The organism is Agrococcus phoenicis (genome assembly GCF_047302415.1).
In the GTDB taxonomy this organism is placed as follows: Bacteria; Actinomycetota; Actinomycetes; order Actinomycetales; family Microbacteriaceae; genus Agrococcus.
In genome coordinates this window covers 837,716-893,563 of the sequence record NZ_CP154854.1, presented here as the reverse complement: position 1 = coordinate 893,563, position 55,848 = coordinate 837,716, and the positions used below count along the sequence as shown (strand labels likewise).

General features: G+C 71.9%; 49 protein-coding genes, 1 tRNA gene and 1 other RNA gene (2 of these 51 only partly in view). 22 read left to right on the top strand and 29 right to left on the bottom strand.

The window, feature by feature from the left end; all coding sequences use genetic code 11:
• From AA0Z99_RS04325 to dut, 7 genes are all read right to left on the bottom strand, one after another.
• A protein-coding gene (locus AA0Z99_RS04325; protein WP_413319795.1) for an NAD(P)H-hydrate dehydratase crosses the window boundary here: on the bottom strand, positions 1-383 show its 5' end (the start). The gene continues 418 nt to the left of window position 1, outside the view; 383 of the gene's 801 nt are visible here — the first part of the coding sequence; the start codon lies at positions 381-383; its stop codon lies beyond the left edge, outside the window.
• A 54-nt stretch (positions 384-437) separates the two neighbouring features.
• Entirely contained in the window at positions 438-845 is a 408-nt protein-coding gene (locus AA0Z99_RS04320; RefSeq protein ID WP_413319793.1) for a hypothetical protein, read from the bottom strand.
• A gap of 64 nt (positions 846-909) precedes the next feature.
• Entirely contained in the window at positions 910-2,886 is a 1,977-nt protein-coding gene (dxs, locus tag AA0Z99_RS04315; protein WP_413319791.1) for a 1-deoxy-D-xylulose-5-phosphate synthase, read from the bottom strand.
• 77 nt (positions 2,887-2,963) lie between these two features.
• Entirely contained in the window at positions 2,964-5,795 is a 2,832-nt protein-coding gene (locus AA0Z99_RS04310; RefSeq protein ID WP_413319789.1) for an aconitate hydratase, read from the bottom strand.
• 107 nt (positions 5,796-5,902) lie between these two features.
• On the bottom strand, positions 5,903-6,679 hold the full coding sequence (locus tag AA0Z99_RS04305) for a DUF3159 domain-containing protein (protein WP_413319787.1): 777 nt from the start codon (positions 6,677-6,679) through the stop codon (positions 5,903-5,905).
• A 2-nt stretch (positions 6,680-6,681) separates the two neighbouring features.
• Positions 6,682-7,278 (bottom strand): DUF3710 domain-containing protein, encoded by a 597-nt coding sequence (locus tag AA0Z99_RS04300; protein ID WP_413319786.1) that lies wholly within the window; start codon positions 7,276-7,278, stop codon positions 6,682-6,684.
• On the bottom strand, positions 7,275-7,727 hold the full coding sequence (gene dut, locus AA0Z99_RS04295; RefSeq protein WP_413319784.1) for a dUTP diphosphatase: 453 nt from the start codon (positions 7,725-7,727) through the stop codon (positions 7,275-7,277). Before dut ends, AA0Z99_RS04300 begins: the two co-directional genes overlap by 4 nt.
• 78 nt (positions 7,728-7,805) lie before the next feature.
• Between dut and AA0Z99_RS04290 the strand changes: the two genes are divergently transcribed.
• Positions 7,806-8,288 carry a DUF3093 domain-containing protein gene (locus AA0Z99_RS04290; RefSeq protein ID WP_413319782.1) on the top strand — a complete coding sequence of 161 codons (483 nt, stop codon included), beginning with the start codon at positions 7,806-7,808 and terminating at the stop codon, positions 8,286-8,288.
• A 1-nt stretch (position 8,289) separates the two neighbouring features.
• On the opposite strand, the gene AA0Z99_RS04285 is transcribed toward AA0Z99_RS04290, so the two are convergent.
• The gene (locus tag AA0Z99_RS04285) at positions 8,290-8,577 is read right to left on the bottom strand and encodes a DUF4193 family protein (protein WP_413319780.1); all 288 of its coding nucleotides are present in this window, start codon (positions 8,575-8,577) and stop codon (positions 8,290-8,292) included.
• 246 nt (positions 8,578-8,823) lie between these two features.
• Here AA0Z99_RS04285 and sepH point away from each other — a divergent pair, with 246 nt between their 5' ends.
• The 4 genes from sepH (at position 8,824) to AA0Z99_RS04265 (ending at position 13,740) form a co-directional block, all read left to right on the top strand.
• Positions 8,824-10,065, top strand: a complete 1,242-nt coding sequence (gene sepH, locus AA0Z99_RS04280) for a septation protein SepH (RefSeq protein WP_413319778.1) — start codon at positions 8,824-8,826, stop codon at positions 10,063-10,065.
• A 166-nt stretch (positions 10,066-10,231) separates the two neighbouring features.
• On the top strand, positions 10,232-11,599 hold the full coding sequence (locus AA0Z99_RS04275; RefSeq protein WP_413319776.1) for an MFS transporter: 1,368 nt from the start codon (positions 10,232-10,234) through the stop codon (positions 11,597-11,599).
• Positions 11,600-11,704: 105 nt separating this feature from the next.
• Positions 11,705-12,619, top strand: a complete 915-nt coding sequence (locus AA0Z99_RS04270; protein WP_413319774.1) for an NAD(P)-dependent oxidoreductase — start codon at positions 11,705-11,707, stop codon at positions 12,617-12,619.
• Complete coding sequence (locus tag AA0Z99_RS04265; protein ID WP_413320760.1) at positions 12,619-13,740, top strand: alcohol dehydrogenase catalytic domain-containing protein; 1,122 nt, start codon at positions 12,619-12,621, stop codon at positions 13,738-13,740. The genes AA0Z99_RS04270 and AA0Z99_RS04265 overlap by 1 nt, the downstream gene beginning before the upstream one ends.
• A 219-nt stretch (positions 13,741-13,959) precedes the next feature.
• On the opposite strand, the gene AA0Z99_RS04260 is transcribed toward AA0Z99_RS04265, so the two are convergent.
• Positions 13,960-14,979, bottom strand: a complete 1,020-nt coding sequence (locus AA0Z99_RS04260; protein WP_413319772.1) for an alkaline phosphatase family protein — start codon at positions 14,977-14,979, stop codon at positions 13,960-13,962.
• Positions 14,980-15,056: 77 nt separating this feature from the next.
• On the opposite strand from AA0Z99_RS04260, the gene AA0Z99_RS04255 reads away from it, so the two are divergent.
• Positions 15,057-17,531 carry a DNA gyrase/topoisomerase IV subunit A gene (locus AA0Z99_RS04255; protein ID WP_413319770.1) on the top strand — a complete coding sequence of 825 codons (2,475 nt, stop codon included), beginning with the start codon at positions 15,057-15,059 and terminating at the stop codon, positions 17,529-17,531.
• A 198-nt stretch (positions 17,532-17,729) separates the two neighbouring features.
• On the opposite strand, the gene AA0Z99_RS04250 is transcribed toward AA0Z99_RS04255, so the two are convergent.
• Positions 17,730-19,823 carry a DNA gyrase/topoisomerase IV subunit B gene (locus AA0Z99_RS04250; protein WP_413319768.1) on the bottom strand — a complete coding sequence of 698 codons (2,094 nt, stop codon included), beginning with the start codon at positions 19,821-19,823 and terminating at the stop codon, positions 17,730-17,732.
• A gap of 196 nt (positions 19,824-20,019) precedes the next feature.
• Between AA0Z99_RS04250 and AA0Z99_RS04245 the strand changes: the two genes are divergently transcribed.
• Positions 20,020-20,241 carry a hypothetical protein gene (locus AA0Z99_RS04245; RefSeq protein WP_072313651.1) on the top strand — a complete coding sequence of 74 codons (222 nt, stop codon included), beginning with the start codon at positions 20,020-20,022 and terminating at the stop codon, positions 20,239-20,241.
• A 101-nt stretch (positions 20,242-20,342) separates the two neighbouring features.
• On the opposite strand, the gene AA0Z99_RS04240 is transcribed toward AA0Z99_RS04245, so the two are convergent.
• The 6 genes from AA0Z99_RS04240 to AA0Z99_RS04215 form a co-directional block, all read right to left on the bottom strand.
• Entirely contained in the window at positions 20,343-21,107 is a 765-nt protein-coding gene (locus AA0Z99_RS04240) for an amino acid ABC transporter ATP-binding protein (protein WP_413319765.1), read from the bottom strand.
• A complete protein-coding gene (locus AA0Z99_RS04235; protein WP_413319763.1) occupies positions 21,097-21,753 on the bottom strand; it encodes an amino acid ABC transporter permease in 657 nt (218 codons plus the stop codon). Before AA0Z99_RS04235 ends, AA0Z99_RS04240 begins: the two co-directional genes overlap by 11 nt.
• Before the next feature lie 59 nt (positions 21,754-21,812).
• Positions 21,813-22,658, bottom strand: a complete 846-nt coding sequence (locus AA0Z99_RS04230) for an amino acid ABC transporter substrate-binding protein (RefSeq protein ID WP_413319761.1) — start codon at positions 22,656-22,658, stop codon at positions 21,813-21,815.
• A gap of 104 nt (positions 22,659-22,762) precedes the next feature.
• Positions 22,763-24,253 (bottom strand): RNA polymerase sigma factor, encoded by a 1,491-nt coding sequence (locus AA0Z99_RS04225; protein WP_413319759.1) that lies wholly within the window; start codon positions 24,251-24,253, stop codon positions 22,763-22,765.
• A 188-nt stretch (positions 24,254-24,441) separates the two neighbouring features.
• The gene (locus tag AA0Z99_RS04220) at positions 24,442-25,773 is read right to left on the bottom strand and encodes an MFS transporter (protein WP_413319757.1); all 1,332 of its coding nucleotides are present in this window, start codon (positions 25,771-25,773) and stop codon (positions 24,442-24,444) included.
• Positions 25,770-26,690 (bottom strand): PAC2 family protein, encoded by a 921-nt coding sequence (locus AA0Z99_RS04215; RefSeq protein WP_413319755.1) that lies wholly within the window; start codon positions 26,688-26,690, stop codon positions 25,770-25,772. Before AA0Z99_RS04215 ends, AA0Z99_RS04220 begins: the two co-directional genes overlap by 4 nt.
• 45 nt (positions 26,691-26,735) lie before the next feature.
• Here AA0Z99_RS04215 and AA0Z99_RS04210 point away from each other — a divergent pair, with 45 nt between their 5' ends.
• The 3 genes from AA0Z99_RS04210 to sucB all read left to right on the top strand — a co-directional run bounded on the left by AA0Z99_RS04210 (position 26,736) and on the right by sucB (position 31,602).
• Positions 26,736-28,187 carry a leucyl aminopeptidase gene (locus AA0Z99_RS04210; RefSeq protein WP_413319753.1) on the top strand — a complete coding sequence of 484 codons (1,452 nt, stop codon included), beginning with the start codon at positions 26,736-26,738 and terminating at the stop codon, positions 28,185-28,187.
• 103 nt (positions 28,188-28,290) lie between these two features.
• Positions 28,291-29,664, top strand: coding sequence for a dihydrolipoyl dehydrogenase (lpdA, locus tag AA0Z99_RS04205; protein ID WP_413319751.1), 1,374 nt, complete (start codon positions 28,291-28,293; stop codon positions 29,662-29,664).
• A 24-nt stretch (positions 29,665-29,688) separates the two neighbouring features.
• Positions 29,689-31,602, top strand: coding sequence for a 2-oxoglutarate dehydrogenase, E2 component, dihydrolipoamide succinyltransferase (gene sucB, locus AA0Z99_RS04200; RefSeq protein ID WP_413319749.1), 1,914 nt, complete (start codon positions 29,689-29,691; stop codon positions 31,600-31,602).
• Here sucB and AA0Z99_RS04195 read toward each other — a convergent pair.
• Positions 31,599-33,008 (bottom strand): hypothetical protein, encoded by a 1,410-nt coding sequence (locus AA0Z99_RS04195; protein WP_413319747.1) that lies wholly within the window; start codon positions 33,006-33,008, stop codon positions 31,599-31,601. The genes sucB and AA0Z99_RS04195 overlap by 4 nt on opposite strands.
• A gap of 93 nt (positions 33,009-33,101) precedes the next feature.
• Here AA0Z99_RS04195 and AA0Z99_RS04190 point away from each other — a divergent pair, with 93 nt between their 5' ends.
• Together AA0Z99_RS04190 and glnA are read left to right on the top strand one after the other, a co-directional pair.
• Entirely contained in the window at positions 33,102-33,791 is a 690-nt protein-coding gene (locus tag AA0Z99_RS04190) for a DUF4191 domain-containing protein (protein WP_413319745.1), read from the top strand.
• Positions 33,792-33,892: 101 nt separating this feature from the next.
• Entirely contained in the window at positions 33,893-35,317 is a 1,425-nt protein-coding gene (gene glnA / locus AA0Z99_RS04185; protein ID WP_413319743.1) for a type I glutamate--ammonia ligase, read from the top strand.
• A gap of 81 nt (positions 35,318-35,398) precedes the next feature.
• Here the strand turns inward: glnA and AA0Z99_RS04180 are convergent, their stop codons facing one another.
• The 3 genes from AA0Z99_RS04180 to AA0Z99_RS04170 all read right to left on the bottom strand — a co-directional run bounded on the left by AA0Z99_RS04180 (position 35,399) and on the right by AA0Z99_RS04170 (position 39,901).
• Positions 35,399-35,575, bottom strand: coding sequence for a hypothetical protein (locus tag AA0Z99_RS04180; RefSeq protein ID WP_413319741.1), 177 nt, complete (start codon positions 35,573-35,575; stop codon positions 35,399-35,401).
• A gap of 72 nt (positions 35,576-35,647) precedes the next feature.
• Entirely contained in the window at positions 35,648-38,566 is a 2,919-nt protein-coding gene (locus AA0Z99_RS04175) for a bifunctional [glutamine synthetase] adenylyltransferase/[glutamine synthetase]-adenylyl-L-tyrosine phosphorylase (protein ID WP_413319739.1), read from the bottom strand.
• A 3-nt stretch (positions 38,567-38,569) separates the two neighbouring features.
• Entirely contained in the window at positions 38,570-39,901 is a 1,332-nt protein-coding gene (locus AA0Z99_RS04170; protein ID WP_413319737.1) for a glutamine synthetase family protein, read from the bottom strand.
• Positions 39,902-39,968: 67 nt separating this feature from the next.
• On the opposite strand from AA0Z99_RS04170, the gene panB reads away from it, so the two are divergent.
• Both panB and AA0Z99_RS04160 read left to right on the top strand, forming a co-directional pair.
• Positions 39,969-40,844, top strand: coding sequence for a 3-methyl-2-oxobutanoate hydroxymethyltransferase (gene panB / locus AA0Z99_RS04165; protein ID WP_413320759.1), 876 nt, complete (start codon positions 39,969-39,971; stop codon positions 40,842-40,844).
• A 2-nt stretch (positions 40,845-40,846) separates the two neighbouring features.
• Positions 40,847-41,371 carry a DUF1697 domain-containing protein gene (locus AA0Z99_RS04160; RefSeq protein WP_413319735.1) on the top strand — a complete coding sequence of 175 codons (525 nt, stop codon included), beginning with the start codon at positions 40,847-40,849 and terminating at the stop codon, positions 41,369-41,371.
• 34 nt (positions 41,372-41,405) lie between these two features.
• Here the strand turns inward: AA0Z99_RS04160 and AA0Z99_RS04155 are convergent, their stop codons facing one another.
• Entirely contained in the window at positions 41,406-41,585 is a 180-nt protein-coding gene (locus AA0Z99_RS04155) for an SPOR domain-containing protein (protein ID WP_413319733.1), read from the bottom strand.
• Positions 41,586-41,762: 177 nt separating this feature from the next.
• On the opposite strand from AA0Z99_RS04155, the gene AA0Z99_RS04150 reads away from it, so the two are divergent.
• Positions 41,763-43,082 (top strand): hemolysin family protein, encoded by a 1,320-nt coding sequence (locus AA0Z99_RS04150; protein ID WP_413319731.1) that lies wholly within the window; start codon positions 41,763-41,765, stop codon positions 43,080-43,082.
• 105 nt (positions 43,083-43,187) lie between these two features.
• Positions 43,188-43,478, top strand: coding sequence for a DUF4287 domain-containing protein (locus AA0Z99_RS04145; protein WP_413319729.1), 291 nt, complete (start codon positions 43,188-43,190; stop codon positions 43,476-43,478).
• A gap of 72 nt (positions 43,479-43,550) precedes the next feature.
• Here the strand turns inward: AA0Z99_RS04145 and AA0Z99_RS04140 are convergent, their stop codons facing one another.
• Entirely contained in the window at positions 43,551-45,392 is a 1,842-nt protein-coding gene (locus AA0Z99_RS04140) for a glycoside hydrolase family 15 protein (protein ID WP_413320757.1), read from the bottom strand.
• A 50-nt stretch (positions 45,393-45,442) separates the two neighbouring features.
• Positions 45,443-46,336 (bottom strand): SDR family oxidoreductase, encoded by an 894-nt coding sequence (locus AA0Z99_RS04135; protein WP_413319727.1) that lies wholly within the window; start codon positions 46,334-46,336, stop codon positions 45,443-45,445.
• A 100-nt stretch (positions 46,337-46,436) separates the two neighbouring features.
• Between AA0Z99_RS04135 and map the strand changes: the two genes are divergently transcribed.
• The 5 genes from map to AA0Z99_RS04110 all read left to right on the top strand — a co-directional run bounded on the left by map (position 46,437) and on the right by AA0Z99_RS04110 (position 52,123).
• Complete coding sequence (map, locus tag AA0Z99_RS04130) at positions 46,437-47,306, top strand: type I methionyl aminopeptidase (protein WP_413319725.1); 870 nt, start codon at positions 46,437-46,439, stop codon at positions 47,304-47,306.
• A gap of 64 nt (positions 47,307-47,370) precedes the next feature.
• Positions 47,371-48,126 (top strand): polyphosphate--glucose phosphotransferase, encoded by a 756-nt coding sequence (gene ppgK / locus AA0Z99_RS04125; RefSeq protein ID WP_413319723.1) that lies wholly within the window; start codon positions 47,371-47,373, stop codon positions 48,124-48,126.
• Between the two features lie 201 nt (positions 48,127-48,327).
• Entirely contained in the window at positions 48,328-49,125 is a 798-nt protein-coding gene (locus tag AA0Z99_RS04120) for a DeoR/GlpR family DNA-binding transcription regulator (protein ID WP_413319721.1), read from the top strand.
• Positions 49,122-50,120 carry a 1-phosphofructokinase family hexose kinase gene (locus AA0Z99_RS04115; protein ID WP_413319719.1) on the top strand — a complete coding sequence of 333 codons (999 nt, stop codon included), beginning with the start codon at positions 49,122-49,124 and terminating at the stop codon, positions 50,118-50,120. The genes AA0Z99_RS04120 and AA0Z99_RS04115 overlap by 4 nt, the downstream gene beginning before the upstream one ends.
• Positions 50,120-52,123 carry a fructose-specific PTS transporter subunit EIIC gene (locus AA0Z99_RS04110; protein ID WP_413319717.1) on the top strand — a complete coding sequence of 668 codons (2,004 nt, stop codon included), beginning with the start codon at positions 50,120-50,122 and terminating at the stop codon, positions 52,121-52,123. The genes AA0Z99_RS04115 and AA0Z99_RS04110 overlap by 1 nt, the downstream gene beginning before the upstream one ends.
• A 58-nt stretch (positions 52,124-52,181) precedes the next feature.
• On the opposite strand, the gene rnpB is transcribed toward AA0Z99_RS04110, so the two are convergent.
• From rnpB to AA0Z99_RS04090, 4 genes are all read right to left on the bottom strand, one after another.
• An RNA gene (rnpB, locus tag AA0Z99_RS04105) (RNase P RNA component class A) lies at positions 52,182-52,563 on the bottom strand.
• A gap of 24 nt (positions 52,564-52,587) precedes the next feature.
• Positions 52,588-53,676 carry a hypothetical protein gene (locus tag AA0Z99_RS04100; protein WP_413319715.1) on the bottom strand — a complete coding sequence of 363 codons (1,089 nt, stop codon included), beginning with the start codon at positions 53,674-53,676 and terminating at the stop codon, positions 52,588-52,590.
• Positions 53,677-53,771: 95 nt separating this feature from the next.
• The gene (locus tag AA0Z99_RS04095; protein ID WP_413319713.1) at positions 53,772-54,512 is read right to left on the bottom strand and encodes a zinc ribbon domain-containing protein; all 741 of its coding nucleotides are present in this window, start codon (positions 54,510-54,512) and stop codon (positions 53,772-53,774) included.
• The gene (locus AA0Z99_RS04090; protein ID WP_413319711.1) at positions 54,503-55,339 is read right to left on the bottom strand and encodes a Nif3-like dinuclear metal center hexameric protein; all 837 of its coding nucleotides are present in this window, start codon (positions 55,337-55,339) and stop codon (positions 54,503-54,505) included. The genes AA0Z99_RS04095 and AA0Z99_RS04090 overlap by 10 nt, the downstream gene beginning before the upstream one ends.
• A 56-nt stretch (positions 55,340-55,395) precedes the next feature.
• Here AA0Z99_RS04090 and AA0Z99_RS04085 point away from each other — a divergent pair.
• Positions 55,396-55,468: transfer RNA gene (locus tag AA0Z99_RS04085), tRNA-Val, on the top strand.
• 18 nt (positions 55,469-55,486) lie between these two features.
• On the opposite strand, the gene AA0Z99_RS04080 is transcribed toward AA0Z99_RS04085, so the two are convergent.
• Positions 55,487-55,789, bottom strand: coding sequence for a putative quinol monooxygenase (locus tag AA0Z99_RS04080; protein WP_413319709.1), 303 nt, complete (start codon positions 55,787-55,789; stop codon positions 55,487-55,489).
• A 34-nt stretch (positions 55,790-55,823) separates the two neighbouring features.
• Positions 55,824-55,848, bottom strand: the 3' end of a protein-coding gene (locus tag AA0Z99_RS04075; RefSeq protein WP_413319707.1) for a peroxiredoxin. 434 nt of this gene lie beyond the right edge of the window; 25 of the gene's 459 nt are visible here — the last part of the coding sequence; its start codon lies off the right edge, out of view; its stop codon occupies positions 55,824-55,826.

Below are 55,848 nucleotides of genomic sequence, written 5' to 3'. Positions count from 1 at the left end.
ACGGCCGGCCCCGCGTGGCCGGCGACGAGGTCGAGCGCTCCGGCATCGACGACGCACGGCGCTCCCCCGCCCAGCGCCTCGAGCAGGAGGGAGCGCAGCGCCCGATCACGCTCGCGCGGGTCCTGCCCGGAGCCGAGCAGCCAGGCATCGACGCCCGACGGCGCCTCGTCGAGCGCGTGGCACACGGTCTCCGGTCGCCGCGCGAGCACGAGATCCTGCACGCGTCGCGGTGCCCAGAGCCGCACGTAGCCGATGCCCGTCCGCCACGCCGCCTCCACGCCGAGCACCGCGGCGCCCGGGTAGCGCGCCGATCCCGTCACGACGCCCAGCACGCCCATGGAGCGCTTGTCGTCGTGGGCATCGGGCGAGCGCAGCCAGGTCATGCCGCCAGCGTACGCGGCGAGGTTCGCCCTCCCGTCCCTGGCGCGCTGCCCCGCTCATCCCATCGACGCGACCCCTGCGCGGTGCGCGAGCAGCACCCCGCGCAGCGCTCCGGGGAGGCCGCGGGCAGCGGCGACGATGGCGTCGTGCCACGCCCAGTCGTCGGGGCTCGGCTCGGCGCCCGCGGGCCGCTCGATGACGCAGACGACAGCCTCGTCCTCCTCGAGCAGGAAGCCGATGATGCCGCGCAGCGCCAGCACGGCGTGCGCATCCGGCGAGACCGGGATGCCGTCGATCTGCTGCAGGTCGCGCCGCAGCGAGCCGTCGGCCCCGACGATGAAGATCCACAGCCGTGGCACGATGCCGTGCTGCACGAGCGCGGCGATCTCGTCGAGGAGCTCATCGTCGGGTGAGTCGCCCGTGCCCTGGTCTGCGCGGTGCGCGCGCGATGTCTTGTCGTCCATGGGTCGCAGGCAACCGCATCCGCCGCGGTCTGCGCGCTGCGAAGGTCGCCGGCTGTGGAGAGCGTCAGTCGTTGGCGGAGTGCTGCGCTGCCTCGCCGTCGGCCTCCCGGGGATCGAGCCGCAGCTCCTGCTCCCCGGGAACGGGCCGTGCGACCGGGACGCGCCCCGTCCCGAGCACCTGCTGCACGATGTTGCGCGCGATGACCTGCGCAGAGAGCCCTGCGTCGTCGAGGATCTCGCCGCGCTCGGCGTGATCGATGAACGCGTCAGGCAGCCCGAGCTCGTCGACGGGCGTGTCGACGCCCGCGGCACGGAGATCCTGGCGCACCCGCGTGCCGATGCCGCCGACCCGCACGCCGTCCTCGAGGGTGATGACGATCCGGTGCTGGCTCGCGAGCTCGATGATCGAGGCCGCGACGGGCACGACCCAGCGCGGGTCCACGACGGTGACGCCGATGCCCTGCGCCTGCACCCGCTGCGCGACGTCCATGGCGAGGTGCGCGAACGAGCCGATCGCGACGATGAGCACGTCGCGGTGCGGAGCCTCGAGGAGCACGTCGACCCCGTCCTCGGTGCGGCGGACGGCGTCGAGCTGGTTGGGCACCGAGCCCTTCGGGTAGCGGATGACGGTGGGGGCGTCGTAGACGGCCACGGCCTCGCGCAGCTCCTCCTCGAGGCGTGCCGCGTCGCGGGGCGCGGCCAGCCGGATGCCGGGCACGAACTGCAGCAGGGCGAGATCCCACATGCCGTGGTGGCTCGGGCCGTCGGGGCCGGTGACACCGGCGCGGTCGAGCACGAAGGTCACCCCCGCGCGGTGCAGCGCCACATCCATCAGCACCTGGTCGAACGCGCGGTTGATGAAGGTCGCGTAGATGGCGACCACGGGATGCAGGCCGCCGTAGGAGAGCCCGGCCGCGGTCGTGACCGCATGCTGCTCGGCGATGCCCACGTCGAGCACGCGAGAGGGGTCGAGCGCCGCCAGCCGGTCGAGGCCGGTGGGTCGCAGCATCGCGGCGGTGATGCCGACGATGCGCTCGTCGGCGCGCGCGAGCGAGACCAGCTCGTCCGCGAACACCGAGGTCCAGGAGGGGCGCCCGGCGCTGGCGATCGCCTCGCCCGTCTCGGGATCGATCTGGCCGACGGCGTGGAACTGATCGGCCTCGTCGTTGATCGCCGGGTCGAAGCCCTGCCCCTTCTGCGTGATGACGTGCACGATGACGGGCGAGCCGTAGTCGCGGGCCTGCGTCAGCACCTCCTGCAGCGCGCTCAGGTCGTGGCCGTCGACCGGGCCGAGGTACTTGATGTCGAGGTTCGAGTAGAGGGCCTCGTTGTTGACGAAGCGCGAGAGGAAGCCGTGCGTCGCCCCGCGCACGCCGCGGTAGACCGCTCGGCCAGGGTGCCCCAGCCGCGAGAAGAAGCGCTCGGAGGTGCCTCGCAGCGTGCGGTAGGACTGCTGGGTGCGGATGCCGTTGAGGAACCGCGCCATGCCACCGATCGTGGGCGCGTAGGAGCGGCCGTTGTCGTTCACGACGATGACGAGACGGCGGCGGTTGTCGTCGGAGATGTTGTTGAGCGCCTCCCACGTCATGCCTCCCGTCAGCGCGCCGTCCCCCACCACGGCCACGACGGAGCGGTCGTGCTGCCCGGTGATGTCGAACGCGCGGCTGATGCCGTCGGCCCACGACAGCGACGAGGAGGCGTGGCTCGACTCGACGATGTCGTGCTCGCTCTCGGCGCGCTGCGGGTAGCCGGCGAGGCCGCCGCGCTGCCGCAGGCGCGAGAAGTCCTTGCGCCCGGTGAGCAGCTTGTGCACGTAGGACTGATGGCCCGTGTCGAACACGAAGGCGTCCTGCGGCGAGTCGAAGACCCGGTGCATCGCCATGGTGAGCTCGACCACGCCGAGGTTGGGTCCGAGGTGGCCTCCGGTGCGGGAGACCTCGCGGATCAGGAACGCGCGGATCTCGGCTGCCAGCTCGGTGAGCGCTGCCGGTGAGAGCCGGTCGAGGTCCCGGGGGCCCGTGATCTGATCGAGGATCGCCATGATCCCTCCATCGTACCGCCGCGCGCGAGGACGGCCCCGCTCCCACGAGGGGGGCGGGGCCGTCGACGAGCGCTGGATCAGACCAGCGAGCGCAGCACGTACTGCAGGATGCCGCCGTTGCGGTAGTAGTCGGCCTCGCCGGGGGTGTCGATGCGCACGATGGCGTCGAACTCGACCGCCTGCTTGCCCTCGGGGCTGTGCTCGGTCGGCTCGGCAACGACGCGCACCGTCTTCGGCGTGCGGCCCTCGTTCAGCTCGGTCAGGCCCGAGATCGAGATGCGCTCCGTGCCGTCGAGCCCGAGCGACGCCCAGGACTCGCCCGCCGGGAACTGCAGCGGCACGACACCCATGCCGATGAGGTTCGAGCGGTGGATCCGCTCGAACGACTCGGTGATGACCGCCTTGACGCCCAGCAGGTTCGTGCCCTTCGCGGCCCAGTCGCGGCTCGAGCCCGAGCCGTACTCCTTGCCGCCCAGGACGACCAGCGGCGTGCCCTGCTCCTGGTAGTGCTGCGAGGCGTCGTAGATCGCGGCCTGCGCGCCGTCGGTGGTCGTGAAGTCGCGCGTGAAGCCGCCCTCGACGCCGTCGAGGAGCTGGTTCTTGAGACGGATGTTCGCGAACGTTCCGCGGATCATGATCTCGTGGTTGCCGCGACGCGAGCCGTAGGAGTTGAAGTCCTTCCGGTCCACACCGTGCTCCGTGAGGTAGCGACCGGCCGGGCTGTCGGCCTTGATCGCGCCGGCGGGCGAGATGTGGTCGGTCGTGACCGAGTCGCCGAGCGCCGCCAGGACGCGGGCGCCCTGGATGTCGGTCACGGGCGTGAGCTCCATCGTCATGCCCTCGAAGTACGGGGGCTTGCGCACGTAGGTCGACTCGGCATCCCACTCGAAGACGTCGCCGTCCGGCGTCGGCAGGCTCTGCCAGCGCTCGTCGCCATCGAACACGGCCGCGTACTGCTTGTCGAACATCGCGGTGTCGATCGACGAGTCGATGGTCGACTGCACCTCTTCGGCGGTCGGCCAGATGTCGACCAGGAAGACGTCCTGACCGTCCTTGCCCTTGCCGAGCGGCTGGCTCTCGAAGTCGAAGTCCATCGTGCCGGCGAGCGAGTAGGCGATGACGAGCGGCGGCGACGCGAGGTAGTTCATCTTCACGTCGGGGTTGATGCGACCCTCGAAGTTGCGGTTGCCCGAGAGCACCGCGGTGACGGCGAGGTCGTGCTCGTTGACGGCAGCGGAGACCTCCTCGATGATCGGGCCGGAGTTGCCGATGCACGTCGTGCAGCCGTAGCCGACCGTGTAGAAGCCCAGCGCGTCCAGGTCCTTCGTCAGGCCGGACTTGTCGTAGTAGTCGGTGACGACCTTCGATCCCGGGGCGAGCGTCGTCTTGACCCACGGCTTGGCCGTGAGGCCCTGCTCGACCGCCTTGCGGGCGAGCAGGCCCGCGGCGAGCATGACGGAGGGGTTGGACGTGTTGGTGCAGGAGGTGATCGCGGCGATCGTGACCGCACCGTTGTCGAGCGTGTACGTCTCGCCGGCCGGGGTGGTGACCTCGACGGGGTTCGAGAGCTCAGCCGGGATGCCGGTGGTGCGGCTGCCGCTGCTGATGTGCACCTCGCGCGTGCTGTGGTCCTCCTCGCCGGGGACGGCACCGGGGTCGGAGGCCGGGAAGGAGTGCTTCGACTCGAGGTCCACGATGTCCTGCGACGTCGATGCGCTGGCGTAGTCGACGATGTCCTTCGAGAACTGCGCCTTCGCCTTCGAGAGCTCGATGCGGTCCTGCGGGCGCTTCGGGCCGGCGATCGACGGGACCACCGTGCTGAGGTCGAGCTCGAGGTACTCCGAGAAGACCGGCTCCACCTCGGGGTCGTGCCACAGGCCCTGCTGCTTCGAGTAGGCCTCGACGAGCGCCACCTGCTGCTCGGAGCGGCCAGTGAAGCGCAGGTAGTCGAGCGTCACCTCGTCGATGGGGAAGATCGCCGCGGTCGAGCCGAACTCCGGGCTCATGTTGCCGATCGTGGCGCGGTTTGCCAGCGGCACGGCGCCGACGCCGGTGCCGTAGAACTCCACGAACTTGCCGACCACGCCGTGCTTGCGCAGGATGTCGGTGATGGTCAGCACGACGTCCGTCGCCGTCACGCCGGTGGCGATCTCGCCCGTGAGCTTGAAGCCGACCACGCGCGGGATCAGCATCGAGACGGGCTGGCCGAGCATCGCGGCCTCGGCCTCGATGCCGCCGACGCCCCAGCCGAGCACGCCGAGGCCGTTGACCATCGTCGTGTGCGAGTCGGTGCCGACGACCGTGTCGGGGTACGCGGTGAGCTCGCCGCCGAACTCGCGCGCGTAGGTGACCTTCGCCAGGTTCTCGATGTTCACCTGGTGCACGATGCCGGTGCCGGGCGGGACCACCTTGAAGTCGTCGAAGGCCGTCTGGCCCCAGCGCAGGAACTGGTAGCGCTCGCCGTTGCGCTCGTACTCGATCTCGACGTTGCGCTCGAACGCATCGGGCGTGCCGAAGAGGTCGGCGATGACCGAGTGGTCGATGACGAGCTCTGCCGGGGCGAGCGGGTTGATCTTGGTCGGGTCTCCCCCGAGCTCGGCGACGGCCTCGCGCATGGTTGCGAGGTCGACGATGCAGGGCACGCCGGTGAAGTCCTGCATCACCACGCGGGCCGGCGTGAACTGGATCTCGACGTTGGGCTCCGCCGAGGCGTCCCACGAGCCGAGGGCCTCGATCTGCGACTTGGTGACGTTCGCGCCGTCCTCGGTGCGCAGGAGGTTCTCCAGCAGCACCTTGAGGCTGAACGGCAGGCGCTCGTGGCCCGCGACCTTGTCGATCCGATAGAGCGTGTACTCGGTGTCACCCACCGAGAGCGAGCTCTTGCTGTCGAAGCTGTTCGGGTTCGCCATCGTGACTCCTTCAGGTCTCACGGGATGCGCTGGATGCGCCTCGAGTGTATGCCTGGCGCGACCCGACAGGGCGGCATCCGGGCGAGATATCTTGACGTCAAGATATCTTATCGTGCGGTCGGGCCTGCCTGCTCGGTTGGCGTGTCGGGCCCGGAGGGGTCGGCATCGCCGAGCACCGCGCGCACCATGAGCCAGGTCACCCAGAGCGCCGCGAGGTACAGCGGCACACCCATCAGCAGCTTGGTCGCGGCGAGCGCCTCGACGGCGCCCGGGGTGCCCTGACTGGCCGCGAGGTACATCGGCACCTGCACCGCGAGCCGGGCGCCGACCACCGCCAGCCACAGGATCGTCGCCCGCCAGGCGACGGTGCGCTTCGCGCGCTCGGTGCGCCACGCGTAGGGCGTGCCGGTCAGCGCGCCGGCGATGATGCCGACCAGCGGCTTGCGCAGGATCATGCTCAGCAGCAGCACGACCACCACGATCGTGTTCACCGTGAAGCCCCAGAGGAAGTTGTCCTCCCCCTGCCCGGTGATGAGCGCCACGGCGGCCGAGATGCCGACGCCGATGAGCCCTGCGAAGGCCAGCACCGGCTGCCCCTTCTGCAGCACGCGCGCGGCGACGAAGACGACCGACACCGCCAGCGGCACGAGCACGGAGAGCCCGACATCCTTCGTCACGGTGTACAGCACCAGGAAGAGGATGCCCGGCAGCAGCGACTCGAGCAGGCCCCGCACGCCGCCCATCGCACCGAGGAGTGCGTTGGCGGAGGGCTTCGACGCGGGATCGAGCTGCCCGAGCTTCGAGCCGCGGATCGCCTCGCCGACCTGCTCGGAGAACGACGGCTCCGCCTGCGTGCCGTCGCGCCCGTCGGGCTCCTGCGCCACGGTCAGACCGACTTCGGGGCGCGCAGCGGGATCAGCTCGCGCGGCGGCATCGGCTCGACGCCGCGGCACACCACGCTCGAGCGGAACAGCTCGATCGCGCCCGCCGCCTTCTCGTCGTCGATGGCTGCCGCTCCGCCGATGAGCCCCTGGAGCATCCAGCGAGGCCCGTCGACGCCGACGATCCGCACCGCGCGCGGCATGCCGTCGGGGCCGCTCTGCAGGCGCGCTCGCAGCTCCGGGCCGAGCAGGCCGTCGATCTCGTCGACCGTCGCGCCCTGGCGCTCGAGCTGCGACCGCAGCACCTCGCGCACCGGCGCCCAGATGCCCTCGCTGCGCGGTGCGGCGAAGGGCTGCAGCTGCACGGTGGAGCCCTCGTGCTCGAGCGTGACGGCAACGATCCGCTTGGTCTTCTCCTCGACCTCGAGCCGCATCTGCATCCCGGGGCGCGGCACGATGCGCAGTCCTCCCAGATCGACGTAGGGGCGCACGGGCGCCTCTGCCTCATCCAGCGGTCCGAGCTCCGAGCGATCCTCGGGCGCGCTCTTCTCGACGAGCTCCTCATCCTCGGGCTGCTGCTGGTCGTCTGTCGTGTCCGTCATGGTGCGATCCCCTCCGGCGCGGCGCCGAGCCCTGTCGACCCGTGCCCGCGCTCGCCGCGGTCTGATCCCGGGAGCCGCTCGACCGGGACGAAGCGAGCGCGCTCGACGCGCTGCACGATCAGCTGCGCGATGCGGTCGCCGACCTCGATCCGATGCGGCGAGCTGCCGGTGTTGAGCAGGTTGACCTTGATCTCGCCCCGGTAGCCCGCATCCACGGTGCCCGGCGCGTTGACGATCGTGATCCCGTGCTTCGCGGCCAGGCCGCTGCGCGGGTGGACGAAGGCTGCGTACCCGTCGGGCAGCGCGATGGCGATGCCCGTCGCGACGAGCGCGCGCTGACCGGGTTCGAGCGTCAGCGCCTCGGCGGCATGGATGTCGGCACCGGCATCCCCCGGGTGCGCGTAGGCGGGCACCGGCGTTCCGGTGATGAGGACTTCGACCTGCTCCATCGCAGTCGAGGCTAGCCGAGGCAGGCGCTCGCGGCGAACCGGCACCCGGCGCCGCCTGCGGCGCGAGATGATGGGGGCATGGAATCCGCCCCCTCGCACCGCGAGCGACTCGTGCCCTCGTGGTGGCTGCCGCTCGTCCTGCTCCTGCTCGTGCCGGCCTCGCTGCTCGTCTTCCTGCCCGTGGGCATGGAGGTCGGCGTCGGCGTCGCCGCAGTGCTCTACGCCGCCATCATGCTCGCGCTGTGGTTCGGCGCGCCGGTGGTCGAGCTGCGCGACGGCGTGCTGCGCGCAGGACGCGCGCGGATCGGGGTCGACGACCTGGGCGAGGCGGATGCGCTGGAGGGCGCCGCGGCGAGGACCGCGATGCGATCCGGCTGGGACCCGGCCGCGCATCACGTGATCTCCCCGTGGACGACGTCGCTCGTGCGGGTGCCGGTGACGGACGCCGCAGACCCGACGCCGAGCTGGGTCGTGAGCACGCGCCGCCCGCGGCAGCTCGCGGCAGCGATCAGCGCCGCGCAGCACGCCGGTGAGCAGCGCGCGGGCGGGCGGGACGCCTAGCTCAGGAGGCGCACTCCTGGCAGATCGGACCGAGCTTCGTGTCGTGGTCGAACTGCAGGCGGTCCTTCACCAGGAAGCAGCTCACGCACGTGAACTCGTGCTCCTGCAGAGGCAGCACCACGACGTCGAGCTCGACGTCCGCGAGGTCTGCGGCGGAGAGGTCGAAGCTGCCGGGGTTGTCGGCGTCGTCGTCCGTCGCGACGCTCTTCGCCGGCACGCGCTCCTTGAGCGCCTCGATCGACTCGTTCTCGTCGTCGGTCTTGCGCGGGGCGTCGTAATCGGTGGCCATCAGGGCTTCCTTGCTGGGAGGGAGTGAGCGTCGTCGGCGCACATTCTGCACGAATCGAACGGAGGTAGCAAATCAGATATCTGCGAGCGAAGTGTACCCCGAGAACTGTACCCCAAACGCGGGCCGGCTTCGGGTGGTGCGCCCTCGACGGAACGCACGGCGCGCCCGCCGCATTCCCGCCCGCAGCCCTCCCGCCGTGCGATGCTGACGAGACCCGACATCCACGCCAGGAAGGATCGACGAACCATGCAGCAGCTGAGCGTCATCGGCGTCGAGGACGACATGCTCCTCCTCGAGTCCGAGTCCGGCGAGCGCTTCCGCGTGCCCGTCGGATCCCTGCCCGAGCATCGCCGACCGGCCGTGGCGATCCCCGCCCGCGAGCGCAAGGCCAGGCCGCGCGACATCCAGGCGCTGATCCGCGGCGGCATGACCGCCGAGGAGGTCGCCGCCTCCACGGGCGAGGAGCTCGCCTACATCGAGCGCTTCGAAGGCCCGGTGGTCGCCGAGCGCGAGCACGTGCTGGCCTCTGCGCTGTCGATCCCGGTGGCCTCCGGCGACATCGACCCGCTCGCGGGTGAGACGACCTTCGGCGCGGCCATCGACGAGCGCCTGGACGACCTGCGCGCATCCGACCGCTCGTGGTCTGCGTGGAAGGACGGCGACGGGGGCGCCTGGACGGTGCGCCTGCGCTTCACCACCGAGGGCATCCAGCACGAGGCGCTCTGGGGATACGAGCCGAAGAAGGCCACGCTGACGGCGCGCAGCAAGGAGGCGACGTCGCTGAGCCAGACGGGTGATGCGAGCAGCGTCCTGGTGCCCCGGCTCCGCGCCATCGACCGCCAGCAGCGGCCGTCGACGCCGGAGGCCACCGCGCCGACCCTCGACGCCGCCGAGGATGCGGGTGCTCCCCCGATCTCGCAGCGCGCCGCGGCTCCCGACGCCGCACGTCGGGACACGGGCCGCTTCGACTCGGACGCCTTCCGCATCCAGCGCGGCACGGCGCGCTCCGCTCCTGCACCGGTCGAGCCCGGCGTCGGCCTCGAGCAGGCGGTCGAGTCGTCGCGAGCGACCGAGCAGAGCGCGAGCGAGCGCACGAGCGAGCCCGCCGCCGAGCGGCCCGCCGAGCCCACGAAGGCCGACAACCCCTGGCTGCGGCGTCGCGGGGGCGAGGTGGGCAGCCAGCCGGAGAACGTGCAGGCCGCCGCGATCAACCGCCCTGCCGCCTCCACCCAGCCGAACCACACCGCCGAGCTGCTCGACGCCCTCCGACGCCGCCGGACCGAGCGGGAGGCAGCGCTGCGCACCGCGGAGTCGGGTCCGACACCGCGCGAGCCCGAGGAGACGCTGCCGATCGCGGAGCCGGCGGCCGAAGCAGAGCGGCCCCAGCGCGCCAACGGCACCGGGCCCATCGGCAGCCGCAAGCGCGGCTCCCGCGCGTCGATGCCGAGCTGGGACGAGATCGTCTTCGGCTCGCGCTCCGACGACTAGCGCCGCAGGACGCCGCCGAGGAGGAGGGTGCCCCGCCCGGCGCCCTCCTCCTCGCTCGCGTGGACGCGCGGCCCCGCGGCGGGCGTGCTGCGCGCCGCGCTACCTGAACCGGGCGTCATGTTAGGTTGCTCCCGGCACAGTCCCGTGCACCTACAAGGAGGTAGGCATGACACAGTCCGTCAACGGCGCGGCGAGAGACAACGACCGCAAGGGCCTCGGCCGCGTCGTCACCGCCGCCATGGCCGGCACGGTGGTCGAGTGGTACGAGTTCTTCCTCTACGCCACCGCGTCGACCATCGTCTTCAACCTGATCATGTTCCCGCCGTCGGACGACCCGTACGCGGCCATCATCAACGCCTTCCTGATCTACGGCGTCGGCTTCGTCGCGCGCCCGCTCGGCGGCATCGTCTTCGGCCACTTCGGCGACAAGTTCGGCCGCAAGAAGCTGCTGCAGGTCGCGATCATCCTCGTCGGTGTCGCCACCTTCCTGATGGGCTGCCTGCCCACCTTCTCCCAGATCGGCTACTGGGCTCCGGCGCTGCTCGTGCTGCTGCGCTTCGCGCAGGGCTTCGCCGTCGGCGGCGAGTGGGGCGGCGGCGTGCTGCTCGTGGCGGAGCACTCGCCCAACAAGGAGCGCGGCTTCTGGTCGTCGTTCCCGCAGGCCGCCGTGCCTGCCGGCAACCTGCTCGCCACGGTCGTGCTGCTGGTGCTCCAGTGGACCCTCTCCGACGACGACTTCCTCGCGTGGGGCTGGCGCATCGCGTTCTGGCTCTCCGTCGTGATCGTCGCTGTCGGCTACTACATCCGCACCCGGGTCGAGGATGCCCCCATCTTCCAGTCGGTGCGCGACGAGGTGGCCGAGTCGAAGGCGCAGTCCTACGGCGTGCTCGAGGTGCTCAAGCGCTACCCCCGTGGCGTGTTCACCGCGATGGGCCTGCGCTTCGCGGAGAACGTGCTCTACTACCTCGTCGTCACGTTCTCGATCGTGTACCTGCGGACCTACCTCGAGTACGACGTGTCCCGGATCCTGGGCCTGATGGCGATCGCGCACGTCGCGCACTTCGTCTTCGTGCCCATCGTGGGCCGCCTGACCGACAGGATCGGCCGCAAGCCGATGTACCTCGCCGGGGTACTCCTCGGCGCGACGTGGGGCTTCATCGCGTTCCCCATGTTCGAGACCGGCAACGACATCGTCATCCTGCTCGGGATCATCATCGGCCTCGCGTTCCACGCGCTCATGTACGCCGGGCAGCCGGCCATCATGGCCGAGCTCTTCCCGACCCGCATGCGGTACTCGGGCGTCTCGCTGGGCTACCAGGTCACCTCGATCGTCGCGGGCTCGCTCGCCCCGATCATCGCGACCGCGCTGCTGAGCGAGTTCGACAGCTACATCCCGGTCGCGATCTACATCGTGGTCTCGTGCGCCATCACCCTCATCGCCGTGCTGGCGCTGCGGGAGACCAAGGGCATCTCGCTCCACGACGTGGACGACGAGGATCGCGAGCGCCTGCTGGCGGAGAAGGGCACGCTCTGATCGCCTGAGCCGCAGCCGCGCACGAGCGGGCGACGAGGGCTTCCTCGCCGCCCGCTCGGCCGTCTCGGGATAGCGTGGGGAGCACACCTTCGGAAGGGAACGACGATGACGTCAATCGCCTGGATCGGCCTCGGCAACATGGGCAGCCGGATGTCCACACACCTCGTCGGCGCGGGGCACGAGGTGCGAGGGTTCGACGTCGTCGACGCCTTCCGCCAGGCTGCCGGCGAACGAGGAGTCGTGCCGGTCGGCTCCGTGGGCGAGGCGGTCGACGGCGCGGACGTCGTGATCCTGAGCCTGCCGAAGGGCGAGCACGTGCGCTCGGTGCTCGCGGGCGACGACGGCGTCTTCGCGCGCGCCGCCCCCGGCACGATGATCCTCGACACCTCGACGGTCGACCTCGAGACCTCGGCCTGGTGCCACGCCGAATCGCGCTCGCGCGGCTTCCGGTTCGTCGACTCCCCCGTCTCCGGCGGGATCCAGGGGGCTGAGGCCGCCACGCTCGCCTTCATGCTCGGCGGCGCACCGGCCGACGTCGACGCCGCGAAGGCTGTCGTCGCCCCCATGGCGGGCAACGTGCTCGCCGTCGGCGAGGCGACGCACGGCATCGCCGCGAAGCTCGTCAACAACATGATGCTGGGCGTCTCCATCCTCGCGATGTCCGAGGGCGCGACCCTCGCTAAGCAGCTCGGCCTCGACCCGCAGTCGTTCTTCGACGTGGTGCGGGTCTCCTCCGGCGACTCCTGGGCCGTGCGCACCTGGTACCCGGTCCCGGGCGTCGTCCCGGGAGCCGCCGTGAACGCGAACTTCGACGCGTCCTTCTCCGCCATGCTCTGCCACAAGGACGTCGAGCTGGCGGTCGCCGGCGCTGAGGCTGCGGGCGTCGCCGTCCCCGCCGCGACGCTGATCCGCGATCAGCTGCAGCGCCTGCTGGACGACGGCCTCGGCGGCAAGGACTGCACGCTCGTCATCCGCGAGGCGACGCCCGACGGTGCCGTCGACGGGTGGGACGGCCACTGATGCGCATCCGCGGCGCCGTGCTCCGGGCGATCGGGGCCGAGCGCCCGTTCGCGACGACGCGGCCGCTGGAGCTGGTCGACCTCGAGCTCGACGCACCGGGGCCCGGCGAGCTGCTCGTGCGCATCGAGGCCGCTGGGCTCTGCCACAGCGACCTCTCGGTCGTCGACGGTGCCAGGCCCCGGCCCATGCCGATGCTCCTCGGCCACGAGGCGGCGGGCATCGTCGAGGCCGTCGGCGACGGTGTCGACGACCTCCCGATCGGCACTCGGGTCGTCACGACGTTCCTGCCGCGCTGCGGCGACTGCGCGGCGTGCGCGACCGACGGCCGGCTGCCGTGCGAGCGCGGCAGCGCCGCGAACGCCGCGGGTGAGCTGCTGGGCGGCGGGCGACGACTGCGCGAGGTCGACGCGGTCGGCAGCAGCGCCGAGGTGCATCACCACCTGGGCGTCTCCGCCTTCGCCACGCACGCGGTGCTCGATCGCCGGTCGGTCGTGCCGGTCGGCGCAGACGTGCCGCCGCACGTGGCGGCGGTGCTGGGCTGCGCGATGCTCACCGGCGGCGGCGCTGTCGTGAACGCGGGCAGACCGAGCGAGGGTGACGACATCGTGATCGTGGGCCTCGGCGGCGTGGGTATGGCGGCCCTGCTCGCCGCCGCGTCGCTCGGGCTCGGCAGGGTGATCGGCGTGGATGCCGTGCCCGCGAAGCTCGAGACGGCGCGGGAACTGGGTGCGCACCTCGCGCTCTCCCCCGACGAGGCGATCGAGCAGGGGCTCCGGGCTCCGGTCGTGGTCGAGGCGGCCGGCCACCCGAAGGCGTTCGAGACGGCGTTCGCCCTCACGGCACCCGGCGGCACGACCGTGACGGTCGGTCTGCCGCATCCGGATGCGCGGGCGTCGCTCTCGCCGCTGACGTTCACGGCCGAGGCGCGCACCGTGATCGGCTCGTACCTGGGCTCGGCAGTGCCTTCTCGCGACATCCCCCGCTACGAGCAGCTGTGGCGCGAGGGCAGGCTGCCCGTCGAGTCGCTCGTGACGTCCGAGATCGGGCTGGAGGGACTCAACGAAGCGCTCGACACGCTCGCCGACGGCCGCGCGATCCGGCAGGTCGTGCGCTGCAGCTGAGCCGGTCGCTCGCCGACCGCCTCCCGCACGCGGCCCGCGGCGGCTCGGCTACCGACGGGGGTGGCCGCCGCGGCCGCGCCGCTCGGCGATGCGTCGGCTGATGAAGCCGACGACGGCGGTCGCGATCGTCATGATGAGCCATCTGCGCATGGGAGTTCCCTCTCCTCGGTGATCTGCCCATCCTGGTGCGCGCACCTGGATGTCCGGTCCGCGAGGGGCTCAGGCGAAGGCGCCGAATCGACGCAGCGGCACCCGCAGCTCATCGGGGGTGAGCGAGCCGTGCTGGCCGACCATGCCGCGCGCGGGGTCGACCTCGTCGAGGTACAGCGCACGCCGACCCCGCGCGGCGACGAAGACGTCGCCGATCCGCGGGGCCACCTCCGGGTGCACGGTGCCGAGCCAGCCGGCCTCCACGACCTCCCGCTGGGTCGCGACCCAGGCGGCATCGCCGAGCCACGCCCGCCACGCCCCGGCCACCGCATCCGCCGACGCGTCGGGCGTCACGTGCAGCTGCAGGCAGCGGGGCTCACCGGCGACATGGGCGACGCCGGCCTGCAGCTCGGTCGGCACGATGAGATGGCCGGATGCGTCGACGTCGACCATGCCGTGATCGGCCGTCACGATGAGGCCCGCGTCGCGAGGCAGCGCGGCGACCAGGTCGCGCACGTGCGCATCGAGCTGCTCGAGCGCGCTCACCCAGCGGTCACTCTGCCAGCCGTGCTCATGGCCGATGCGGTCGAGCTCCGGCATGTACAGGTAGACGAGGGCGCGCTCGCGGGCGGCCCGCTCGGCGAGCGCGAAGCGGTCGGCCATGCGGCGGCCGCCGCGATACTCGCCCCCGCGCAGCACCGCGTGCGTGAAGCCGCTCTCGGCATGCTTCGCCTCGGCGATCACGATGGAGGGCCGGTGCTGCTCGAGCACCGTCGGGGCGCGCTGCCACCGCGCAGGATCCATCGCGCCGCCCCAGTCGCGCAGCTGGTTGCGCACGCCCTCCCCCGGCACCATCGCGTCGTAGCCGACGAGCCCGTGCTCACCCGCGAGCAGGCCGGTGGTGAGGCTCGCGAGGGCGACCGCGGTCGTCGAGGGGAAGCCTGAGTCGAGCGAGCCGCCAGCGGCGCCAGCGAGCGTGCGCGCGTGACCCGCTCGCTGGCCGAGTTGCGCCGCGCCGAGACCGTCGACCACGAGCACCACCGCGCCGGCGACGGCAGGCAGGCCGAGCGCGTTCCGCTCGCCGCGCATCGCGAGCGAGGAGCTCCGCAGAACGTCGGCAAGGCTCCGGGATCCTGACGCCCTGATCGGTAGCATTCCGTCAGCCTATGACTGCCACACCCGCCTCCGACGCCGCTGAGCGCATCGACGACATCGACGTCGCTGCCGAGATGCAGGATTCGTTCCTCGAGTACGCCTACTCCGTCATCTACGCTCGCGCGCTGCCCGACGCCCGCGATGGGCTCAAGCCCGTGCAGCGGCGCATCCTCTTCCAGATGTCCGAGATGGGACTGCGTCCCGAGAAGGGGCACGTCAAGAGCGCTCGCGTCGTCGGCGACGTGATGGGCAAGCTGCACCCCCACGGCGACACCGCGATCTACGACGCGCTCGTGCGACTCGCCCAGCCCTTCAGCCTGCGCCTGCCGCTCATCGACGGGCACGGCAACTTCGGCTCGCTCGACGACGGGCCCGCGGCCGCCCGCTACACCGAGGCTCGGCTCGCCGCCGCCGGCCTGTCGCTGACGGAGGGCCTCGACGAGGACGTCGTCGACTTCGTGCCCAACTACGACAACTCCTACCAGCAGCCCGACGTGCTGCCGGCCTCCTACCCCAACCTGCTCGTCAACGGTGCGAGCGGCATCGCCGTCGGCATGGCGACGAACATGGCACCGCACAACCTCGTCGAGGTCGTGCAGGCGGCCAAGCACCTCCTCGCGCACCCCGACGCCTCCACCGCCGACCTCATGCGGCACGTGCCCGGCCCCGACCTGCCCGGCGGCGGCGTGATCGTCGGTCTCGACGGCATCCGGGACGCCTACGAGTCTGGTCGTGGCGCGTTCCGCACCCGCGCGCGCACCTCGATCGAGCGCCAGGGCCGCAAGACCCAGATCGTCGTCACCGAGCTGCCCTACCAGGTGGGGCCCGAGCGGCTGATCGAGAAGATCAAGGACGGCGTCGTCGCGAAGAAGCTGCAGGGCCTCTCGGACGTGCAGGACTTCACCGACCGCAAGCATGGGCTCCGGCTCGTGATCGGCATCAAGACCGGCTTCGATCCCGAGGCCGTGCTGCAGCAGCTGCACCGCTTCACCCCGCTCGAGGACGGCTTCTCGATCAACAACGTGGCGCTCGTGGACGGCCGGCCGCAGACGCTCGGGCTCAAGGCGCTGCTGCGGGTGTACCTCGACCATCGCGTGTCGGTCGTGCGGCGACGCAGCGAGTTCAGGCTCGCGAGGAAGCGCGACCGGCTGCACCTCGTCGAGGGCCTGCTGATCGCGATCCTCGACATCGACGAGGTCATCCAGGTCATCCGCTCCTCCGACGACAGCGAGCAGGCGCGCGGTCGCCTGCAGGGCATCTTCGACCTGTCCGAGGCGCAGGCCGAGTACATCCTCGAGCTGCGGCTGCGCCGCCTCACGAAGTTCAGCCGCATCGAGCTGGAGGCCGAGCGAGACGAGCTGCTGGCGCAGATCGCCGAGCTGGAGCACATCCTGGGATCGGAGGCCGCCCTGCACGTGGTGGTGTCCGACGAGCTGGACGAGGTCGCCGAGCGCTTCGGCACCCCGCGCCGCACGCTGCTCACCGAGGCGAACGGCCAGCAGGCCACGACCGGCCGCGCCTCGGCTGCGAAGCTCGCCGCCAGCCTCGAGATCGCGGATGCGCCGACGCGCGTGCTGCTCTCGGCGACCGGCCGCGTGGTGCGGGTGGACGGCGAGGAGCCGATCCCTGTGCCGTCGCGCCGCAGCCGCCACGACGCCATCCGCTCGGTGATCGAGACGACGACGCGCGGCACCTTCGGCCTCGTCACCTCCTCGGGCGCCGTGCTGCGCCTCACGCCCGCCGACCTGCCGTCGGTGCCGCCCGCGTCGGTCGGCCTCACCGCAGGCGTCAAGGTCAAGGATCTCGGCACGCTCGAGCGCGGCGAGGAGGCCATCGGCCTGATCGACCTCGCTGCGCCGGCAGCCGGAGAGGCGACGCCCTGGCTCGTCGCCACCGAAGGCGGCATCGTCAAGCGCGTGCGGCCGACCGAGCTGCGCGACCGCGACCGCGAACTCCTCATCTCGCTCAAGTCCGGCGACCGCGTGGTGGGCATCGCACCCGCGCCCGACGACGCCTGGATCGTCCTGGTGACCAGCGATGCGCAGCTGCTGCGCTTCCCGGCGGAGGCCGTGAACCCGCAGGGCCCCGGCGCCGCGGGCATGAAGGGCATCGGGCTCAAGGCGGGCGCGTCGGTGCGGTTCGCCGGCGCCGTCGACGAGGGCGCGGAGGTCGTCACGGTGACGGCGGCTGCGGAGACGCTCGCCGGCCTCGACGAGCCGCGCGTGAAGGTCTCGGACCTGACGGAGTTCCCGGCGAAGGGGCGCGGCACGGGAGGCGTGCAGGCGCACCGGCTGCTGAAGGGCGAGGTCGGGCTCTCGCTCGCCTGGGCCGGGGTCGCGCCGCTCGCGGTCGGCAGCGATGGCTCGCAGCGCCAGCTGCCGCCTGGCAGCTCGCCCCGCGCAGGCTCGGGCGTCGCGATCGACGGCACCATCGGCGCGGTCGGCTCGCGGCTCGGCTCGCCGCCTGCGCCGTCGCTCGCGGAGTGACTGGGCGCCGCACACCTGCGGCTTCGAGGGCAGCCGCGGCCCTCGAAGCCATGACGGCCACTGAACGAGCAGCACGCCGACGCGCCACGGCGACCGCCAACCGGCCACTCCGCCTGCCGAGCGCATGGTCCGGTCGCGTGACCGCCTCACCGGTTGAGCGTCGCGCCCGGGCGAGCTCCGCCGGCCAGCGGCGCTGACTCAGGCGTCGATGCGGTCCCGATCGATCTGGCTCGAGACGATCAGGTCGCGGCGAGGAGCCACCTCGTTGCCCATCAGCAGCTCGAACACCTCGCTCGCCCGCTCCGCGTCGCTGATCGTGACGCGGCGCAGCGTGCGTCGCGAGCGATCCATCGTCGTCTCGGCGAGCTGATCCGCGTCCATCTCGCCCAGGCCCTTGTAGCGCTGCGGCGGCTCGTGCCACGACTTGCCCGCCTTCTTCAGGCGGGTGAGCGTGCGATGCAGCTCGGCGTCGGAATAGGTGTAGACGGCTTCGTCGGGCTTGCCCCGGTGCTTCACGAGCACGCGGTGCAGCGGCGGCACGGCGGCGAAGACCCGACCCTCGTCGATGAGCGGGCGCATGTAGCGATGGATGAGCGTCAGCAGCAGGGTGCGGATGTGCGCGCCGTCGACGTCGGCGTCGGAGAGCATGATGACCTTGCCGTAGCGCGCCTGGCTCAGGTCGAACGAGCGACCGGAGCCGGCGCCGATCGACTGGATGATGGCCGCGCACTCGGCGTTGCCCAGCATGTCGCCGATCGATGCCTTCTGCACGTTCAGGATCTTGCCGCGGATCGGCAGGATGGCCTGGAACTCGCTGTCGCGAGCGGGCTTCGCGGTGCCGAGCGCGCTGTCGCCCTCCACGATGAAGAGCTCGGTCTGCGCGACGTCGCTCGATCGGCAGTCGACGAGCTTCACCGGCAGCGACGAGGATTCGAGGGCGCTCTTGCGGCGCGCCGTCTCCTTCAGCGAGCGCGCCGAGATGCGCGCCTTCATCTCGCTCACGACCTTCTCGAGCAGCTGGCCGGCCTGCGCCTTCTCGTCGCGCTTGGTCGAGGTGAGGATCGCGCCCAGCTCGCGCTGCACCACCTGCGAGACGATCTGCCGCACGGCGGGCGTGCCGAGCACCTCCTTCGTCTGGCCCTCGAACTGCGGCTCCGGCAGTCGCACGGTCACGACCGCGGTCAGCCCTGCGAGCGCGTCGTCCTTCTCGATGCGGTCGTTGCCCGCCTTGAGCTTCCTGGCGTTCGCGGCGACCTGGTCGCGGATGAGCTTGAGGAGCGACTGCTCGAATCCCGCCAGGTGCGAGCCGCCCTTCGGCGTGGCGATGATGTTGACGAAGGTCTGCACGACCGTGTCGTAGCCGGTGCCCCAGCGCAGCGCGATGTCGACCTCGCAGGTGCGCTCGACGTCGCGCGTGACCATGTGGCCGGTCGCCTCGTCGAGCACCGGGATGGTCTCCTGGAAGTCGCCCTCGCCGCTCAGCCGCCACGTCGCCGTCAGCGCCGGGTCCGGCGCGAGGTACTCCGCGAACTCGCTGATGCCGCCGTCGTAGCGGAAGTCGTGGACCACGCGCTCGTCGCCGCGCTCGTCGACGATCTGGATGCCGAGCCCCGGCACCAGGAACGCCGTCTGCCGGGCGCGGCGGGCGAGCTCGTCGGCGAGGAACTCGGCGCCCTTCGTGAACACCTGCGGGTCGGCCCAGTAGCGCACGCGCGTGCCGGTGACCGCCTTCCCGACCTTGCCGACCTTGCGCAGCCTCGATGCGTCGGTGAATGGCACGAACGTCGCGTCCGGCGAGGGCTCGCCCTCATCGAGGAACTCCCCGGGCTCGCCGCGGTGGAAGGACATCGCCCACGTCGCGCCCTCGCGATCGACCTCGACGTCCAGCCGGGCGGAGAGGGCGTTGACGACGGATGCGCCGACGCCGTGGAGGCCGCCGGAGGACTTGTAGGCGCCGCCGCCGAACTTGCCGCCTGCGTGCAGCTTGGTGAAGATCACCTCGACGCCCGTGAGGCCTGTGCGGGGCTCGACGTCGATCGGCAGGCCGCGCGCGCGGTCCTTGACCTCGACGGAGCCGTCAGCGTGCAGCACGACGGTGATCTCGGTGCCGTGGCCGCCGAGGGCCTCGTCGACGGAGTTGTCGATGATCTCCCACAGGCAGTGCATGAGCCCGCGGGAGTCGGTCGACCCGATGTACATGCCGGGGCGCTTGCGCACCGCCTCGAGACCCTCGAGCACGGTCAGGTGCCGTGCCGAGTAGTCGGATGCAGCGTTCGCCAACCGATCCCCCATCTCCTGCGTCGAAGGCGCTCGAGCAGCGGCCAGCCGCTGCGAGTGCGTCTGCCAGCCTAGGGCCGAGGGCGGGCCGGGGATGTCAGGCCACGCGGCACGCCTCGCGTTGCGCCGCTGGCGAACCGCGGGCCGAATCACCGCCTTCTGTCACCCGAGCATGCGACGATGGGTGCAACGCAAGAGTGAGGAGGGCACCGTGAACGACATCCAGACCACGACGCTCGAAGTCGATGAGGCGACGGCACCGCTGGGTGGCCTCGACCGCTGTGACAGCTGCGGAGCGCAGGCCTACGTCCGCGCGACGATGGAGAGCGGCACGCTGCTCTTCTGCGCGCACCACGCTGCCAAGCACCGCGAGGCCCTCCAGCCGCTCGCCAAGGTGTGGCACGACGAGTCGGAGAAGCTGAACGAGCGCTGACCCGCCGATCGCACAGCCAAGCGGCCCGTCCCCATCCGGGGCGGGCCGCTCGCTCGTTCGCCCGGCGTCCGGCGACCGGCGACCGGCCCGCGCAGCCTCGGCTAGCGCCCGAACGGGCCCTGCAGCCGTTGCAGGAAGCGCTTCGTGCGCTCCTCGCGGGGCGCGCCGAACACCTGGTCGGGCGTGCCCCTCTCCACGACGACGCCCCCGTCGAAGAACGACACCTCATCCGCGACCTCACGAGCGAAGCCGAGCTCGTGCGTCACGACCGCCATCGTCCAGCCCTCGCCCGCCAGCTCGGTCATGACCGCCAGCACCTCGCCGACGAGCTCGGGATCGAGCGAGGAGGTCGGCTCGTCGAACAGCAGCATCGAGGGCTGCAGCGCGAGCGCGCGCACGATGCCGACGCGCTGCTGCTGACCCCCGGAGAGCGACGAGGGGAACGCATCCGCCTTCTCCCGCAGCCCGACGCGCTCCAGCAGCGCGAGCGCGTCGGCCCTCACCGCATCGCGGTCGCGGCCCTGCACGCGGATGGGACCGATGGTGACGTTGCCCAGCACCGTCAGGTGCGGGAACAGGTGGTGCTGCTGGAAGACCATCGCGGATGCGCGGTGCAGCGCGGCCCGCTCGCGGCGGGTGCGCGGCTTCGACAGGTCGAGCTCGACCTCGCCGATCCGGAGCGTGCCGGCTTCGGGCGACTCGAGGCCGTTGAGCGAACGGAGCACCGTCGTCTTGCCGGAGCCGGACGGCCCGATGAGCGCGTGCACCGTGCCCGGCGCGATGTCGAGGTCGACGCCGCGGAGCACGTGGTTGTCGCCGAACGACTTGTGCAGCCCGCGGGCCGAGAGGAGCAGGTCAGACGGCATAGCGATCCAGCTTCTGCTCGAGGCGGTCCTGGCCGGCGGCGAGCGCGAGGCAGATGACCCAGTAGACCGCCGCGGCGACGATGTAGATGGTGAGGAACTCGCCGCTGGGGGCGGCGATGCGCTGCGCGACCCGGAAGAGCTCGGTCATCGTGATGACCGATGCGAGCGAGGTGTCCTTCACGAGCGAGATGAGCGTGTTCGACAGCGGCGGCACCGACACCCGGGCCGCCTGCGGCAGCACGATGCGCCACAGCGATTGGCCGCGCGACATCCCGATCATCGATGCCGCCTCCCACTGCCCCCGCGGGATCGACAGGATCGCGGCGCGGATGATCTCGGCCGCGTAGCCCCCGACGTTCATCGACAGCGCGATGATGGCGCTGGGCCACGGGTCGAGCGTGATGCCGATCTGCGGCATGCCGTAGAAGATGACGAACAGCTGCACGAGCAGCGGCGTCCCGCGGATCGCCGAGATGTAGGCCCTCGCGATCCCGGAGAGCCACGCGACGCCCGAGATGCGGGCGAGCGCGAGCCCGATCGCGATCAGCAGGCCGAGCACGAACGACGCGGCGGCGAGCGGGATGGTGCCGGCCACCGCCCCGAGGGCGATCGGCCCGATCGAGTCGAGGATCAGCTGCCAGTCCACGCGGCGAGCCTACGCGGCCGCGACGGGAGCCGAGGCCGCAGCCTCGTCACGAGCGCACGTCACGGCTGCGAGACGTCCTCACCGAAGTAGCGCTCGGAGATCTCGGCCAGCGTGCCGTCCTCTGCGAGCGCGGACAGTGCCTCGTCGACCGCGGTGACGAGCGACTCGCTGCCCGCGCGGAACGCGAGCGCGTTCTCGCTCGTCTCCTCGGTCTCTGCGACGTCGGCGAGGCCGGTCTCGCCGCCCTGCGACTGCACGTAGTCGAGGTAGGTGAGGCGGTCGTTGATGGTCGCGTCGACGCGCCCCGTGCGCAGCAGCTCCGCAGCCTGCGCGAAGCCCTCGACCTCCTCGACGTCGGCGCCCGCCTCGGTCGCGATGTCCGCCCAGTTGCTCGTGAGCGACTGCGCGCTCGTGCGACCCTCCAGATCCTCGAACGACGCGATCTCGCTGCCCTCGGCGACGATCAGGACGCCCGGAGAGTAGGTGTACGGCTCGCTGAAGGCGTAGCGCTCGAGGCGCTGCGGGGTGATCGAGACCTGGTTGGCGATCACGTCGACGCGTCCCGAGTCGAGTGCCGCGAAGATCGCATCCCACTGCGTCTCGACGAACTCGACCTCGACGCCGAGCTCCCCCGCGACCGCGGTGATGATCTCGACGTCGTAGCCGGTGAGCTCGCCGGCGCCGCCCTCGTGGAACGAGAACGGCGAGTAGGTGCCCTCGGTCCCGACGACGAGCACGCCCTCCTCCTGCACCTGCTCGAGCGTCAGCCCCGCCGACGTCGGCTCCCCGGTGCCGGCCTCGGTGCCGGGCCCGTTGCCCGTGGAGCATCCCACGAGGGCGACGGATGCCGCGGCGACCGCCGCGATGGGCGCCAGGCGGGACAGGGACGTGCGGGGACGAGGCATGAGCGCTCCTTCTCGGGGGTATCAACACATCCTAGAACGCCGCGAGGCCCCCCGGATGTTCCGAGGGGCCTCGTGACGAAGCGTGACGGCGGCTGCCGCCGCGCTCACTCCAGGTAGTCGCGCAGCTGCTGCGACCGCGAGGGGTGGCGCAGCTTCGCCATGGTCTTCGACTCGATCTGGCGGATCCGCTCGCGCGTGACGCCGAACGTGTCGCCGATCTGGTCGAGCGTCTTCGGCATGCCGTCGCCGAGCCCGAAGCGCATCCGGATCACGCCCGCCTCGCGCTCCGAGAGCGAGTCGAGCAGCGACTCCAGCTGGCGCTGCAGCATCGTGAAGCCAACGGCGTCCGCCGGGACGACCGCCTCGGTGTCCTCGATCAGGTCACCGAACTCGCTGTCGCCGTCCTCGCCGAGCGGGGTGTGCAGCGAGATCGGCTCGCGGCCGTACTTCTGCACCTCGATGACCTTCTCAGGGGTCATGTCGAGCTCGCGCGCCAGCTCCTCCGGGCTCGGCTCGCGGCCGAGGTCCTGCAGCATCTGGCGCTGCACGCGGGCCAGCTTGTTGATGACCTCGACCATGTGCACGGGGATGCGGATCGTGCGAGCCTGGTCGGCCATGGCCCGCGTGATGGCCTGACGGATCCACCAAGTGGCGTAGGTCGAGAACTTGAAGCCCTTCGTGTAGTCGAACTTCTCGACCGCACGGATCAGGCCCAGGTTGCCCTCCTGGATGAGGTCCAGGAACTGCATGCCGCGGCCCGTGTAGCGCTTGGCGAGCGAGACCACCAGGCGCAGGTTGGCGCCCAGCAGGTGGCTCTTGGCGCGCTGCCCGTCGCGGGCGATGCGCGTCAGGTCGCGCTTGACCTGCCAGTCGAGGTCGTCGCCATCGATCGACAGCTTCTCCTCGGCGAACAGACCGGCCTCGATGCGCATCGCGAGGTCGACCTCCTGCTCGGCGTTGAGGAGGGCGACCTTGCCGATCTGCTTCAGGTAGTCCTTGACCGGGTCGGCCGTGGCACCGGTGATCTGCGTGGGGGCCGGCTCGTCGTCGTCGCCCGAGAGCCGCAGGGCTCCGGTGGGGAGCTTCTCGACGTGGACCTTCTCCTCGTCCTCCTCGGTCTCGACCTCCTCCGGCGTCTCCTCGGCCTGGGCCTCCTCGACGGGGTCGGCAGCCTTGCGACGCGTCGCCGTGCGCTTGGCGGGAGCCTTCTTCGCCGCGCCCTTGGCGGGCGCCGACTCGTCGGTCGCCTCGGTCGCTGCCTCGGCGGCGGCCGCCTTGGCCTTGGCTGCGGTCGTCTTCGCGACCGTCGCCTTCGCGGCCGTCGTCTTCGCAGCCGTCGACTTCGCCGCGGTGGTCTTCGCCGCGGTGGTCTTCGCCGCGGTGCTCTTCGCGGCCGGCTTCGCGGCAGCGGTCTTGGCGGCCGTCGTCTTCGTCGGCGCCTTCGCGGCAGGGGTCTTCGCCGCGGTCGAGGCGGCGGGCGCCTTCTTCGCAGGAGCCCGCTTCGCGGCTGCAGCGGTCGTCGCCTCAGGCGCGGCGTCGGCAGCAGCGGCCGCAGTGCTGCGGCTCGCTGTCGTGGTGGTGTCCTTGGCTGGCATGCGGCCTCCGGTGGGTCTCGGGCGCCCAGACTCGGTGCAGTCGGACTGAGGGCAGTCGAATGACCCAAGTCAAGTCCTGCGCTTGGCGCCGGTCTCGACTGGGTCGGTCTTGACAGTATAGCGCTGGATGTGGCATAGGCATTCCCCCGACCTCCAGGAACGGCACCGAGCGCGCTGCCGCAGCCTGCTCAGTCGCCGCGTCGACGCATCCGATTCGCGATGGCCTGCCACAGCGGCGCGACCTCGATGCCCTCCTCCTCGCGAAGCCTCGATCTGGTGATGCGACGCATCCGCACCACCATCGCGAAGCCGAGCAGCAGGATCACGAGCTGGAAGGCGAACGCGATGCGGAACCCGTCCCAGTCGTAGAGGCCGACCGCCTCACCCGCCCGCAGCCGCACCCCGTGCACGACGTCGAGCACGATGCCGACGACGGGGATGATCGCGAAGGCGGCGATGAAGCCGCCGACGTTGACGATGCCGTTCGCGGAGCCGAGCAGGCGCAGCGGGTTGGAGGTGCGGGCGAAGTCGAAGCCGATCGTCGAGCCGGGGCCCGCGATGCCGAGCACCACGACCAGCGCGATGACGAGCCACGTGGGCGGGAGCCCGGGCCACAGCAGCACGACGCTCCACGCGGCGATCACCACGCCGACGATGCACAGCACGAGCGTCGAGCGCCGGAGCGGGAACCGCGCGGTCGTGATCCCCAGCAGCGGCCCGACCACCATCCCGGTGACGACGACGATCGACATGATGCCGGCTGCCTGGGCGGCGGGGATCTCGAGTCCGCTGACGAGCATCGGGTAGCCCCACATGAGGAGGAAGACGTTGGTGGTGGACAGCAGCGAGAAGTGGGTCCAGAAGCCCAGCCGCGTGCCCGGCTGCCGGAACGCGGTCTGCAGCCGCGGCCACCACCCCTCCGGCAGGTCGATCGTGCCGGTGGGCGGCGTGCCGCCGGGCGGCGAGTCGAACACGAGCAGCAGCACGAGCACGAGCACCACGAGTCCCACGGCGGCGAGCGTGCCGAACGAGAGCGTCCATCCGACCTGCGCGAGCAGCCAGACGAAGGGCACGGTCGAGAGCAGCTGGCCCAGCTGCCCGCACACCGCCGTCCACTGCGACATCTGCGCGAGGATCGGCCCCGAGAACCACCCCGCCTGCAGGCGGATCACCGAGATGAAGGTCGCCGCGTCGCCGATGCCGAGCAGCACTCGACCGGCGACGGCCAGCGGCAGGTCGTCGGCGAGCGCGACCATCGCCTGGCCGGTGACCATGACGGCGGCGCCGGAGGCGATGAGCATGCGGGGGCCGAACCGATCCAGCAGCACGCCCACCGGGATCTGCATCGCCGCGTAGACGCCCACCTGCACGGCGCCGAGCGTCGACAGGAGGGTCGCCTGCACCTCGAAGCGCTCGGCGGCAGCCGGCCCTGCCACGCCCAGCGAGGAGCGGTGCAGGACGGCGACGATGTAGGCGATGGCGCCGATGCCCCAGACGACCCAGGATCTGGCGCTGTTCATGCCAGCGGATCCGCCCCCGGACGACCGCGCTGCTGCAGGTAGCGCTCGAGCTCCTCGGCGATCTCGTCGGCGCTCGGCAGCGTGCCGTCCTCATCGGTGAGCGGCGAGCGCACCGACGACTGCGCCATGAACGCGTCGTAGCGCGCCTCCAGCGTGTGCACGATGCGCTGGAGCTCTTCATTCGTCTCCATCTGCTGCGCGACGAGCTGCTGGAACTCGCGATCGGCCTGGCGGAGCTCCTCGGTGCGGAACGCGAGCGAGGTCGCGCTCGTCACGCCCTCGAGGGCCGCGAGCGCCGGGCCCGCCGAGCCCGACTCGCCGACGTAGTGGGGCACGAGCACGGTGAAGGTGGTGACCGGCGCGACGTCCTGCAGCCGGTGCTCGATGCGGTGGATCACCGAGGCCGGGACCGAGGAGACGGGGCGCCAGGCCGAGTACTGCTCGATGAGCTCGGCCCGGTTGCCCGACACGGTCGAGACGAGCGGGCGCGTGTGGGGCACGGGCATGCCGATGGAGGTCATGATGGTGGTCGTGGCGACCTCGAGCTGCTCGTGCAGCTCGAGCAGGGCATCCGTGAACCGCTCCCACATCCAGTCCGGCTCCGGCCCCGTCAGGAGCAGGAACGGCGCGCCCGCGTCGTCCTCGACCTGCAGCAGCGTGAGCGAGTGCGGCAGGTACTCGTCGATGCGATCCTCGTTGAACAGGATCCGCGGCCGTCGCGATCGGTGGTCGATCAGCAGGTCGGTGTCGAACTCGACGATGGCGCGATAGGGCAGCGTGTCGAGGATCGCGGCGGCCGCCGACTCCGCAGCAGCACCCGCGTCGACGAAACCGTGGATGGCGATCACCAGGTCGAGGCCGCGCGGCACCGTCTCCAGGGCTTCGAGGGGCAGCGTCAGCTCGTGGGGATCGAACACGACTCCAGCCTACTGAGCCGAGCGACGCGGGTATCCTCGTGACCCATGCTCTTCCCCGCACTCTCCATCATCGCCAGCCCCGAGGACTCCACCGCCGAGCTGACCGTGCACGGCGTGCTCGCCGGCGAGGCTCCCTCCGCCGGCGGCTTCGACCCCGAGCTGCTCGCCGCGCTCGGCATCACCGGCAAGCGCGAGCAGGTCACCCGGGCGGTCGTCGACGGCCGCAGGATCGCCTTCGTGGGCCTGGGCGACACCGTCAGCCGCGACCGACTGCGCGAGGCTGCCGGTGCGGCGATCCGCGCGCTGCGCGGGATCACCTCGGTCGCCATCTCGCTGCCCGTCAGCGACGGCGACGACGTGCAGGCCGTGCTCGAGGGTGCCGCGCTCGGCGCCTACCGGTACGCGGGTCGCCCGCCGGGGGACGACGCGGCGCAGGTGCGCGAGATCGCCGTGGTCGCCGGCGACGCCGAGTGCACCGCGTACGCCGTGCAGGGCGCAGGCATCGCCGCGCAGGCGGTCTGGCGCACCCGCGACCTCTCGAACACGCCCCCCAACCTGCTCAGCCCCGTCGACTTCGCGGACCGCGTCGTCGCCGAGGCGGCAGAGACGGGCCTGAGCGTCGTGGTCCGCGATGAGGATCGCCTCCGTCGCGAGGGCTTCGGCGGCATCGTCGCCGTGGGGCAGGGCTCCAGCCGCCCGCCGCGACTGGTGACGGTCGAGCACGCCCCCGAGAACGCCACGCGCCACGTCGTGCTCGTCGGCAAGGGCATCACCTTCGACTCGGGCGGCCTCTCGCTGAAGCCTGCCGCTTCGATGCAGCACATGAAGTACGACATGACGGGAGCGGCGACCGTCTACGCCGTGACGGCCGCCGCCGCGGCGCTCCAGCTCCCCATCCGCATCACCGCCCACCTCTGCCTGGCCGAGAACCTCGTCTCCTCCACCTCCACGCGCCCTGACGACGTCATCACCCTCCGGGGCGGCACCACGGTGGAGGTGACCAACACGGACGCGGAGGGCCGCCTGGTGATGGCGGACGGCCTGGTGCTCGCGAGCGAGGCGCAGCCCGACGCGATCATCGACGTGGCGACGCTCACGGGAGCGCAGGTCATCGCGCTCGGGGATCGCGTGAGCGGCGTGATGGGCAACGACGAGGCCTTCGTCGAGGCAGTCCTCGCCGCGTCGCGCGAGGTCGGCGAGCAGGTGTGGCCGATGCCGATCCCCGATGAGATGCGGGGCATGCTCGACTCGAGCGTGGCCGACATGATGAACGCGAAGGTCGGCAACCGGGCCGGCGGCATGCTGCTGGCTGCCGCGTTCCTGCGCGAGTTCGTCGGAGAGCGCGACGGCGCACCCATCCCCTGGGCGCACATCGACATCGCAGGCCCGTCGACCAACCTCGGGTCGCCGTTCGGCTTCACGCCCTCGGGCTCCACGGGCGTCGTCGTCCGCGGCCTGCTGCGCACGCTGTCGAAGATGTCGCGGTCGGCCGAGTGACCCGGATTCGCCCAGCCGATCCGGCTAGGCTGGCACAGGCAGGAACTGCCGTGCACCGCTGCGTCCACCGGCGCGGCAACGAAGACTCATAAGGAGCAAGTGCGTGTCCGATCAGAGCTTTGACATCGTCGTCCTGGGCGGAGGCAGCGCGGGCTACGCCGTTGCGTTGCGCGCCGTGCAGCTCGGCAAGACCGTCGCCATCGTCGAGAAGGACAAGCTCGGCGGCACGTGCCTGCACAAGGGCTGCGTCCCCACCAAGGCGATGCTGCACTCGGCCGAGGTCGCCGACGAGGTGCGAGCCGCCGGTCACGCGGGCGTCGACGCCGAGCTCAAGGGCATCGACATCGAGCGCGTCACCGCGTTCCGCGAGGGCATCGTCTCGAAGAAGTTCAAGGGGCTCCAGGGCCTCATCAGCGCCAAGGGCATCGAGGTCGTCGCCGGCGAGGGCAAGCTCACCTCGCCCACGACGGTGCAGGTGGGCGAGCAGACCCTGACCGGCAAGAGCATCGTGCTCGCCACCGGCTCCTACTCGCGCACGCTCCCCGGCCTCGAGATCACCGGCAACGTGATCACGAGCGAGCAGGCGCTCCGCCTCGACTGGATCCCGCAGCGCGTCGCGATCCTCGGCGGCGGCGTCATCGGCGTCGAGTTCGCGAGCGTCTGGCGCGCCTTCGGCGCCGAGGTCACGATCATCGAGGGGCTCCCCCACCTGGTCGCCAACGAGGAGGAGTCCGTCTCGAAGCAGTTCGAGCGCGCGTACAAGAAGCGCGGCATCCAGTTCAAGCTGGGCTCGCGCTTCTCGGGCGTCACGCAGGACGACTCGGGCGTGCACGTCGCCCTCGAGAGCGGCGAGACGGTGGATGCAGACCTGCTCCTGGTCGCCGTCGGTCGCGGACCCGTCACGCAGGACCTCGGCTACGAGGAGGTCGGCATCGAGATGGACCGCGGGTTCGTGACGGTGAACGACCGCCTCGAGACCAGCGTCAAGGGTGTCTACGCCGTCGGCGACATCGTGCCCGGCCTGCAGCTCGCGCACCGCGGCTACCAGCACGGCATCTTCGTCGCCGAGGAGATCGGCGGCCTCGAGCCGCGCATGGTCGAGGACATCAACATCCCGAAGGTCACCTACTCCGACCCCGAGATCGCCTCCGTCGGCTACACCGAGGCGAAGGCGAAGGCGCAGTTCGGCGACGACGCGGTCGAGAGCTATGAGTACTCCCTCGGCGGCAACGCGAAGAGCGAGATCGTGGGCACGACCGGCTCCGTCAAGGCGGTGCGCCTCAAGGACGGGCCCGTCGTCGGCGTGCACATGATCGGCCGCCGCGTCAGCGAGCTGGTCGGCGAGGCGCAGCTGATCGTCAACTGGGAGGCGTACCCCGAGGATGTGTCGCAGCTCCTCCACGCGCACCCGACCCAGCACGAGGCCCTCGGCGAGACGATGATGAAGCTCGCCGGCACCCCGCTGCACGCCATCTGATCGAACGCCACAGGAGACAGAACCATGACTGACATCAAGCTCCCCGAGCTCGGCGAGAGCGTCACCGAGGGCACGATCACGCGCTGGCTGAAGGCCGTCGGCGACGAGATCGCCGTCGACGAGCCCATCGTCGAGATCTCCACCGACAAGGTCGACACCGAGGTGCCCTCCCCCATCGCCGGCACGCTCACCGAGCTGCTGGTGGGCGAGGACGACACGGTCGAGGTCGGCGCGGTCATCGCACGCGTGGGCGATGCGGGCGACGCGCCGGCCGAGGACGCGCCTGCGGCAGCCGACGAGACGGCGACCGAGACAGCGACCGACACCACCGACGCCGAGCCGGCGCAGGAGGCCGACGAGGAGTCGGCAGCCGAGGCGCAGGAGTCGCCGTCGCGCGAGGCCGACGAGCAGCCCGCCGAGGAGCAGCAGCCCGCCGCGGACGCGAAGCCCACGGAGGGCTCCACGGAGGGCGGACAGGACATCACGCTCCCCGAGCTCGGCGAGAGCGTCACCGAGGGCACCATCACGCGCTGGCTGAAGGCCGTCGGCGACGAGATCGCCGTCGACGAGCCCATCGTCGAGATCTCCACCGACAAGGTCGACACCGAGGTGCCCTCCCCCATCGCCGGCACGCTCTCGGAGATCCTGGTGCAGGAGGACGACACGGTGGAGGTCGGCGCCGTGATCGCTCGCGTGGGCGGTTCGGGCTCTGCAGCCGCCCCATCGAAGGACGAGGCGCCGGCGGCCGACGAGTCGACGACCGACGAGCCCGCCACGAGCGACGAGGGATCGGCGCAGGCGCAGGACGCCGCTCCCGCCGAGCAGCCTGAGCCCGCAGCGCCCTCGACCGAGCAGCCCGCGCCCGCGAAGGCGCCGGAGGCCGAGGCGCCCAAGGCCGAGCAGCCGAAGGCCGAGCAGGCGAAGGCCAAGCAGCCGAAGGCTCCGGCGTCCAAGGCCGAGGCGCCCAAGGCCCCAGAGCCCAAGGCGGAGGCACCCAAGGCGCCGGCCGCGCCCGCAGCCCCGGCTGCACCGTCGGGCGGCGCGGCCGCTGCCTACGTGACGCCCATCGTGCGCAAGCTCGCGCACGAGAAGGGCGTCGACCTCGGCTCGCTCTCGGGCACCGGCGTCGGGGGCCGCATCCGCAAGGAGGACGTGCTGGCTGCTGCTGAGGCAACGCCCGCACAGGCGTCGGCCGCTCCCGCAGCCACGGCGCCCGCCGAGATCGAGGTGTCGGAGCTCCGCGGCACGACCGCTCCGATGTCGCGCCTGCGCAAGGTCGTGGCGAAGCGCGCGGTCGAGTCGATGCAGACGCTCGCCCAGCTCACGACCGTCGTCGAGGTCGACGTGACGAAGGTCGCGCAGCTGCGCGAGGCGAGGAAGACCGCGTTCCAGGAGGAGACCGGCACCAAGCTCACCTTCCTGCCGTTCTTCACGCAGGCAGCCGTGCAGGCGCTGCAGGCGCACCCGCTCATCAACTCGACGGACGACGGCGAGACGATCACCTACCCCGAGACCGAGAACCTCGCGATGGCGGTCGACACGGAGCGTGGCCTGCTGACCCCGGTGATCCGCGACGCGAGCGCCAAGAGCATCAAGGAGCTCACGGCCGAGATCGCAGACCTGGCCCAGCGCACGCGCGACAACCAGCTGAAGCCCGACGAGCTCGCGGGCGGCACCTTCACGCTGACCAACACCGGCTCCCGCGGCGCGCTGTTCGACACGCCCGTCGTGTTCCAGCCGCAGCGCGCGATCCTCGGTGTCGGCACCGTGGTGAAGCGCCCGGTCGTGGTGACCGTCGACGGGCAGGACTCGATCAGCATCCGCTCGATGGTGTACCTCGCGCTCTCGTACGACCACCGCATCATCGACGGCGCAGACGCGGCCCGCTACCTGGGGCAGGTCAAGGCGCGCCTCGAGTCGGGGCAGTTCGAGGTCTAGTCGACCCAGGCGTCTCGCAGCGTCCACCCGGCCTCGGTGCTCATCGCGAGCACCGAGGCCGGTTCGCGTTCGGAGTCCACGCGCAGCAGCCATGCATCGCCGAGGCGCTGCACCAGCACGAGCGTGCCGTCGTCGGGCATGCGCCACGGCTCCGCAGCCGTGAGCTGGGGGCTGCTCGGCTCGTGCAGCACGGCGAGGCAGGCCGCATCGCCCGCAGCGATGCACGCCTCGCGCTCGACGAGCAGCGCGGCGACCGCAGCGACCGCCTGCTCCGGGCTCTCGACGACCCCGCCGTCGGATGCAGCGTCGTCCGACGTCGGGCGGTCTGACGCCGAGCCTCCGGCGCCCACCCCGTCTGCGTCGGCGAGCGCGGTCGGCTCCGCCGCGGGCACCGGTGCGGGGCCGCTCGTCGCCGGCACGAGCGGCGCCGCGGCGGTCGAGCGAGAGGCGCCTTCCCCCTGGGGCCACAGCGCCACCGCAGCCACGATCAGCGCCGCTGCGCCCACCGCCGCCACGCCCCAGAACCTCGGCCGCACCGCCCCCACCGCCTGCACGATCCGAGGAGCGGCTCGGCCGCCGCGCTCCACGACCGCCTCCGCGAGGAGCGCGACGCGCGCGAGCAGGGCGTCGACCACGCTCGGGCGCCCGCGGTCGCGCGCGCGGAGCGCCTGCCTGGAGCCCGCCTGCCTCGACCACGCGTGCCGCGCATCCGCCGGCGCATCGGCTGTCCCGGTCGGCAGCGGCGGGAGCGCCAGCGGCAGCGCGGGCCACTCAGCCAGCAGCGCCGCACCGGCTCCTGTCATGTCGCGCGCGGCCAGCGCAGCGTCGACGCGCTCGGGCACCGAGCGGCCGCACGCGTCGAGCACCGCGGTGAGCAGCCGTCGCCAGCCGTCGACGTCGGCACCCACACCCTCGCTCGACTCGAGCCACGCCTGCGTCGGGCGCGCCGTCTCGATCTGCGCGCCCTCGCCGAGCAGCAGCGGTGCGCCGTCCCCGTCGAGTCGCACCGCGCCGGCGGTGCAACCGCCCGCGCGTGCCCCGACCGCGTGCAGCGCGCCCAAGGCGGCAGCGATCGGCGCGAGCGCGGTCACCGCCTCGCCCGGCGAGGGCGCCTGGCGCTGCACGAGCCAGTCGGCCAGGCTCAGCGGCAGCAGCGGTCGCACCAGCACCGCGCCGCCGTCCGTCGCGAGGTCGAGGATCGGCACCAGGTGGGGGTGGCCGGCCGCCAGCAGCGCCTCGGCCTCCCTGGCGATGACCGACTCGGCGCCCGCGAGGCTGCGATGCAGCTCCACGCCGTCGGCGTCGCCCGCCGGCCCGTCCGCTGCCACCCAGACCTCCCGCTCGGCATCGCGTCGGAGCGCTCGCACGAGCGGATGGCCGGCGATCTGCGCTCCCTCGTCACTCACGAGGCCGACCATGCCACCGGCCTCGCCGCCGGGGCGCGCACGGGCGGGTCGGCTGTGGAGAGCGTCGCCACCGCGCCCCGGTATCCTGATGGCATGGCACGCGACAGCGAGAAGGAGCCCGGCAGGCTCAAGACGATGTGGTCCATCTACAAGATGACCCACGAGAACGACAAGAAGGCGCTGCCGCTCATGGCGCTCGCCTTCCTCGGGCCGATCGCCGTGATCACGACGCTCGCGATCGTCTTCCGCCAGGACACGCTGTTCCTCGTCCTGTGGATCATCTCGGGCGTCCTCATCGGCCTGATGCTGATGATGATGACCCTCACCTGGCGCGCCGAGAAGATCGCCTTCGCGCAGATCGAGGGCCGCCCCGGCGCCGTCGGCGCCGTGCTGAAGAACGGCCTGCGCGGCAACTGGAACACCAGCGAGATGCCCACGGGCGTCAACCCGAAGACGCAGGACGCGGTCTACCGCGCCGTCGGCAAGCCGGGCGTCGTCCTCATCGCCGAGGGGCCGAAGGACCGCGTCGCGCGCATCCTCAGCGAGGAGCAGCGCAAGGTGAAGCGGATCGTGCCGAACGTGCCGATCCACGTGCTCGAGATCGGCCCGCAGTCCTCGCTGGAGCTGCGCAAGCTCACGAAGTCGATGCGCCGCCTCAAGAAGACGCTCTCGCGCGCGGAGGTCATGGCCGTCGCCAACCGCCTCACGTCGCTCGGGCAGACGAGCCTGCCGATCCCGAAGGGCATCGACCCCCGCCGCGTGCGACCCGGCCGCCCGCGCTGACGTAACACCGCTGAAACATCGGCGTCACGGCGGGGCAACCGCTCCCGCGTAGCGTCGAGGTCACGGCATCCGCCCACCCCCAACGCACGTCAAGGAGCAGCATGTTCAAGGATTCCTCCGAGGTCCTCGCCTTCATCAAGGACGAGGGGGTGCAGTTCCTCGACATCCGCTTCACCGACCTCCCCGGTGTGCAGCAGCACTTCAACATCCCCGCCTCGACGGTGGATGAGGAGTTCTTCAGCGTCGGCCAGCTCTTCGACGGCTCGTCGATCCGCGGCTTCGCCAGCATCCACGAGTCGGACATGCAGCTGATCCCCGACGTCACGACCGCGTACCTGGATCCCTTCCGCGACGCGAAGACGCTCGTGATGATCTTCGACATCTACAACCCGCGCACGGGCGAGATCTACCACCGCGACCCGCGCCAGGTGGCGCACAAGGCCGAGCAGTACCTCGCCTCCACCGGCATCGCCGACACCGCGTTCTTCGCCCCCGAGGCAGAGTTCTACGTCTTCGACGACGTGCGCTACGAGACGAAGTCGAACCAGTCGTTCTACGCCGTCGACTCCGAGGAGGGCGCCTGGAACTCGGGTCGCGTCGAGGAGGGCGGCAACCTGGGCAACAAGACGCCCTACAAGGGCGGCTACTTCCCCGTCTCGCCCGTGGACAAGCAGGCCGACCTGCGCGACGACATCGTCCTGAAGCTCGAGGCGATCGGCCTGCAGGTCGAGCGCAGCCACCACGAGGTCGGCACCGGCGGCCAGGCCGAGATCAACTACCGCTTCAACACGATGGTGAAGGCAGCGGATGAGATCCTCGCCTTCAAGTACATCGTCAAGAACACCGCGGAGCAGTGGGGCAAGACGGCGACGTTCATGCCGAAGCCGCTGTTCGGCGACAACGGCTCGGGCATGCACACGCACCAGTCGCTGTGGCTCGACGGCACGCCCCTGTTCTTCGACGAGAACGGATACGGCAACCTCTCCGACACCGCTCGCTGGTACATCGGCGGCCTGCTCGCGCACGCGCCTGCGGTGCTCGCGTTCACGAACCCGTCGATCAACTCGTACCGGCGCCTCGTGAAGGGCTTCGAGGCCCCGGTCAACCTGGTCTACTCGGCGGGCAACCGCTCGGCTGCCGTGCGCATCCCGATCACCGGCTCGAACCCGAAGGCGAAGCGCATCGAGTTCCGCGCGCCCGACGGCGCCTCGAACCCGTACCTCGCCTTCGCCGCGCAGATGATGGCGGGCCTCGACGGCATCAAGAACCGCATCGAGCCCCACGAGCCGGTCGACAAGGACCTGTACGAGCTGCCGCCCGAGGAGGCGAAGAACATCCCGCAGGTGCCCGGCACGCTCGAGGAGGCGCTCGTCGCCCTGGAGAACGACCACGAGTTCCTGCTGGAGGGCAACGTCTTCACCAAGGACCTCATCGACACGTGGATCTCGTTCAAGCGCGACACCGAGATCCTGCCGATGGCGCTGCGCCCGCACCCGTACGAGTTCGAGCTCTACTACGGGGTGTGACACGAGCTGCGTCTGACGCACACACACGGCGGGGCCGGATCTCTTGGGGGGATCCGGCCCCGCTCCTCTTCGGCACCGGGCTCACCAGTCGATCGTGATGCCCAGCACCCTGCCGTCGGCGTCGAGGTCGATCGCCACGATGGCGCCGGCGTGCGTCACCGTCGTGGCGATGCTCCCCGGCGCTGCGTCCGCGAGTGCGAAGTGCAGCGCGCTCTCGCCCGGCACCTTCGCGTCAGCGAGAAGGATGTGCGTGGTCATGCAGGCATCCTCGCAGCGCGGCTGCGCCGGCTCCCTCGACCCGCGCGGCGGTCGCCGCCGCAGCGACGGTCTTCAGCCGTCGTAGAAGACGCGGTCGAAGACCCGGCGGGCGCGCCTGGTGGTCGCCAGGTACTGCTCCTCGAGCGCCGCTGCCGAGCCCGACGGCAGGCCGACGAGCCGCGCGACCGCTTCGAGCTCGCCGCGATCCTCCGGCAGCAGGTCGATCGAGCGGGCGCGCGCGAGCGCCAGGGCGTTGCGGATGCGCGTGGCCAGCAGCCACGCGTCGCGCAGCACCTGCGCGTCCCGCTCCGCGACCAGGTCGAGCCTCGCCGCAGCGCTGAGCGCCTCGAGCGTCGACGGCGTGCGCAGGCTCGGCTCGCTGCCCGCATGGCGCAGCTGCATCAGCTGCACGAGCCACTCGACGTCGCTGAGCGCCCCGTCGCCGAGCTTCAGGTGGCGCCTGCGGTCCGCGGCCTGGGGCAGGCGCTCCGTCTCCACGCGCGCCTTGATGCGACGCACCTCCCGCACCGACGACGACGGGAACACGGCCGGGTAGCGCCGCTCGTCGATGATGGCCATCAGCTCGGCGGCGAGCTCCGCATCCCCCGCGAAGGGCCGTGCCCGCAGCAGCGCCTGCGCCTCCCACGGCTCCGACCAGCGGTCGTAGTAGGCGCGGTAGCTGTCGACGGTGCGCACGAGCGGGCCCTGGCGACCCTCGGGCCGCAGCCCGGCATCCAGCTCGAACGGCAGCGAGGGATCCGCGAGCGTCTCCTGCACCTTGCGGACGAGCGCGGTGGCGGCTGCCACGGGATCGTCATCGCCCCGCGCGACGTGCATGACGTCGATGTCGCTGCCGAAGCCGATCTCGCGGCCACCGGTGCGCCCCATCGTGATGATCGCGAACCGCAGGCCCTCCGGCGTGTGGAGCGTGACCGCAGCGTCGACGATCGCCGCGGCGATCGCCGTGAGCGCTGCCCCGACACCTGCCTCGTCGACCCGCTGGAGCGCGCTGGCGATCGCGACGCGCAGGTGCTCGCGGCGCCGCACCCCGCGCAGCGCCCGTCGCACGGCATCCGCATCGCCCTCGTGCCGACGCAGGATGGCCGCGGTCTCCTCGCGCAGCACCTCCTCGCCCCTGGGCCGCAGCTGCTCATCGCTGTCGAGCCACGACGCGGCCTCAGGCAGGCGCTCCATGAGCGAGCCGATCAGCCGCGACGATGACAGCAGGTTCGTGAGCCGTCGAGCGGCGACCGGCGAGTCGCGCAGCATGCGCAGGAACCACGGGCTGTCGCCCAGGGCCTCGCTGAGCCTGCGGAACGCCAGCAGCCCCATGTCGGGATCGGCCCCCTCGGCGAACCATCCGAGCAGCACCGGCAGCAGCAGCCGCTGGATCTGCGCACGCCGGGAGACCCCGCCGGTGAGCTCGCCGATGTGCGCGAGCGCCCCTTTCGGATCGACGTAGCCGGATGCCCGCAGGCGTCGCTGCGCCGCCTCGGGCGTCAGGTGCACGTCGTCGCGGTCGAGCGAGGCGACGGCGCCGAGCAGCGGCCGGTAGAAGATGCGCTCGTGCAGCGTCCGCACGGCGCGCCGCGCCGCCTGCCACTGCGCGGCAAGCGCATCGGCGCTCTCGACCCGCGCGGTGCGCGCGAGGCGCCGCAGGCCCTCGGGGTCGGCGGGCATCAGGTGGGTGCGCCGCATGCGCCAGAACTGGATGCGGTGCTCGAGCGTGCGCAGGAACCGGTAGTGGTCGCCGAACTCGTCGCGATCGGCGCGCCCGACGATGCCGCGGGCGGCGAGCGCGTCGAGCGCCTCGAGCGTGCCGCGCTGGCCCAGCGACTCGTCGTCGGCGCCGTGCACGAGCTGGAGGAGCTGCACGGTGAACTCGATGTCGCGCAGGCCCCCGGGGCCGAGCTTCAGCTGCCGATCGACCTCGTCGGCGGGGATGTGCTCCGTCACGCGCTCGCGCATCCGCTGCACGGACTCGACGAAGCCGTCCCGGCTCGACGACTCCCACACCTTCGCGCGCACCGCGGCGTCGTAGTCGGCGCCGAGCTGCGCGTCGCCGGCGATCGGGCGCGCCTTCAGCAGCGCCTGGAACTCCCACGACTTCGCCCAGCGATCGTAGTAGGCCACGTGCGAGGCGAGCGTGCGCGTCAGCGCGCCGTCCTTGCCCTCCGGCCGCAGGTTCGCATCGACCTCCCACAGCGGAGGCGCCTTCTGGAAGGCGGCGCACGCGGCGGTGGTCTCGCGCGCCAGGAGCGTCGCGATCTGCGTCGCGCGAGCGTCGTCCAGCGCAGCGTCATCGGCGACGGCGTGCACCCAAATCACGTCGACGTCGCTGACGTAGTTCAGCTCTCGCGCGCCCGTCTTGCCCATGCCGATGACCGCGAGCCGCACGAGATCGGCCTCGTCCCCGAAGCGGTCGCGCGCGACGGCGCGGGCGATGGCGAGCCCGGCGTCGAGGGCTGCCGAGGCGAGGTCGGCGAGCGCGGCGGAGACCTCGTGCACGCGCTCCTTCGGATCTTCGAGCGCGAGATCCCACGCGACCAGCTCGGCCAGGTGCCGGCGGTAGCGGCACCGCAGCGCCGCGACGGCCTGCTCCTGGGGCAGCGTCGACGCGCCGCCGTCGATCGCGACCGCATCGAGCAGGCTGCTGCGATACTCCGACGCATCCCGCGGCGGCTGCGGGCGCAGCACGACGTCGAGGTCCTCGGCGTGACGCTCGAGGTGCTCGGCCGTGCCGAGCGAGCCCCCCAGCACGCGCAGCAACGACGCGCGGCCCGCGTCATCGCCCACCGCTCCCGACAGGTCGACCTCCGCGCGGACGAAGCGCACGAGCATCTGCAGCGCCGCATCAGGGTCAGCGGTCTGGGCGCACTCCTCGACAGCGCCGTGCAGCTCCTCCGGCAGCTCCTGCAGCAGCATCTCCGCCCGGTCGGGCTCGCGATACCCCAGCCGGGCGAGCCGCGTGCGCGGCGAGGGGATGCGCATGGCCTAGAGCGAGAGGAGGTTCGACTCGAGCTCCACGCGCGTCACCTGGTCGCGGTAGCGGCGCCAGTCCTCGCGCTTGTTGCGCAGGAAGTAGGAGAAGACCTGCTCGCCGAGGGTCTCGGCCACGAGCTCCGACTCCTCCATGGCGCGGATCGCGGCGTCCAGGCTGGTCGGCAGCGGCGTGTAGCCGAGCGCCTTGCGCTCCTTGTCGGAGAGCTGCCAGATGTCCTCGATCGCCTCGTCCGGCAGCTCGTAGCCCTCCTCGATGCCCTTCAGCCCTGCGGCGAGCAGCACCGAGAAGGCGAGGTAGGGGTTCGCCGCGGAGTCGAGCCCGCGGTACTCGACGCGGGCCGACTGCGCCTTGTTGGGCTTCGAGAGGGGCACGCGCACGAGCGCCGAGCGGTTGTTGTGGCCCCAGCTGACGAAGCTCGGTGCCTCGTCGCCGGCCCAGAGCCGCTTGTAGGAGTTGACGAACTGGTTCGTCACGGCCGTGAACTCCGGTGCGTGGCGCAGCAGACCCGCGACGAAGTGGCGACCCACCTTCGAGAGCTGGTACTTGCCGCTCGGGTCGTGGAAGGCGTTCCGCTCCCCCTCGAACAGCGACATGTGCGTGTGCATGCCGCTGCCGGGGTGGCCCTCGAAGGGCTTCGGCATGAAGGTCGCGAAGACCCCCTCGGAGATCGCGACCTCCTTCACGATCGTGCGGAACGTCATGATGTTGTCCGCGGTCGAGAGGGCGTCGGCGTAGCGCAGGTCGATCTCGTTCTGGCCCGGCCCCGCCTCGTGGTGGCTGAACTCCACCGAGATGCCGATGTCCTCCAGCATCCGCACGCTCGCGCGCCGGAAGTCGTGGGCGGTGCCGCCGGGCACGTTGTCGAAGTAGCCGGCGCGGTCGACGGGCTCCGGGTACAGCACATCTGCCGACTTCAGCAGGTAGAACTCGCACTCCGGGTGCGTGTAGAAGCTGAAGCCGCGGTCGGCGGCCTTCGCGAGCGTGCGCTTGAGCACGCGTCGCGGGTCGGCGGCGGCCGGCTCGCCGTCGGGCGTGTAGATGTCGCAGAACATGCGCGCCGTCGGGTCGACCTCACCCCGCCACGGCAGCACCTGGAAGGTCGAGGGGTCGGCCTTCGCGATGACGTCGGCCTCCGATGACCGCGACAGGCCCTCGATCGACGAGCCGTCGATGCCCATGCCCTCCAGGAACGCGCCCTCGACCTCCGCCGGGGCGATGGCCACCGACTTCAGCGAGCCCAGGACATCCGTGAACCACAGCCTCACGAACTTGACGCCGCGCTCCTCGATCGTGCGAAGCACGAAGTCCTGCTGCTTGTCCATCCCGGCCCCTCTCTGCCTCCCATCAGGCTAGTGGGCGCGCGCTCCGGGTTAGGCTCGAGACATGGCGATGAACGAGAGCGGACCGGTCGCGGCCGGCGAGCCGCAGGAGGCTGCGGCACCCTACGGCGGCGCGAGCAGCGGGCCCAAGCGCGTGCGGATCCGGCACTTCGAGCGCGCGAAGCAGGATGGCGTCAAGATCGTCGGCCTCACCAGCTACGACTACCTCTCCGCGCAGATCTTCGACGCCGCGGGCATCGACTTCCTGCTCGTCGGCGACTCCGCCGGCAACACCGTCTTCGGCTACGACACGACGCTGCCCGTGACGGTCGACGAGCTCATCCCCCTCACGCGCGCCGTGGCGCGAGCGGCCAAGCGCGCGCTGGTGGTCGCCGACATGCCGTTCGGCTCCTACGAGGTCAACGCGCGCGAGGCGCTGCACACCGCCATCCGCTTCATGAAGGAGACCGGCGCGCACGCCGTGAAGATGGAGGGCGGCGAGCGCACTGCCGAGCAGATCCGCCGCGTGGTCGAGGCCGGCATCCCCGTGATGGGGCACGTCGGCTACACCCCACAGTCCGAGCACGGGCTCGGCGGGCACGTGATCCAGGGGCGCGGCGAGGCCGGCGCCGAGCAGCTGATGCGCGACGCGCTCGCCGTGCAGGAGGCCGGTGCGTTCGCGGTGGTGCTCGAGATGGTGCCCTCCGAGTCGGCGAAGGCCGTGACCGAGGCCCTCCGCATCCCCACGCTCTCGGTCGGTGCCGGCCCGCACTGCGACGGCCAGCTGCTGGTGTGGAGCGATTGGGCGGGCATGACGACCGGCCGCATCCCCAAGTTCGTGCGGCAGTACGCACAGCTCGGCGCGACGCTCGAGGCCGCCGCGATCGCCTTCCGCGAGGATGTCGCGAGCGGCGCCTACCCCGCGCCCGAGCACGAGTACGAGTAGCCGTGCGCGTCGCGCTGCTGCTGCGCGGGGTCAACGTCGGCGGCGTCACGGTGCGCTCGGCCGACCTGCGGGCGCTGCTGGGCGACGCGGGGCTCGGCGACGTCGTGACGGTCCTCGCCAGCGGGAACGCCGTCGTGACGGCGCCGGATGCGGCGAATGCCGCGCGCATCGCGGAGCGCGCGCTCCAGGCGCGGTACGGCAGGCGGATCCGGGTGCTCGGCATCGCGATCGAGGCACTGGCCGCGGTGGTCGCCGCCTACCCGCACGTGGAGGACGACGAGCACACGCCCTACGTCCTCTTCGAGCTCGAGCCCGGCATCGTGGCATCGCTCGCCGGCGTCGAGACTGCAGAGGACGAGGCGATCGCCGCGGGCGATGGCGTGCTCTACTGGTCGAACCCTGCGGGCACGACCCTGACCAGCGGCTTCGCGAAGGCGTCGGAGCGCGCGGGACGCGGCTCCGGCGCGAAGGACGCGACCACCACGCGCAACCTGCGCACGCTGCGGAAGGTGCTCGCCGCAGCCTGAGGCGGCGCCGGCGCGAGAGGCGCGGTGGGGCTCCTCAGTCGTCCTCTGCGGCGTCCTCCGCGGCCCACGCACGCGATCGCTCGGCGATGATCTCGGGCGCCCGAGCCGCCTCCTCGCGGGTCGTGAACGGCCCGGCGCGGTCGTAGCCGGGCGAGACCTTGCCCTCTTCGACCACGCCGGTCTCGAGGTTGTACCAGTATTCCGTCGCGTCCATGTGGCCCGATTGTAGGTGACCGGCATCCGAGGCGGTCTGCGCCTCCCCGCCGCCCACAGCGCGCGCGCTGTACCGTTGGTGCATGCACAACAACGCAGGCGCTCCGTCGCCCGACGGCCATAGATCGAGCGCCCAGGTGACCCTGGGCGCGCCCCTCGAGTCCAGCAGGACCCGTCGATGACGGGGGAGCTCGCACTCAACATCGCACTCGTCGTCGTCTTCGTCCTGATCGGCGGCGTGTTCGCAGCCACGGAGATGGCGCTCGTCACCCTCCGCGAGGGCCAGATCAACGCGCTCGCCGCACGCGGCAGGCGCGGCGCCAAGGTCGCAGCGCTGGCGCGGAACCCCAACACCTTCCTCTCCGCGGTGCAGATCGGCGTCACGGTCGCCGGCTTCGCCTCCGCCGCCTTCGGCGCGTCGTCGCTCTCACCGTTCGTCGTGCCGCTGCTGACCGCGGTCGGGCTGGGCGAGCAGGCTGCTGGCACGGTCGCGACCGTCGTCCTCACCCTGCTCATCGCCTACCTCTCGCTCGTCCTCGGCGAGCTCGCCCCCAAGCGCCTCGCGATCCAGCGCAACGCCACCTTCGCGTTCGCCGTCGCCCCCGTGCTCAACGGCTTCGCCATCGTGATGAAGCCGGTCATCTGGCTCCTCTCCGTCTCCACCAACGTCGTCGTGCGCCTGATGGGCGGCGACCCCCACAAGACGGGCGAGGAGATGACCGAGGAGGAGCTGCGAGACATCGTGTCGAGCCACGCCAGCTTCCCCGACGACGAGCGACGCATCCTCGACGACGTCTTCTCGCTCCGCGACAGGCAGCTCAGCGAGGTCATGCGACCGCGCCCCGAGGTCGCTGCCCTCGACGGCACGGCCTCGGTCCAGGAGGCCGCTGCGACCGTGCGCGAGCAGCCCTACTCCCGCTACCCCCTCGTCGACCGCACCATCGACGACATCACGGCGTTCGTCCACATCCGCGACCTGTTCGACGCCGTGCAGCAGGGATCGGCCTCCGCGCTCGGCGACATCGGGCGCCCCATCCCCTACTTCCCCGCGACCGCTCGCGTGCTGCCGACGCTGGGAGCGATGCGCGCGGAGGGACACCACATCGCCGTCGTCGTCGACGAGTACGGCGGCACCGACGGCATCGTCACCCTCGAAGACCTCCTCGAGGAGGTCGTCGGCGAGATCTTCGACGAGTACGACACGGATGCCGTCCCGAACGAGCTCTCCGGCGAGGGCGGTGTCGTCGACGGCCGGCTCAACTTCCAGGACTTCGAGGACGCCACCGGGATCCGGCTGCCGCCGAGCAACGCGGACACCGTCGCCGGCTTCGTCATCGAGAGCCTCGGTCGCCTCGCTCGCGTCGGCGATGCCGTCGCCGTCGACGGGGCCACCCTGCAGGTCACCGCTGTCGACCGCCGTCGCATCGCCGAGCTGCTCGTCTCGCGGACGGCGAGCGACGGCGGTGACGGACACGCGCACGAGGAGGATCGCCCCTGAGGGGGTGCGCCTCGGCGCCCGGAGCTGCAGGATGAGAGCGACGGCGTGAGCGGCGCAGGTGGCCGACGATCGCTCGTGCAGGGATCCACCGAAGGGAAGAGCAGCATGTCAGCGCAGTCCTACCTCACGTCGATCGAGCAGCAGACCGGCACGACGCCCCGAGCGCTCATCGGCCTCGCCGCGGCCGCCGGGCTGACCGCGTCGTCGAAGGCCGGCGAGATCGGCGCATGGTTCAAGTCCGAGCACGGGCTCGGTCACGGCCATGCGATGACGCTCGCGCAGATCATCCGCAACCTCGACACGATCGACCTGGCGAACCCGACGCCCGCCGGGCCGCCGCCCGGCTCCATCGGGAGGCTGTGGCTGGACGGCGAAGCCACCCGGCCCTCGCCGTAGCGAGCCGCCCATTTCCCGCGGCCCACGACGATGCCGCGGCCACGGAGCGCGGGCGCTCGGTCGCCGCGGGCATCACACGGGATGATCCGGCGCGTCCTCCGCCGACGCACGAGCGGCCGCGGCCCGATCGACGTCGTCGATGGTCAGCGCCGCGCTGACCAGCGCGAGGTGGCTGAGCGCCTGCGGCAGGTTGCCGAGGAAGGCCCCCGTCCCTGCCTCGAGCATCTCCGACAGCAGCCCCACGTCGTTCGGCGACTCGGCGAGCAGCCGGTCCATGCGCTCGTGCGCGGCATCCAGCTGACCGCAGTGCGCTCGCGCGGCGACCAGCCAGAAGGAGCATGCGACGAACGACGCCTCTTCGTCAGCCGCGCCGGAGTAGCGCAGCAGGTGCGGGCCCTTGCCCAGCTCCCGCTCGAGCGCGTCGAGCGTGCGTCGCATCCGCTCGCCCCGGTCGAAGCCGCTGATCGCGTGCAGCAGGATCGACGCGTCGAGCTGATCGGTGCCGGGATGCCACACGTAGGCGCCGACCTCCTCGGACCAGCAGTGCTCCGTCACCCACTCGCGGATGGCCTCGGCCTCGAACCTCCAGCGCTCAGCGTCGCCGGGGATCTGGCCGAGATCGGCCAGGTGGGCCGCCTGCTGGAGCGCATGCCAGCAGCCGAGCTTCGAGGTGGTGTAGTGGCGCTGCTCCTCGAGCTCCCACATGCCGGCATCCTTGCGCCGCCAGCTGTCTGCGGCGAGGTCAGCGATCTCGGCCATGAGGCGGCCCGTCGGCGCATCGAGCACGTTGCCAGCGTCGACGTACAGCGCGACGATGTTGAAGACGTCGCCGTAGACGCCGAGCTGCAGCTGGGAGGCGGCGCGATTGCCCGACACCACCGGCTGCACGCCGCGCCAGCCGGGCACGTCGTGGTGCTCCACCGCATCCCCGGGCACGCTGCCGTCGAGCCCGTGCAGCACGGCCGTCGCGTCGTCCTGCCCGCGCAGGAGCCGCAGCAGCCACGTCATGGCGCCGTGCACCTCCTCCGTCACGCCGAGCTGCAGGAGCACCGACAGCGAGTAGGCCGTGTCGCGCACCCAGGAGAAGCGGTAGTCCCAGCTCTTGCCGCCGGCGAGCGACTCCGGCAGCGAGGTCGTCGCTGCCGCGGTGATGCCGCCGGTCGGCCCGTAGATGAGCTGCTTGAGGAGCAGCGCGCTGCGGTGCACGGCCTCCGGCCAGTCCCCCCGGTAGTCGCACGACTCCGACCAGCGGCTCCACGCCGCGACCGTGCGATCGATGCCCGCATCCATCGCCGCGGGATCCGGCAGCATGAGCGGCTCCTCGTCGGTGGCGACGAGGCCCAGCAGGTGCCGCGAGCCGGGCGTGGCGATGAAGTGCGCGACGATGCCGCGAGGCCCGGTCTCGACGTGCTCGTGGTGCAGGAGCCGCGGTGCGAGCGAGAGCCCGTCGAGCCGCAGCACGGTGCCGTGCACGGTCTCGCTCGCCCACGGCGATGCCGCGCCGAGCAGCGTGCCCGGCGCGATCTCGCCCCGCAGGCGCACCTCGCCCTCCACGCCCTCGATGCGGCGCGCGAGCTCGCACCACGGCAGCCGGCCCGACTGCCCCGTGTTGAGCGAGTCGGTCACGCGCACGACGCCCGTCGCCGTGATGAAGGTCGTCTCGAGCACGTTGGTGCCGGGCAGGTACCGCCGCTCCACCTCGTGCGGCTCGACCGGCGCGAGCGCGATCCGGCCGCCCGCCTCGGCATCGAGCAGCGCCGCGAAGGCCGGTGGCGAATCGATGGCGGGCAAGGGCAGCCAGTCGATGCTGCCGTCGCGCGCGACGAGCGCGATCGTGCGGCCATCGCCGATCGGCGCGTAGGTGCGCAGATCGGCGTAGCCGTCCGCATCGCGCTCGTCGAGCGCGCCGCGCACCGGCGCGCCGCCGTCCCAGCGCAGCTGCGTGCCGACGGCGGCGCGTCGCGTCACGGCGTCGGCATCCCGCCGTTGACGTGCAGCGTCTCCCCGACGACGTAGCTCGACTCCGCCGACGCGAGGAACACGAACGCGGGCGCCAACTCGGCCGGCTGCCCTGCGCGACCGAGCGGGGTCTGCTCGCCGAACTCGGGCAGCGCATCGGTGGGCTGGCCTCCGGCCGTCTGCAGCGGCGTCCACACCGGGCCGGGGGCCACGACGTTGACCCGGATGCCCCGAGGCGCGAGCTGCTGCGAGAGCGCCTTGCTCATGGTGTTCATCGCCGCCTTCGTGGTCGCGTAGTCGACGAGGTGCTCGGACGGCTGGTACGCCTGGATCGACGAGGTCGCGATGATCGAGGAGCCGGGCGGCATGTGCGGCACCGCATCCTTCGAGAGCCAGAAGAGCGGGTAGACGTTCGTCTTGAAGGTCTCGTCGAACTGCTCGTCCGTGAGGTCCTCCAGCCGCTCGACGTACTGCTGCTTCCCGCCGTTCGAGACCAGGATGTCGATGCCGCCGAGCCGCTCGACGGCGGTGCGCACGAGCTCCGCGCAGTGCGCCCGGTCGGTGAGGTCGCCGGGGATGGCGACCGCCGTGCGGCCGGCCTCCTCGATCAGGCCGACGATGCGCTGCGCATCGCTCTCCTCCTCGGGCAGGTAGGAGATCGCGACGTCGGCGCCCTCGCGCGCGAACGCGATGGCGGTCGCAGCACCGATCCCGGAGTCGCCGCCGGTGATGAGCGCCTTGCGGCCCTCGAGCTTGCCGGAGCCGCGGTAGGTCTGCTCGCCGAGGTCGGCCTTGTCGCGCATCTCGGAGTCGAGGCCGGGGCCGTCCTGCGAGATGGCCCGCGTGGTGATGTCGGCGTAGAGGGTGGTCGGGTCTTGGAACGTGTACTGATCAGCCATTCCTCGACCCTAGGGAGCACACCTGACCGCGGTGCTCGGCGGGCGCACGGCCGGCACCCAGGTGCGGGTGCGCTGGGCGGCACTGCCTAGGATTGGGACCATGCCGAAGGACGCCGCTGGCCACCTCATCCCCGGCCGCATCGGCCCCGTGCGTCGCGTCGACGCCTCGATCGCCCGACCCGAGTACGTGGGCAGGCCCGCGCCGGCGAAGCACCGAGGCGGCGACGTCTACGACGAGCCCACCATCGAGCGCATCCGCGCCGCCGGCACGATCGCGGCCGACGCGATCGCCGCGGTCGGGGCGGCGGTGCGCCCCGGCGTGTCGACCGACGAGCTCGACGCGATCGGCCACGAGCTCGTGACGAGCCGCGGCGCCTACCCGTCCACGCTCGGCTACCGCGGCTTCCCGAAGTCCATCTGCTCGAGCGTCAACGAGGTCGTCTGCCACGGGATCCCCGACGACACCGTGCTCGAGGCGGGCGACATCGTCAACATCGACATCACCGCCTACATCGGCGGCGTGCACGGCGACTCGAACCGCACCTTCGTCGTCGGCGAGGCCGACCAGGAGGTGGCGCAGCTCGTCGAGCGCACCGAGGAGTCGCTGCGCCGGGCCATCCGGGCGGTGATGCCCGGGCGCCGGGTCAACGTCATCGGGCGCACGATCGAGATGTACGCGAAGCGCTTCGGCTACGGCGTGGTGCGCGACTTCACGGGGCACGGCGTCGGCACGTCGTTCCACTCCGGGTTGATCATCCCGCACTACGACACCGACCGCTTCGACACCGAGATCCTGCCCGGGATGGTCTTCACGATCGAGCCGATGCTCACGCTCGGCACGCACGAGTGGGAGATGTGGGACGACGAGTGGACGGTGGTGACGAAGGATCGCTCGATCACCGCGCAGTTCGAGCACACCATCGTGGTACGGGAGTCGGGGGCCGAGATCCTGACGCTGCCCACCGCCTGAGGCCGGCAGCGCCCGCCGCCGCGCTGCGCCGCGGCGCAACCGATTCCATGGCAGGATCGAGCGCGTGGCGAAGTCAAAGCACAAGGCAGTCGGGGTCGACATCGGCGGGACGGGCGTCAAGGCCGCGCTCGTCGACGTGCACAGCGGCGAGCTGCTCAGCGATCGCGTGAAGGTGCCGACGCCGGCGGGCGGCGAGCCGGACGCGATCCGCGACGCAGTGGTCGAGCTCGTGGGCCGCCTCGACGTCGAGGAGACCACGCCGATCGGGGTCACGTTCCCCGCCATCGTGCGCCACGGTCGCACGATGAGCGCCGCGAACGTCTCGAAGGCGTGGATCGGCCTCGAGGCGGAGCAGCTCTTCGAGCGCGCGCTCGGGCGCGACATCCACTTCGTCAACGACGCGGACGCGGCGGGCTTCGCCGAGGATCACTACGGCGCGGCCAAGGACGCGTCGGGCCTCGTCATCATGACCACGCTCGGCACCGGCATCGGCGGCGCGCTCATCTACGACGGCACGCTCATCCCGAACGCCGAGCTCGGGCACCTCGAGATCGACGGCCACGACGCGGAGTCGCGCGCCTCCAACCGAGCGCGCGAGCGCGAGGAGCTCAGCTGGGAGGTGTGGGCGCAGCGCTTGCAGCGCTACTACAGCCACCTCGAGTTCATCTTCTCCCCGGACCTGTTCGTCGTCGGCGGAGGCGTCTCGAAGTCGGCCGACCTCTTCCTCCCGCTGCTCGAGCTGCAGACGCCGATCGTCCCGGCCATGCTCCGCAACAACGCCGGCATCATCGGCGCGGCGGCACTCGCGCGCGGGGTCTGACCGCACCGGTCCTCCGCGCAGGGCGGCGAGCACAAGGCGCCGTCCGCAGTTCGGCGCGCACCGCGCTGAGACCGAGGCGCACCGCGCTGAGACCGAGGCGCACCGCGCCGAGTCGCGCTCCCGTCATGCTCGCATGACCACCGATCTGCGTATTGCTGTGTTTTCCTGTCTATCTCTGCGCAATGGTGCTACGGTGCTCCCATGGAGTCACCGATGCTCGCCACGCAGCGCCGCGACACGATCGCCGCCCGCATCCAGGCCGAGGGGCGCGTGCTCGTCGCCGGCATCGCCCGCGAGCTCGGCATCACGGCCGAGACGGTGCGGCGCGACCTCGACGCTCTCGAGCGCGCAGGGGTCGCGCGTCGCGTGCACGGCGGCGCGGTCAGCGCGAACCGCTCGAGCCTCGTCGAGACGGCCATCGCCGACCGCCAGGACGCCAACGCCGAGGGCAAGCGCCGCATCGCTCGGCTCGCCTGCGAGCGGCTCCTGGCATCCGGCGCCACCAGCGTGCTGCTCGACGCCGGCACCACGACCGCAGCGGTCGCCGCCGAGCTCGTCTCCACCTGGCCGGGCGCGGGAGGCCCGCGGCTCGTGGTCGCGACGCACTCCCCCGCCATCGCGCAGCTCCTCGCGGCGCATGCGTCGATCGAGGTCCACGCGCTCGGCGGTCGCATCCGCGCGGTGACCGGCGCCGCCGTCGGCGCCCAGACCGTGCTCGCGATCTCGGCGCTGCGCCCCGACGTCGTCATCCTCGGCAGCAACGGCCTCGACGCCGCCGGCGCCTCGACGCCCGATCCCGACGAGGCCGCGGTGAAGTCGGCGATCGTCGCGGCGGGCCGCCGCGTGGCGGTGCTCGCCGACTCGTCGAAGCTCGGCGAGGCGTCGCTCGTGCGCTTCGCGGCCCTGGAGCAGCTCGACGTGCTGCTCACGGACGCGCAGCCGCCCGAGGCGCTCGCCGCGGCGCTCGCCGACGCCGACTGCGAGGTGCACGTCGCATGATCCTCACGCTCACCCTCAACCCTTCGATCGACCGCACGGTCGAGCTCGTCGCACCGCTCCAGCGCGGTGCGGTGCAGCGGGCGGGCGCCGCCGCGGAGGAGGCGGCCGCAGGCAAGGGCGTCAACGTCACGCGCGTGCTCAGCGCCGCCGGCGTGCCCTCGCGCGCGATCGTCGTGTCGGGCGCCCACGACCGCTTCGCCTCGCTGCTCGACGCCGACGGCGTCGATGCCGTGCTCGTCCCCGGGGACGCGCCGGTGCGCACCAACCTCTCGCTCACCGAGGCCGACGGCACCACCACGAAGGTGAACGAACCCGGTGCACCGCTCGCCGCCCGCGCCATCGCCGCGGTCCTCGCCGAGGTGCGCGCCCACGCGGCCGCCGCCGAGTGGCTCGTCATCGCCGGCTCCCTGCCCATCGGAGCGAGGCCCGAGCTGATCGTGGAGGTCGTCGAGGCCGCCCGCGCGGCGCGCCCCGGCATCCGCATCGCCGTCGACACGTCTGGCGCACCGCTGGCAGCCGCGGTCGCTGGCGGGGGCATCGATCTCGCCAAGCCCAACGAGGAGGAGCTCGAGGAGCTGCTCGGGCTCGCGCACGGCGCCATCGACGGCCCCGCTGCCGCGGCCGCCGCCGCCCGCGCGCTCGTCCAGCTCGGCGTCGGCACCGTGCTCCTGACCCTCGGCGCGAGCGGAGCGATGCTCGCCGACACCACCGGGGTGCTGCACGCCACCCCGCCGCCCACCGCCGTCCGCTCGACCGTGGGTGCGGGAGACGCGAGCCTCGCCGGCTGGCTCATCGCGCACGCTCGCGGCGACGACTCCTCAGGGCGGCTGCAGCAGGCCGTCGCCCACGGCTCCGCCGCGGCGGCGATGCCCGGCACCGGATTCCCGACGCCCGAGGATGCCGACGCGAGCCGCGTCGCCGTCCGCTCGATCGAAGCGCCCCGCCCCACGACCCCCGACCCCGCGGCACCCGTCGCGCGACACCAGGAGCACTGATGCCCCAGATCCTCACCCCCGACCTCGTCCTGCTGGACGCCGACCTCGGCGCCGACAAGGAGGCCGTCATCCGTGCGCTCGCTGCGCGCGCCGCCACCACCGACCGCGTCGTCGACGGCGACGGGCTCGCGGCCGCGGTGCTCGAGCGCGAGGCGCTCACGCCGACCGGCATGGGTGCCGGCATCGCCATCCCCCACTGCAAGTCGGCAGCCGTGCGAGAGCCGAGCCTCGCGTTCGCGCGACTCAGCCCGCCGGTCGACTTCGGGGCGCCCGACGGCCCCGCCGACCTCGTCTTCATGATCATGGCGCCGGAGGGCGCCGCCGAGACGCACCTGGCCGTGCTCTCCCGGCTGGCCGGCTCGCTCATCGACGAGCGCTTCACCGAGGCGCTGCGCACCGCTGCGAGCCCCGCGGATGTCGTCGCGCTCGTCGAGGAGGTCGTCGCCGACCGCGACGAGGAGGCGGCCGCTCCGGTCGAGGAGGGCTCCCGCAGCATCGTCGCCGTCACCGCGTGCCCGACCGGCATCGCGCACACCTACATGGCGGCGGATGCGCTCAAGGCAGCAGCAGCGCGCGCCGGCGTGCGCATCGACGTCGAGACGCAGGGATCCAGCGGCACCACGCGGCTCGACCCTGCCGTCATCGCTGCGGCGGACGCGGTGGTCTTCGCCGTCGACGTGGACGTCCGAGAGCGCGATCGCTTCGCCGGGAAGCCGTTCGTGCAGGTGCCCGTGAAGCGCGGCATCGACGCTCCGGACGCACTCATCCAGCAGGCGCTCGGCCACGCTGACGACCCGGCGGGGCCGCGCCTCGCCGGCGGCTCGGCCAGCGGTGGCAGCGAGCCCTCGACGCCGCAGGCGAGCGCCTCGCTCGGCGGCACGGTGAAGCGCGCCCTGCTGACCGGCGTCAGCTACATGATCCCGTTCGTCGCCGGCGGCGGGCTGCTGCTCGCGCTCGGATTCCTGCTCGGAGGGTTCGAGATCGCCTTCGGCGTCGAGGGCACCACGCTCTCCACCGCGCAGAGCGTGGCGCTGGGCTCGTCGCTCTGGAACCTGCCGGACGCGGGCCTCCTCTACTACCTCGGCTGCGTCGCCTTCGCGATCGGCCAGGCGTCGATGGGGTTCCTCGTCCCGGCGCTCGCCGGCTACATCGCCTACGGCATCGCCGACCGGCCGGGCATCGCCCCCGGCTTCGTGGCCGGGGCCGTCGCAGGGCTCATGGGTGCTGGGTTCCTCGGCGGCATCGTCGGCGGTCTGCTCGCCGGGGTCGCGGCCTGGTGGATCGGCAGCTGGCGCGTGCCGTCGTGGATGCGCGGCCTCATGCCCGTCGTGATCATCCCGCTGCTCGCCTCCATCTTCGCCTCCGGGCTCATGGTCGTGCTCCTGGGTGGGCCCATCGCGGCGATCTCCGACGCGCTGACCGACTTCCTCAGCGGCCTCAGCGGCACGGCGGCGATCCTGCTCGGACTGCTGCTCGGCACGATGATGGCGTTCGACCTCGGCGGCCCGGTCAACAAGGTCGCCTACGCGTTCGCGGTCGCCGGTCTCTCCGAGGGCACCCCCGAGAACCCGGCGCCCTGGATGATCATGGCCGCGGTCATGGCGGCGGGCATGGTGCCGCCGCTCGGCATGGCGCTCGCGACCGTCCTCGATCGCCGGCTCTTCTCGGTCGCCGAGCGCGAGAACGGCAAGGCGGCGTGGCTGCTCGGCGCCTCGTTCATCTCCGAGGGAGCGATCCCCTTCGCCGCCGCGGACCCGCTGCGCGTCATCGCCGCATCGATCCTCGGGGCAGCGACGACCGGCGCCATCTCCATGGCGGCGGGCGTGTCGAGCCAGGCACCCCACGGCGGCATCTTCGTCTTCTTCGCGATCGGCAACATCGGGATGTTCGTCGTCGCGATCGTCGTCGGCGCGATCATCACGGGCCTGACCGTCGTGGCCCTCAAGCGGTGGGCGCGTCGAGCGCCGATCTCGCAGGAGCAGGCGGCACCGGTCGCCGCCTGACGCCCGCTCCCGCACCGCGCGATCCCGGGGCCTCGCGGCCTCGGGATCGTGCGCGGGGCGAACCGGCCGGCCGATACGCCGGGTTCTGTCGTGGACGGTCATCTCTCTCGGGGATGCATTGCTGCAGCCCTCTAGCGACCTACCCGCGGATGGGACGAGCAGCCCCGTGATCCGCTGTCTGGTCTTGCTCCGGGCGAGGTTTGCCTAGCCGCGGCGCTCGCACGCCGCGCTGGTGGGCTCTTGCCCCACCGTTTCACTCCTGGCCCGCCGACGCCCGAAGGCACTGACGGGTGGATCTGCTCTCTGTTGCACTTGCTCGCGGGTTGCCCCGGGTGGACGTTATCCACCGCCCTGCTCTGCGGAGCCCGGACGTTCCTCGGCACCACCCGCTGCTTCCCGAAGGGAGCAGCGGCCGATGACGCGACCGCCTAGCCGACCGATTCGCTGCCGCCAGGGTACCGCGATCAGCCCTCGAGGCGCTTCCGGTAGAACGCGGTGGCGTGCAGCGGTCGGCCGCCGAACCGCGAGAGCTGCCTGGCCGAGCCCGGGTTCTGCCGCCCGACCGGCGTCGAGCGCAGCCGCTGGCACCCGATGTCGGCGAGGTTCGCGTGCAGTCGACGGCTCAGCAGCGAGACGATCCCCTTGCCCTGCGCGTCGGGCCGGGCGCCCTGGATCACGAGCACGGCATCCGGCCGCAGCTCCGTGCGGCGCACGACGAGCTGCCAGCGCTCGCGGAGGCCGAGCCGGCCACCCGACGCCTGCAGCAGCGGCGTCGCGTCGAGCACGGCGAACACGAAGGCGAGCGGCTGCTCCTCCTCGTCGCGCGCGATGAGGAACAGGCCCGGCTCGTGCAGCAGCCACAGGTCGGCGAACTGCGCGCGCAGCTCTGCGGCGGTGAAGGGCGTGAAGTGCGGCAGCAGCGCGAACGAGTCGTTGAGCAGCGGCAGCAGCGCGCGCAGCCCGCGCCCGAGCCCTGCCCGCGTCACCTCGTCGATCCGGATGCCCGCGACGTCGAGCTCCGCCACGCTCGGCCCGTCGTCGTCCTCGACGTCGACCAGCCAGGTGTCGCCCTCGTACCACCGCGCCATGCCGCGGCGCTCGAGCGCCTCGGGCAGCCACGACGGGTTCCACGGCGCATCGGGGAACGCACGCTCCTCGAAGCCCGACGTGATGACCCCGCCGGACTGGTTCGGCAGCAGCTGGGCCGGACCGAAGAGCTCCCGCGCGCCCGCTGCACGCGCGCGCCGCTCGATGTCGTCGAGCAGGGCTGCGAGCACGTGCTCGCCGGGTGCGGCGAGCGCGCCGAACACCTGGGCACGCGTGCCGAGGCGGGCATCGAGCCGGTCGTCGCGGTGCGCGATGGCTCGACCGACGTGCTCCTCGCCGTCGCGCGCGAGCAGCAGGGTCACCGGGTGCGGATGCGGTGCCGTGCCGTCGAACCAGGACCGCACCGTCCGCTCGCGGAGCGGCACGGACCGACCACGATGGGTGTCGCGACCGAGCTGGAGGAACGCGGCGAGGCCCGCCTCGTCGGCGACCTCGACGACCTGCATGCGGCACCTCCTCGGTGTCGATGCTACGTCGCGCGCGTGCGCTGCGGGGATGAGTCGCGGCAGTGGCCGGGGTCGCGCCCCGAGCCGAGCGCGCCCTAGATGCCGCTCTCCTCCGTGCGCACCAGGATCGCCGAGGAGTTCGGGTCGAGCAGCACCTCGTCCTCCGCCGCCTGGCGGATCTCGTGCAGCTCGGAGGAGGTGAGCTCGACGCCCGACGCCGTGGAGGTGCGGTGCTGCAGGAGCGTCGCACCGATGCCGTAGCGCTCGCGCTGCCGGTCGTAGAGGGCGAGGAGCTCGGCCGGGATCGTCGAGCTGCGGTCGCCCCGCTCGGCGCGCGCCTGCTCGAGCTCGCGCTGCAGCCCCGCAGCATCGACGTCGCGCTCCGCCGCCAGGCGCTCCCGCTCGGAGCGCGCGGCGTGCGCGGCCTCGCGCGCGGCCGCGAGCGCAGCCGCGGCATCCTCCTGGCGCTGCATCGCCTCGAGCTCGAGATCCTCGAGGTCGCCGCGGCGCTTCTCGAGCGTCACGATCTCGTGCTCGGTCGCCGTCGCGACCCTCGCGTCGGTGATCGTCGGCAGCCGGTCGCGGTTGCGCTGCAGCCGCGCCTCGACGGTCTGCACGTCGTTCTCGATCCTCGCGACCTCGGCACCGATGTCGTCGTGCTCGCCGAGCCGCTCGAGGACGGCGCGGTCGAGCTGCACCAGCTCGGTGTCGAGCTCGTCGATGCGCTTCGTCTGCGGCAGCGCCTTCAGCTTGCCCGTGAGCCGCACGATGCGCGTGTCGACCTCCTGCAGCGTCAGCAGCCTCCGCTGATCCTGGTTGGTCGCCTTCAGTGCCATGCCTGCTCCTCCTGCGGGACCGCGAAGTCCCATGGGTCTGTCCTGATCTCGCTCACGATGACCTCGACGCCGGGCAGCGCCTGCCGCAGCTGCTCCGCTGCCGGTCGCAGCCAGAGCGACTCGCTCGCCCAGTGCGAGACGTCGACGAGCGCGGGGCCTTCGCCCGCCTCGTGCCGCTCGCGCGCATCCGACGCCGGGTGGTGCCGCAGGTCGCTCGTGATGTACACGTCGGCGCTGATGACCGCGGCCTCGCGCAGGAGCGAGTCGCCTGCGCCGCCGCAGATCGCCACGCGCTCGACGAGGCGCTCGGGGTCGCCCGCGGCTCGCAGGCCGCCAGCGGCGGCGGGCACGATTCCCGCCAGGCGCTGCACGAGCTCGCGCAGCGTCAGCGGCTCCGGCAGCTGGCCGACGCGCCCGAGGCCCTTCGCGGGGTCGACGCGGTTGACGACGATGGGCGAGACGTCGACGAGGCCGAGCATCGAGGCCAGCTCGCCGCTCGTGCCGCGGTCGACGGCATCCGCGTTGGTGTGCGCCGCCAGCAGCGCGATGCGCCCGCGCACGAGACGGGTGATGATGCGCCCGGCCGGTGTCGTGGCGGCGACGCTCGTCGCGCCCCGCAGCAGCAGCGGGTGGTGCACGAGCAGCAGATCCGCGCTGCGCTCGACGGCCTCCTCGGCGGTGGCCCCGACGGCGTCGACGGCGAGCAGGATGCGCTGCACGGCATCTGCCGGGTCACCGGCCACGAGCCCGACGGCGTCCCAGTCCTCTGCGGTGGCGGCGGGCCAGAGCGACTCCACCGCCAGCTGCACCTCGGCGACGCTGGTCATGCGCTCCATCCTAGGGATGCGCGGCGGGCGCCCCGGACGGATGGCAGGATGGTGCGGGGCGGTTGGCGCAGCTGGTAGCGCACTTCGCTTACACCGAAGGGGTCGCCGGTTCGAGCCCGGCACCGCCCACCGCGAGCGCCTCGCGCCTCAGCCCCGCAGCGGCGAGCCCAGGACCGTGAAGCCGCTCCCGCTCATCTCGCCCGAGAGGAGCGGCATCGCCTCCTCGATCGCGCGGCGCACGCTCGGCAGCTGCAACGAGGCGCGGTGCGCTTCCGCCGAGGTCCACAGCTCGGCGACGAGCACAGCATCCGGCGCATCCTCGCTGATCCCGACCTCGTAGAGCAAGCAGCCTGCCTCGCCGAGCTCCTCGTTCCTGCGGGTCAGGATCGCGACGACGTCGTCGCGATGACCGGGTCGGACGCCGAGCGTCCCCACGTTCGCATGTGTCATGGGCGAACCCTAGCGACAGCGCCTGCCCGCGCTCCTATCCCAGGGCGGCGAGGGCCGCG

Excerpts from the sequence above, each read along its gene's own strand:
- AA0Z99_RS04320 (WP_413319793.1), bottom strand. The coding sequence starts at position 845 with ATGGACGACAAGACATCGCGCGCGCACCGCGCAGACCAGGGCACGGGC.
- dxs (WP_413319791.1), bottom strand. The coding sequence starts at position 2,886 with ATGGCGATCCTCGATCAGATCACGGGCCCCCGGGACCTCGACCGGCTC.
- AA0Z99_RS04310 (WP_413319789.1), bottom strand. The coding sequence starts at position 5,795 with ATGGCGAACCCGAACAGCTTCGACAGCAAGAGCTCGCTCTCGGTGGGT.
- AA0Z99_RS04300 (WP_413319786.1), bottom strand. The coding sequence starts at position 7,278 with ATGACGGACACGACAGACGACCAGCAGCAGCCCGAGGATGAGGAGCTC.
- dut (WP_413319784.1), bottom strand. The coding sequence starts at position 7,727 with ATGGAGCAGGTCGAAGTCCTCATCACCGGAACGCCGGTGCCCGCCTAC.
- AA0Z99_RS04290 (WP_413319782.1), top strand. The coding sequence starts at position 7,806 with ATGGAATCCGCCCCCTCGCACCGCGAGCGACTCGTGCCCTCGTGGTGG.
- AA0Z99_RS04285 (WP_413319780.1), bottom strand. The coding sequence starts at position 8,577 with ATGGCCACCGATTACGACGCCCCGCGCAAGACCGACGACGAGAACGAG.
- sepH (WP_413319778.1), top strand. The coding sequence starts at position 8,824 with ATGCAGCAGCTGAGCGTCATCGGCGTCGAGGACGACATGCTCCTCCTC.
- AA0Z99_RS04275 (WP_413319776.1), top strand. The coding sequence starts at position 10,232 with ATGACACAGTCCGTCAACGGCGCGGCGAGAGACAACGACCGCAAGGGC.
- AA0Z99_RS04270 (WP_413319774.1), top strand. The coding sequence starts at position 11,705 with ATGACGTCAATCGCCTGGATCGGCCTCGGCAACATGGGCAGCCGGATG.
- AA0Z99_RS04265 (WP_413320760.1), top strand. The coding sequence starts at position 12,619 with ATGCGCATCCGCGGCGCCGTGCTCCGGGCGATCGGGGCCGAGCGCCCG.
- AA0Z99_RS04260 (WP_413319772.1), bottom strand. The coding sequence starts at position 14,979 with ATGCGCGGCGAGCGGAACGCGCTCGGCCTGCCTGCCGTCGCCGGCGCG.
- AA0Z99_RS04255 (WP_413319770.1), top strand. The coding sequence starts at position 15,057 with ATGACTGCCACACCCGCCTCCGACGCCGCTGAGCGCATCGACGACATC.
- AA0Z99_RS04250 (WP_413319768.1), bottom strand. The coding sequence starts at position 19,823 with ATGGGGGATCGGTTGGCGAACGCTGCATCCGACTACTCGGCACGGCAC.
- AA0Z99_RS04240 (WP_413319765.1), bottom strand. The coding sequence starts at position 21,107 with ATGCCGTCTGACCTGCTCCTCTCGGCCCGCGGGCTGCACAAGTCGTTC.
- AA0Z99_RS04230 (WP_413319761.1), bottom strand. The coding sequence starts at position 22,658 with ATGCCTCGTCCCCGCACGTCCCTGTCCCGCCTGGCGCCCATCGCGGCG.
- AA0Z99_RS04225 (WP_413319759.1), bottom strand. The coding sequence starts at position 24,253 with ATGCCAGCCAAGGACACCACCACGACAGCGAGCCGCAGCACTGCGGCC.
- AA0Z99_RS04220 (WP_413319757.1), bottom strand. The coding sequence starts at position 25,773 with ATGAACAGCGCCAGATCCTGGGTCGTCTGGGGCATCGGCGCCATCGCC.
- AA0Z99_RS04210 (WP_413319753.1), top strand. The coding sequence starts at position 26,736 with ATGCTCTTCCCCGCACTCTCCATCATCGCCAGCCCCGAGGACTCCACC.
- sucB (WP_413319749.1), top strand. The coding sequence starts at position 29,689 with ATGACTGACATCAAGCTCCCCGAGCTCGGCGAGAGCGTCACCGAGGGC.
- AA0Z99_RS04190 (WP_413319745.1), top strand. The coding sequence starts at position 33,102 with ATGGCACGCGACAGCGAGAAGGAGCCCGGCAGGCTCAAGACGATGTGG.
- glnA (WP_413319743.1), top strand. The coding sequence starts at position 33,893 with ATGTTCAAGGATTCCTCCGAGGTCCTCGCCTTCATCAAGGACGAGGGG.
- AA0Z99_RS04180 (WP_413319741.1), bottom strand. The coding sequence starts at position 35,575 with ATGACCACGCACATCCTTCTCGCTGACGCGAAGGTGCCGGGCGAGAGC.
- AA0Z99_RS04175 (WP_413319739.1), bottom strand. The coding sequence starts at position 38,566 with ATGCGCATCCCCTCGCCGCGCACGCGGCTCGCCCGGCTGGGGTATCGC.
- AA0Z99_RS04170 (WP_413319737.1), bottom strand. The coding sequence starts at position 39,901 with ATGGACAAGCAGCAGGACTTCGTGCTTCGCACGATCGAGGAGCGCGGC.
- panB (WP_413320759.1), top strand. The coding sequence starts at position 39,969 with ATGAACGAGAGCGGACCGGTCGCGGCCGGCGAGCCGCAGGAGGCTGCG.
- AA0Z99_RS04155 (WP_413319733.1), bottom strand. The coding sequence starts at position 41,585 with ATGGACGCGACGGAATACTGGTACAACCTCGAGACCGGCGTGGTCGAA.
- AA0Z99_RS04150 (WP_413319731.1), top strand. The coding sequence starts at position 41,763 with ATGACGGGGGAGCTCGCACTCAACATCGCACTCGTCGTCGTCTTCGTC.
- AA0Z99_RS04145 (WP_413319729.1), top strand. The coding sequence starts at position 43,188 with ATGTCAGCGCAGTCCTACCTCACGTCGATCGAGCAGCAGACCGGCACG.
- AA0Z99_RS04135 (WP_413319727.1), bottom strand. The coding sequence starts at position 46,336 with ATGGCTGATCAGTACACGTTCCAAGACCCGACCACCCTCTACGCCGAC.
- map (WP_413319725.1), top strand. The coding sequence starts at position 46,437 with ATGCCGAAGGACGCCGCTGGCCACCTCATCCCCGGCCGCATCGGCCCC.
- AA0Z99_RS04120 (WP_413319721.1), top strand. The coding sequence starts at position 48,328 with ATGGAGTCACCGATGCTCGCCACGCAGCGCCGCGACACGATCGCCGCC.
- AA0Z99_RS04115 (WP_413319719.1), top strand. The coding sequence starts at position 49,122 with ATGATCCTCACGCTCACCCTCAACCCTTCGATCGACCGCACGGTCGAG.
- AA0Z99_RS04110 (WP_413319717.1), top strand. The coding sequence starts at position 50,120 with ATGCCCCAGATCCTCACCCCCGACCTCGTCCTGCTGGACGCCGACCTC.
- AA0Z99_RS04100 (WP_413319715.1), bottom strand. The coding sequence starts at position 53,676 with ATGCAGGTCGTCGAGGTCGCCGACGAGGCGGGCCTCGCCGCGTTCCTC.
- AA0Z99_RS04095 (WP_413319713.1), bottom strand. The coding sequence starts at position 54,512 with ATGGCACTGAAGGCGACCAACCAGGATCAGCGGAGGCTGCTGACGCTG.
- AA0Z99_RS04090 (WP_413319711.1), bottom strand. The coding sequence starts at position 55,339 with ATGACCAGCGTCGCCGAGGTGCAGCTGGCGGTGGAGTCGCTCTGGCCC.
- AA0Z99_RS04080 (WP_413319709.1), bottom strand. The coding sequence starts at position 55,789 with ATGACACATGCGAACGTGGGGACGCTCGGCGTCCGACCCGGTCATCGC.